The sequence below is a fragment of the Pseudoalteromonas sp. RB2-MNA-CIBAN-0110 genome, assembly GCF_040309305.1.
Classification (GTDB): domain Bacteria; phylum Pseudomonadota; class Gammaproteobacteria; order Enterobacterales; family Alteromonadaceae; genus Pseudoalteromonas; species Pseudoalteromonas arctica.
Window position 1 is genome coordinate 1 of sequence record NZ_JBEOOQ010000034.1, and the last position, 54561, is coordinate 54561.

General features: G+C 39.8%; 44 protein-coding genes, 1 pseudogene and 1 riboswitch. Of the genes and pseudogenes, 24 read left to right on the plus strand and 21 right to left on the minus strand.

What is annotated here, in order from left to right; all coding sequences use genetic code 11:
* Nucleotides 1-200: 200 nt before the first annotated feature.
* Nucleotides 201-773 carry a hypothetical protein gene (locus AAEY68_RS15400; RefSeq protein ID WP_350586290.1) on the plus strand — a complete coding sequence of 191 codons (573 nt, stop codon included), beginning with the start codon at nt 201-203 and terminating at the stop codon, nt 771-773.
* 34 nt (nt 774-807) lie between these two features.
* On the opposite strand, the pseudogene AAEY68_RS15405 reads toward AAEY68_RS15400, so the two are convergent.
* A pseudogene (locus AAEY68_RS15405) lies at nt 808-1515 on the minus strand (transposase); the annotation flags it as partial.
* A gap of 666 nt (nt 1516-2181) precedes the next feature.
* Here AAEY68_RS15405 and rnk point away from each other — a divergent pair.
* Together rnk and AAEY68_RS15415 are read left to right on the plus strand one after the other, a co-directional pair.
* Nucleotides 2182-2595, plus strand: coding sequence for a nucleoside diphosphate kinase regulator (gene rnk / locus AAEY68_RS15410; RefSeq protein ID WP_024593427.1), 414 nt, complete (start codon nt 2182-2184; stop codon nt 2593-2595).
* Between the two features lie 400 nt (nt 2596-2995).
* Complete coding sequence (locus tag AAEY68_RS15415; RefSeq protein WP_024593428.1) at nt 2996-3427, plus strand: VOC family protein; 432 nt, start codon at nt 2996-2998, stop codon at nt 3425-3427.
* 22 nt (nt 3428-3449) lie between these two features.
* Here the strand turns inward: AAEY68_RS15415 and AAEY68_RS15420 are convergent, their stop codons facing one another.
* Nucleotides 3450-4925 carry a bifunctional ADP-dependent NAD(P)H-hydrate dehydratase/NAD(P)H-hydrate epimerase gene (locus AAEY68_RS15420; RefSeq protein WP_024593429.1) on the minus strand — a complete coding sequence of 492 codons (1476 nt, stop codon included), beginning with the start codon at nt 4923-4925 and terminating at the stop codon, nt 3450-3452.
* A 249-nt stretch (nt 4926-5174) separates the two neighbouring features.
* Between AAEY68_RS15420 and gmk the strand changes: the two genes are divergently transcribed.
* The 5 genes from gmk (at nt 5175) to AAEY68_RS15445 (ending at nt 10854) form a co-directional block, all read left to right on the plus strand.
* Nucleotides 5175-5795, plus strand: a complete 621-nt coding sequence (gene gmk, locus AAEY68_RS15425) for a guanylate kinase (protein WP_024593430.1) — start codon at nt 5175-5177, stop codon at nt 5793-5795.
* Nucleotides 5796-5920: 125 nt separating this feature from the next.
* A complete protein-coding gene (gene rpoZ / locus AAEY68_RS15430) occupies nt 5921-6196 on the plus strand; it encodes a DNA-directed RNA polymerase subunit omega (RefSeq protein WP_007378835.1) in 276 nt (91 codons plus the stop codon).
* 388 nt (nt 6197-6584) lie between these two features.
* The gene (gene spoT, locus AAEY68_RS15435; protein WP_007580016.1) at nt 6585-8690 is read left to right on the plus strand and encodes a bifunctional GTP diphosphokinase/guanosine-3',5'-bis pyrophosphate 3'-pyrophosphohydrolase; all 2106 of its coding nucleotides are present in this window, start codon (nt 6585-6587) and stop codon (nt 8688-8690) included.
* Between the two features lie 12 nt (nt 8691-8702).
* Complete coding sequence (ridA, locus tag AAEY68_RS15440) at nt 8703-9095, plus strand: deaminase RidA (RefSeq protein WP_007580015.1); 393 nt, start codon at nt 8703-8705, stop codon at nt 9093-9095.
* A 151-nt stretch (nt 9096-9246) separates the two neighbouring features.
* Nucleotides 9247-10854: a flagellar assembly protein A gene (locus AAEY68_RS15445; protein ID WP_350586295.1), complete on the plus strand. Its 1608-nt coding sequence runs from the start codon at nt 9247-9249 to the stop codon at nt 10852-10854.
* Nucleotides 10855-10903: 49 nt separating this feature from the next.
* On the opposite strand, the gene asnA is transcribed toward AAEY68_RS15445, so the two are convergent.
* The gene (gene asnA / locus AAEY68_RS15450; protein ID WP_350586297.1) at nt 10904-11899 is read right to left on the minus strand and encodes an aspartate--ammonia ligase; all 996 of its coding nucleotides are present in this window, start codon (nt 11897-11899) and stop codon (nt 10904-10906) included.
* A gap of 197 nt (nt 11900-12096) precedes the next feature.
* Here asnA and asnC point away from each other — a divergent pair, with 197 nt between their 5' ends.
* From asnC to recG, 3 genes are read left to right on the plus strand one after another with little or no spacing between them, the layout of a single operon-like run.
* Nucleotides 12097-12555: a transcriptional regulator AsnC gene (gene asnC / locus AAEY68_RS15455; RefSeq protein WP_002958822.1), complete on the plus strand. Its 459-nt coding sequence runs from the start codon at nt 12097-12099 to the stop codon at nt 12553-12555.
* A 41-nt stretch (nt 12556-12596) separates the two neighbouring features.
* Nucleotides 12597-13283: a tRNA (guanosine(18)-2'-O)-methyltransferase TrmH gene (gene trmH / locus AAEY68_RS15460; RefSeq protein WP_024593434.1), complete on the plus strand. Its 687-nt coding sequence runs from the start codon at nt 12597-12599 to the stop codon at nt 13281-13283.
* A gap of 58 nt (nt 13284-13341) precedes the next feature.
* The gene (gene recG / locus AAEY68_RS15465; RefSeq protein ID WP_024593435.1) at nt 13342-15423 is read left to right on the plus strand and encodes an ATP-dependent DNA helicase RecG; all 2082 of its coding nucleotides are present in this window, start codon (nt 13342-13344) and stop codon (nt 15421-15423) included.
* Nucleotides 15424-15608: 185 nt separating this feature from the next.
* On the opposite strand, the gene AAEY68_RS15470 is transcribed toward recG, so the two are convergent.
* The 6 genes from AAEY68_RS15470 to AAEY68_RS15495 all read right to left on the minus strand — a co-directional run bounded on the left by AAEY68_RS15470 (nt 15609) and on the right by AAEY68_RS15495 (nt 26001).
* Entirely contained in the window at nt 15609-17741 is a 2133-nt protein-coding gene (locus AAEY68_RS15470) for an alpha-galactosidase (protein WP_024593436.1), read from the minus strand.
* A gap of 323 nt (nt 17742-18064) precedes the next feature.
* The gene (locus AAEY68_RS15475; RefSeq protein WP_024593437.1) at nt 18065-19543 is read right to left on the minus strand and encodes an SLC5 family protein; all 1479 of its coding nucleotides are present in this window, start codon (nt 19541-19543) and stop codon (nt 18065-18067) included.
* Nucleotides 19544-19596: 53 nt separating this feature from the next.
* Complete coding sequence (locus AAEY68_RS15480) at nt 19597-20358, minus strand: SapC family protein (protein WP_010554817.1); 762 nt, start codon at nt 20356-20358, stop codon at nt 19597-19599.
* Nucleotides 20359-20370: 12 nt separating this feature from the next.
* Nucleotides 20371-21897, minus strand: coding sequence for a tryptophan halogenase family protein (locus AAEY68_RS15485; protein WP_350586299.1), 1527 nt, complete (start codon nt 21895-21897; stop codon nt 20371-20373).
* Nucleotides 21898-22091: 194 nt separating this feature from the next.
* The gene (locus AAEY68_RS15490; RefSeq protein WP_024593438.1) at nt 22092-24839 is read right to left on the minus strand and encodes a TonB-dependent receptor; all 2748 of its coding nucleotides are present in this window, start codon (nt 24837-24839) and stop codon (nt 22092-22094) included.
* Nucleotides 24840-25026: 187 nt separating this feature from the next.
* Entirely contained in the window at nt 25027-26001 is a 975-nt protein-coding gene (locus AAEY68_RS15495; protein ID WP_350586301.1) for an aldose epimerase family protein, read from the minus strand.
* 432 nt (nt 26002-26433) lie between these two features.
* On the opposite strand from AAEY68_RS15495, the gene AAEY68_RS15500 reads away from it, so the two are divergent.
* Genes AAEY68_RS15500 through AAEY68_RS15510 form a run of 3 tightly spaced genes read left to right on the plus strand, consistent with a single transcriptional unit; the run spans nt 26434 to nt 31225 of the window.
* Entirely contained in the window at nt 26434-29130 is a 2697-nt protein-coding gene (locus AAEY68_RS15500) for a TonB-dependent receptor (RefSeq protein ID WP_350586303.1), read from the plus strand.
* A 59-nt stretch (nt 29131-29189) separates the two neighbouring features.
* On the plus strand, nt 29190-30281 hold the full coding sequence (locus tag AAEY68_RS15505) for a hypothetical protein (RefSeq protein ID WP_350586304.1): 1092 nt from the start codon (nt 29190-29192) through the stop codon (nt 30279-30281).
* A gap of 59 nt (nt 30282-30340) precedes the next feature.
* Nucleotides 30341-31225, plus strand: coding sequence for a metallophosphoesterase (locus AAEY68_RS15510; protein ID WP_350586306.1), 885 nt, complete (start codon nt 30341-30343; stop codon nt 31223-31225).
* Between the two features lie 79 nt (nt 31226-31304).
* On the opposite strand, the gene AAEY68_RS15515 is transcribed toward AAEY68_RS15510, so the two are convergent.
* Complete coding sequence (locus AAEY68_RS15515) at nt 31305-31820, minus strand: RNA polymerase sigma factor (RefSeq protein ID WP_350586308.1); 516 nt, start codon at nt 31818-31820, stop codon at nt 31305-31307.
* Between the two features lie 144 nt (nt 31821-31964).
* Nucleotides 31965-32363: an acyl-CoA thioesterase gene (locus AAEY68_RS15520; protein WP_010554810.1), complete on the minus strand. Its 399-nt coding sequence runs from the start codon at nt 32361-32363 to the stop codon at nt 31965-31967.
* 33 nt (nt 32364-32396) lie between these two features.
* Between AAEY68_RS15520 and AAEY68_RS15525 the strand changes: the two genes are divergently transcribed.
* Nucleotides 32397-33101: a 2OG-Fe(II) oxygenase gene (locus AAEY68_RS15525; protein ID WP_024589548.1), complete on the plus strand. Its 705-nt coding sequence runs from the start codon at nt 32397-32399 to the stop codon at nt 33099-33101.
* Between the two features lie 20 nt (nt 33102-33121).
* On the opposite strand, the gene AAEY68_RS15530 is transcribed toward AAEY68_RS15525, so the two are convergent.
* The 6 genes from AAEY68_RS15530 to AAEY68_RS15555 form a co-directional block, all read right to left on the minus strand.
* Nucleotides 33122-34357, minus strand: a complete 1236-nt coding sequence (locus tag AAEY68_RS15530) for a cysteine desulfurase-like protein (RefSeq protein WP_350586311.1) — start codon at nt 34355-34357, stop codon at nt 33122-33124.
* Between the two features lie 9 nt (nt 34358-34366).
* The gene (locus tag AAEY68_RS15535) at nt 34367-34999 is read right to left on the minus strand and encodes a 2OG-Fe dioxygenase family protein (protein WP_008167256.1); all 633 of its coding nucleotides are present in this window, start codon (nt 34997-34999) and stop codon (nt 34367-34369) included.
* A gap of 200 nt (nt 35000-35199) precedes the next feature.
* A complete protein-coding gene (acnB, locus tag AAEY68_RS15540; protein WP_007579986.1) occupies nt 35200-37797 on the minus strand; it encodes a bifunctional aconitate hydratase 2/2-methylisocitrate dehydratase in 2598 nt (865 codons plus the stop codon).
* Nucleotides 37798-38089: 292 nt separating this feature from the next.
* Nucleotides 38090-39151: an OmpA family protein gene (locus AAEY68_RS15545; protein WP_007579984.1), complete on the minus strand. Its 1062-nt coding sequence runs from the start codon at nt 39149-39151 to the stop codon at nt 38090-38092.
* A gap of 396 nt (nt 39152-39547) precedes the next feature.
* Entirely contained in the window at nt 39548-40957 is a 1410-nt protein-coding gene (locus tag AAEY68_RS15550; protein ID WP_197176357.1) for a protein adenylyltransferase SelO, read from the minus strand.
* Nucleotides 40958-40968: 11 nt separating this feature from the next.
* Nucleotides 40969-41664 (minus strand): DNA-3-methyladenine glycosylase I, encoded by a 696-nt coding sequence (locus tag AAEY68_RS15555; protein ID WP_024589543.1) that lies wholly within the window; start codon nt 41662-41664, stop codon nt 40969-40971.
* Nucleotides 41665-41856: 192 nt separating this feature from the next.
* A riboswitch (Lysine riboswitch) is annotated at nt 41857-42056 on the plus strand.
* A gap of 190 nt (nt 42057-42246) precedes the next feature.
* Here AAEY68_RS15555 and dapA point away from each other — a divergent pair.
* The 5 genes from dapA to AAEY68_RS15580 all read left to right on the plus strand — a co-directional run bounded on the left by dapA (nt 42247) and on the right by AAEY68_RS15580 (nt 47461).
* Nucleotides 42247-43131 (plus strand): 4-hydroxy-tetrahydrodipicolinate synthase, encoded by an 885-nt coding sequence (gene dapA, locus AAEY68_RS15560; protein ID WP_007579977.1) that lies wholly within the window; start codon nt 42247-42249, stop codon nt 43129-43131.
* Between the two features lie 15 nt (nt 43132-43146).
* On the plus strand, nt 43147-43887 hold the full coding sequence (locus AAEY68_RS15565; RefSeq protein ID WP_007376223.1) for a 2,3,4,5-tetrahydropyridine-2,6-dicarboxylate N-succinyltransferase: 741 nt from the start codon (nt 43147-43149) through the stop codon (nt 43885-43887).
* Entirely contained in the window at nt 43887-45092 is a 1206-nt protein-coding gene (locus AAEY68_RS15570; RefSeq protein ID WP_197180077.1) for a PLP-dependent decarboxylase, read from the plus strand. The genes AAEY68_RS15565 and AAEY68_RS15570 overlap by 1 nt, the downstream gene beginning before the upstream one ends.
* A gap of 5 nt (nt 45093-45097) precedes the next feature.
* Nucleotides 45098-46219, plus strand: coding sequence for a succinylglutamate desuccinylase/aspartoacylase family protein (locus AAEY68_RS15575; RefSeq protein WP_350586315.1), 1122 nt, complete (start codon nt 45098-45100; stop codon nt 46217-46219).
* 207 nt (nt 46220-46426) lie between these two features.
* Nucleotides 46427-47461 (plus strand): phospholipase A, encoded by a 1035-nt coding sequence (locus tag AAEY68_RS15580; RefSeq protein ID WP_101216842.1) that lies wholly within the window; start codon nt 46427-46429, stop codon nt 47459-47461.
* A 72-nt stretch (nt 47462-47533) separates the two neighbouring features.
* On the opposite strand, the gene AAEY68_RS15585 is transcribed toward AAEY68_RS15580, so the two are convergent.
* Nucleotides 47534-48427: a bifunctional GNAT family N-acetyltransferase/hotdog fold thioesterase gene (locus tag AAEY68_RS15585; protein ID WP_024589539.1), complete on the minus strand. Its 894-nt coding sequence runs from the start codon at nt 48425-48427 to the stop codon at nt 47534-47536.
* A 247-nt stretch (nt 48428-48674) separates the two neighbouring features.
* Between AAEY68_RS15585 and AAEY68_RS15590 the strand changes: the two genes are divergently transcribed.
* Entirely contained in the window at nt 48675-49388 is a 714-nt protein-coding gene (locus tag AAEY68_RS15590) for a spermidine synthase (RefSeq protein WP_007376217.1), read from the plus strand.
* On the opposite strand, the gene dtd is transcribed toward AAEY68_RS15590, so the two are convergent.
* Together dtd and AAEY68_RS15600 are read right to left on the minus strand one after the other, a co-directional pair.
* Complete coding sequence (dtd, locus tag AAEY68_RS15595; RefSeq protein WP_007582156.1) at nt 49377-49814, minus strand: D-aminoacyl-tRNA deacylase; 438 nt, start codon at nt 49812-49814, stop codon at nt 49377-49379. The two genes, AAEY68_RS15590 and dtd, sit on opposite strands and share 12 nt — an antisense overlap.
* Nucleotides 49815-50720, minus strand: a complete 906-nt coding sequence (locus tag AAEY68_RS15600; protein ID WP_007582159.1) for a virulence factor BrkB family protein — start codon at nt 50718-50720, stop codon at nt 49815-49817. It abuts the gene before it with no gap.
* Nucleotides 50721-50807: 87 nt separating this feature from the next.
* Here AAEY68_RS15600 and AAEY68_RS15605 point away from each other — a divergent pair, with 87 nt between their 5' ends.
* The 3 genes from AAEY68_RS15605 (at nt 50808) to AAEY68_RS15615 (ending at nt 53414) form a co-directional block, all read left to right on the plus strand.
* Nucleotides 50808-51464: a DUF2959 domain-containing protein gene (locus AAEY68_RS15605; RefSeq protein ID WP_169061162.1), complete on the plus strand. Its 657-nt coding sequence runs from the start codon at nt 50808-50810 to the stop codon at nt 51462-51464.
* A gap of 74 nt (nt 51465-51538) precedes the next feature.
* Nucleotides 51539-52618 (plus strand): MBL fold metallo-hydrolase, encoded by a 1080-nt coding sequence (locus AAEY68_RS15610; protein ID WP_350586318.1) that lies wholly within the window; start codon nt 51539-51541, stop codon nt 52616-52618.
* Between the two features lie 67 nt (nt 52619-52685).
* On the plus strand, nt 52686-53414 hold the full coding sequence (locus AAEY68_RS15615) for a CBM9 family sugar-binding protein (RefSeq protein WP_350586320.1): 729 nt from the start codon (nt 52686-52688) through the stop codon (nt 53412-53414).
* A 155-nt stretch (nt 53415-53569) separates the two neighbouring features.
* Here AAEY68_RS15615 and AAEY68_RS15620 read toward each other — a convergent pair.
* On the minus strand, nt 53570-54561 hold a 992-nt coding region (locus tag AAEY68_RS15620; RefSeq protein ID WP_350586322.1), incomplete at its 5' end, for a 5'-nucleotidase.

Consider the following 54561-nt stretch of genomic DNA (forward strand, 5'->3'; position numbering starts at 1 on the left):
TTTTAATTTCGTCATTTTTTCACCCAAATTTGTATGCTTATTAGCATAACATTTCTTTCTTAATGGGTGGCCAAAATTACTGTACCACTACACATCAAATTGATGTTTTTTGGGAGTATAAATATGCAGGGGTTAGTCACAAAGTACTTATAGAATGTAAATATTACTCCAAAGCAATATCACTCATACACGCTCGAAATATGTTAGGGCTACTTAACGATATCCCAAATAGCCAAGGACTCCTTGTTACGACACAAGGCTTTCAATCTGGAGTGATTGACTTCTGTAATCATTATGAAATTAGCCTTAAGAGAATACGACCGCCAGAAGGTTCGGACTGGGATGGTTGTATTCAAATCATCAATGTAAATGGCGAGCTGTATCAAAATCAATATTTAAATTTAGGCTTTTCCTTTGATGCTAGTGACCCTGAAACGAAAAAATTCTTTGACGCGAATGGGAAGGAAATATCATTCAATGCATATGATTCGACGATTGAAGATAACGGTGAAATTTTGTTTATCGGGAGTTGGCTTGATAAAAACATCACCACTAATTTAGGTGAGATAAACACTAAAAGGGAAGACGTAATAGAACCTATTGACGCTAGAGTTATTCTCTCTTCTGGGGAAAAATTAAAACTTCGTAATGTAAAGGTACTTTGGGAGTTAACTAAACAAGACTTATCCGTTTCTGTTGACGCCATAGATTTTGTACATGCTGTTTTAGAAGATTTCGGTTCAGGAAAGGTTGAGTACACATTAAGTAAATGAACATAACAACACGCCCTGAGGTGGACAGCAAGCACTAAAGCTCACTTTCCACCGCAAATTTTAACAGCAGTGATCCCTTACTTTTCAATGCGGTTAAGTAAGTTGATTCATCGTAGGGCGTATGTGTTTTCCAGCACCTAAATAGTATTCTTATCCATTTAAATGCTAATGATCTGATGATGGTATTATGGGGTTTTCCTTTGGCTTCTTGCTGCCGACAATATGCTTTTGCCCAAAATGAATAACGCACAGATAATCCTGCCCATTCAACAAATGTTTGCCTTAAAAATTTAGTGCACAAATATTGCCAGTGTATCCATTCCTTCTTGCCACTGCGCTCAGTAACAGGAGCAATGCCTGCGTATTTTTGTATGTCAGCAGCGCACTTATAACTGTCACGATTTGACCCCATAGCGGCTAATAATCGAGGCGCTAATTGTGGTCCTGTACCTGGTAAACTATCAAAAATAGCGCGATCTTTATGTTGCTTATAAAGCGTTTTAATTTCGTCATCAAATCGTGTTATTGCCAGCATTAGCTGTTTGAGTTGAGGCACGAGGTATTCAATGAGCAATAAGTTTGGCGTGATCACGGCCATATCATCGGTGAGAATTTAAGCATCCTTTATTTCTTTTATCCGCTTTTCATTAATGAGTGGGTAGCGGGAATTATGTTGATTAAAGAAGTCGAGTAGTGTTTGTTTTCTCGCCTTTTTAGCGTGAGCAAGAGAGGGCCAACGCAATGGCACATATACGACTGTCAGATTAGATTGAGTCCTGTTAATTGGTTAACTAAGATATGTGTAATATATTAAATATTTACTTAGCTAATAGCTTTTGTTGAGTAATTATCGTTAATAAATAATTAGTTAGGCTTTAGCAAAGTTATACGGCAAACTCATTATAAATTGAATCTATGGAGGTAATTAGTTCACCTACCTCTAAATCTGATGTTAAAATAAGTGTAGTTAATTAAATGAAAGGTAGTATAAATAACAAGAAACTTAGGCCAAAGAGCTTACCTTCAATCTAAAAAAGTTTAAGTTTAAATAACTAAAAATATTGCCTACTATGAATGATGCTTTTATATCCCAAAGCTGAGATAATAAGAGTAAGCTTATAGCTTCCCGGGGTGGAATGTGGGGTGTATTATCATTGTAATATTATTATTGATTATAAAACAATTAGTTATAACTAGATGGGCGGAATGATGTAATCATCCCCTAAACACCTAGCTCAAATAAAAACCCAGCTTCGGCTGGGTTTTTAGCTATTGGGCACAAATAAAGTAAAAGCCACAGGTGTGGCTAATTAATAAAATGACTTCGCGTATCCCTTTGCTTCTTAAATGCATGCCAAGCCATACTCAGAGTTAATTTTATTTATTAAAAATTATTAAGGATATTAAGATGAATAAAAAACCTGAACTAATCATCTCATCACTCGATGCAGATAGATTGTATGACTTAATAGAATCATTGCCTGCAGGTAGCTTTGCTAATAAAGAAGAATTGGAAGCTGAACTGGCACGAGCGACAATAGTCGAACCTAAAGATATGCCATCGTCAGTTGTAACGATGAACTCAACTGTAAACTTTATTGTTGAGTCTTCTAAAGAAGAATTTACGTTAACCTTGGTGTACCCGAAAAACAGTGACTCTACCGGCGATAAAATATCGATATTATCACCCGTTGGTAGCGCATTACTTGGGCTAAACCAAGGCGACGAAATTGAGTGGCCTAAACCGAGTGGCGGCTTAATAAAGGTAAAAATAAAAGAAGTAACCTATCAACCAGAACGTGCTGGTGAATTACACAGATAAACACTTTATGCACTTAGTACTAAAAAATCGATTTAAAGTAAACCCAGCCTCAGCTGGGTTTTGCTTTTTATTATAAAGCAGATTGATACTGTTTAATTTATACCTATAACTAAGTTACATATTGGGGGCATATACCCTGCGTAATCGCTTACTAAACAACCTGAACTCTGGATAATAAATCTATCTCAAGCAGCTATTTTCAGCGCTCACTGCGTTGAATTTACTTGCAATAGGCCAGCTATTGACGCGTAAGTTCGCCTTGTTTTCACTGAAAATTTCTGGCTAGAGAAAATAAATTTAAATATCACTATAATTCAATACGTTGGTAAATCTCTTAACCAGAGTTCAGGTTAAATATGATAAAAAGCACATTTATTTAATAGTACGGAGTGAGCTAAACATGACTAACGTTCAACAGCATATCGGCAGCATTGCATTAGTTGTTAAGGACTACGACGATGCCATTGAGTTTTATACTCAAAAGCTTAACTTTGAGTTAGTGGAGGATACTGATTTAGAAGATGGTAAACGCTGGGTGTTAATTTCACCTCCAAATTCAAACGGGGCTAGTTCAAATGGGACTAATTCGAGCAGGACTAATCTACTGCTTGCTAAAGCCACAACGCCCGAACAAATTAGCGCTATTGGTAATCAAACGGGTGGTCGTGTGTTTTTATTTTTGCATACCAATGACTTTTGGCGAGATTATAATTTAATGCTTTCTAAAGGCGTTACATTTAACGAAAAGCCTCGAGTAGAACCCTATGGCACCGTAGTGGTTTTTGAAGACTTATATGGTACAAAATGGGATTTACTGCAGCTTAATAATTAGTACGATAAAGTGACGCTTAAACTCACGTCACTTTATTAACTAACTCTCTTACAATTGCGAATAAATCACTGGGTAGCATTCCCCTTTGCCCGTCTCGCTCACTTGCGATATCACCGGCTTTAGCATGCAGTGTTACACCATAGCGTGCTGCTTCATCAATAGTTAAACCTTGAGCAAGTAAGGCACCAATAATACCAGTGAGTACATCGCCACTGCCGCCAACCGCCAATGCCGGGTTGCCATCTTCACATACCCACGTGTGCTGGGCATTATCTATTAATGTTCCTGCGCCTTTTAATACACAAGTCGCGTTATAGCGTTTAGCGCAAAGGCGAGCATAATTAAAACGATCAGATTCGATTTCGCTGGTGCTAACACTTAGCAGTCGCGAAGCTTCGCCGGGATGTGGAGTAAGTACGCATTGCTCTAACGTGTATGATGAAGCTTTCTTAGCCAGTAAATTAAGGGCATCTGCATCTATAACTAATGGCATTTTATTGTTTTGGCAATATTGCATTACTTCATCGAATGTTTGTTGTGCCCACTCGTCTTGCCCAAGCCCTGGGCCAATAACAACGCAGCTTGCCCACTCTAGCGCTTGATGTAAGTTATTACTGCTTACCATAAGTTCTGGTCTGCCAATACTAATAGGCGTTATTGAGCTTTCGTGTGTATACACTCTTACCATGCCAGCACCCGTTCTAAGAGCGGCTTCACTACTTAACCTAATTGCACCTGCAGTACCTTGATTGCCACCAACACATAAAAGTTTACCGTGGCTTCCTTTGTGACTATTGATTGCCCGCGTGGCTATCCCTTTAAAGCTATTGATATTAACAAGTGTTCCTGAAGATTGAGCGATACAAGTAAACGCATCGCCAATTGCTAAATCATCAAATACTAACTTACCGCTATATTGTTTACCTGCCGTCGTTGTGAGCCCTTGCTTAATACCCACAAAAGTAACGGTTGAAGTAGCTTGTACTGCGCCCCCTAAAGGCTGTCCTGTATTTGCTTCAATGCCTGACGGTATATCAATGCTTATTACGGGCTTACCACTGTTATTTACAGCGTTAATTATATTCGCAAAACTATCACGCACTGCGTTTTTAAGGCCAGTACCAAAGAGCGCATCAATAACTATATCGCACTTATTAAGCGTGTCTTTTGTAAAATGAGAAACTACCCCACCCGCTTCTATCCATAGCTGCTGCGCTTTTGCAGCATCACCTTTTAATGTTTTTTCGGGTTCAGCAGCACATACTGTTACCTTTTTACCTGATTGCATAATAAGCCTAGCTACAACGTAACCATCTCCAGCATTGTTACCATGGCCAACAATGACTAATGTATGCTGTGCATCAAATAACTGCCATTGCTTATATACAGCCTCGCCTGCACGCTGCATTAGGGTAAATAAATCACAATGACTATTTTTAGCCGCTAAAGCTTCATTGTCTCTTACTTGTTGTGCGGTAAATAAAGTTTTATTGAGCATAAAAGCTCCTTTACTAGGTGATACTTCACCTTATCAAATACTTATATCTAGCGGCTAGTTCTGTTGATAAATTTAAACTGCAATTTTATTTAAAATCTAACTTAGCAAAATACTCCTAAGCCAATTTGGACATGACCAACATGAGCACGACTAACTTGAGCAAGGTGAGCTAATTAAAGTACAATACAGTTAATTAAAGGCTTGGCTTACTTGTAACCCAAGCCTGTTTATTTTTAGGTAGAGAAAAACATGGCACAAACTCGCGGTAACTTATTTATTTTGTCAGCCCCTTCTGGTGCTGGTAAATCAAGCTTAATCAATGCGTTATTAAAAAAACACGCTGACATGAAAGTATCTGTATCACATACAACTCGCGCCCCTCGCCCAGGTGAAGAAAATGGTGTGCATTATCACTTTGTATCTACAGACGAATTTAAAGCGCTTATTGCCAAAGATGACTTTTTTGAATGGGCTCAAGTATTCGATAATTACTACGGCACATCAAAGCAGGCTATTGAGTCGCAACTTGATGCGGGTATTGATGTGTTTTTAGATATTGATTGGCAAGGCGCTCAGCAAGTGCGCAAAATTATGCCAAGCGTACAAACTATTTTTATTCTACCGCCTTCAAAAGAAGAGTTAGAACAACGCTTAAATAACCGTGGCCAAGATTCGGCTGAGGTTATTGCCTCTCGTATGGCAAAAGCACAATCTGAAACATCACATTATAACGAATACGACTTTGTAATTGTTAATGATGACTTTGAGGACGCACTTGCCGACATAGAAATGATTGTAATGGCTCAGCGCTTAACACTAAAAGCGCAAGAAGATCGTCACCAAGTTTTACTAAATAGTCTGCTTAAATAATTTAAGCTTACTTAAATTAGGCTTAGGCAAGTAAAACTGATAAAAATTGAACACTGGCTATTGGCGAAAGTGGCTCCTTGGAGTAAACTACGTCTTTGCTTTTAAATTATTTTTGGAGTGCTGTGATGGCCCGCGTAACAGTTGAAGATGCAGTAGATGCAGTTGGTAATCGTTTTGACTTAATTTTAGTTGCGGCTCGTCGTGCCCGCCAAATTGCTGTTGGTGGTAAAACTCCACTAGTAGACCCTGAAAACGATAAGCCAACGGTAGTTGCTTTACGTGAAATTGAATTAGGTTTAGTTGATAGCGCTTCAATGGACTTAATTGACCGTGAAGAACAACAACACCAAGAAGCAGCAGAATTAGCTGCTGTTGCTGCCATTGTTGGTGGCAACCAATAATCGACCTCCCGGTCTGATTTAGCCAACGGCGCAGTATTTCTACTATAGCCGTTGGCAATCCTTTCATTTCATCGTATATTCGTAGCTTACCTAATTTGCTTCACTAGGGCCTTTTTATCTTTCGAGGTTAAATTTGCAGCAGTATGCTTGGTATTTAGGCAAGGCAGAGCCTATGTAGTGTGGTTATTTCCCATAAGTAGGCGATAACGCAGCATAAATGCAAAACATGCGCTGCCCAAAGGGTTCTGCCTAGGGGCAATTTACTCTTTGTTGCTCGATTTTTACTTAGCCCGCTAGGCTAAAAACCTCGCGCCGCGATTAAATCGCCCCTAGATTGAACAAATTTTAATCCTGAAAGGTCAACAGGCCCTAGAACATTGGAGTGTGAATGTATCTTTTTGAAGGTCTTAAAAAGAAAATTTCAGAATACTTGCCCGCTGCTGATGTAGAGCTGGTTCAAAAATCTTACGTGGTAGCCCGAGAGGCCCATGAAGGACAAACTCGCTCAAGTGGCGAACCTTACATAACTCATCCAGTAGAAGTAACCCAAATTCTTGCAGGCATGCATCTTGACCATGAAACGCTCATGGCCGCGCTAATGCATGATGTAATTGAAGATACTGATTTTAGCCAACAAGATTTAGCCGAAATTTTTGGCGAAACTGTGGCAGAACTCGTTGAAGGTGTAAGTAAGCTCGATAAGCTCAGCTTTAAAGATAAAAAAGAATTCCAAGCTGAAAACTACCGCAAAATGATTATGGCAATGACTCAGGATATTCGAGTTATTTTAATCAAGCTTGCTGATAGAACGCACAATATGCGTACTTTAGGGGCACTGCGCCCAGATAAGCGCCGCAGAATAGCACGTGAAACGCTTGAGATTTACGCGCCAATAGCAAACCGCTTAGGTATTCACGATATTAAAAATGAGCTTGAAGACTTAGGTTTTCAAGCTTTATATCCTATGCGTCATCGCGCACTTAAATCTGAAGTAGCTAAAGCACGTGGTAATCGCAAAGAAGTTATCACTAATATCCAACATGAAATAGAAGCACGTCTTGAAGAGTCAGGCATTAAAGCGACTGTGTCTGGCCGTGAGAAACATTTATATAGTATTTATAAAAAAATGCTTAATAAAGAACTGCTATTTAACGAAGTTATGGATATTTACGCGTTTAGAATTGCAGTTGATTCTATGGATACGTGTTATCGCGTATTAGGTGTGGCTCATAGTCTTTATAAGCCTATAGAAACACGCTTTAAAGATTATATTGCTGTACCAAAAACTAATGGTTACCAATCGCTTCATACTTCATTAGTTGGCCCACACGGAATACCTGTTGAGATTCAGATTCGTACTCACGATATGGATCAGATGGCCGACAAAGGTGTAGCGGCGCACTGGATGTATAAAAAATCAGGTGATGGTGCAGGTAATACTTCGCAGCAACGTGCTCGCCAATGGATGCAAAGCTTATTAGAGCTTCAGCAAAGTGCGGGTTCATCGTTTGAATTTATTGAAAACGTAAAAACTGAGCTATTCCCAGAAGAAATTTACGTATTTACACCTGATGGTCGTATTGTTGAGCTACCAATGGGCGCTACCGCAGTCGATTTTGCGTATGCGGTTCATACTGATGTAGGCAACACTTGTGTAGGCGCTCGCGTTAATCGCAAGCCACATCCTTTAAGTAGGCCATTAGATACAGGGCAAACCATAGAGATAATAACAAGCTCAGGTGCCCACCCTAATGCAACATGGCTAAACTTTATTGTTACTGGTAAAGCACGCTTGGGTGTTCGTAATTACCTTAGAAGCCAGCATCATGAAGAGGCTATGCTTTTAGGGCGTCGTTTACTTGATTCGGCATTAGGCGAAAACAAACTAGATAGCATTGCTGATGAAAATATAGCGAGAGTACTTGAAGAGCACGAACTAACTACGCTTCTTGAATTACTTGTAGAAATTGGCTCTGGTAACTTAATGAGTATGTTAATTGCCAAGCGCTTATTGCAAAATGACAATGACGATTTAACTGATATAACAAGCCAAGCTAAAGCGACCATTATTGGTACTGAAGGCATGTTAGTGAATTACTCTAAGTGTTGCCGACCTGTACCAGGCGATGCCATTACGGCTCATATAAGCCAAGGTAAGGGCCTGACCGTTCACCGCCAAGAATGTAAAAATATTCGTGGTTGGGAAAATGAGCGTTCTAAATACTTAGTTGTAAAATGGGACGATAACCCAGAAAAAGAATATATTGCAGCTCTGAGAGTTGAAATTATTAACCATCAAGGCGCGTTAGCTAAGCTAACCAATGTTGTCGCTACAACCCAAGCCAATATTGTCGAAATTGCCACCGATGAAAAAGAAAGTAATTTATACGTGATAGATTTAGGGGTTACCGTTAAAAACCGTATCCACGTTGCTAACATTATGCGCCGCATTCGCGTTATGCCTGATGTACAAAAAGTCTATCGTAAAAAATAAAATAGGAAACACATGAATAAAGCATTTATCTCTACCGACAAAGCACCTGCAGCTATTGGCACTTACAGCCAAGCAGTTAAAGTAGGTACCGCTGTTTATTTATCTGGTCAAATTCCATTAGTTCCAGAAACGATGGAAATGATTTCAGAAGATTTTAGCGAGCAAACGCATCAAGTATTTAAAAATATTGCTGCGGTATGTGAAGAAGCAGGCGGAAAAATTCATGATTTAGTTAAAATCAATATTTACCTAACTGATCTATCTAACTTCGCCACTGTAAATGAAGTGATGAGCCAATACTTTAAACAACCTTACCCAGCTAGAGCTGCATTAGGTGTTCGTGCACTACCAAAAGGTGCACAAGTTGAAATAGACGGAATAATGGAATTACCTTCTACCAATTAAGTATTACAGGCTATAGAGCTTCTCTATAGCCTTTATTTTTCGCTCCACACTTCGTTTTATCTGACTTCTTGACTCAAATGTAAATTTCTAGCAATCTGTAGTTGTGTTTTAAAAAACAAACTTAACTTAAGTAGTAAAAAAGGATTAACTCGTGTTTAAGCTTGCCAACAATGGAAATGTTTTACTTGATGTAAAAGAGCATATTCCTCCCAGCGCTGCATTTATTTTAGAGGCTCTCGAAAAGTCAGCTTTTTGCGACTGTAAAATAGATCATGACGCTATTAATGATTTTTTTAAAAACGAAAACACACAACAAACTCTCGTTGTAGCAACAAAACACAATGCCACTTTAAATGTAACAATTAGCGACGATAAAATGCTGGCCATTGGCGAGCTAACGCTTGCCCAAGGTGGAAAGCTATTAAGCTTAGAAGATGCAAAAAAACAACTCGTTAAAGCAGGCATTGTGCGTGGGTATAAACAAGCTTTTTTAGAACAGCTGCTACAAAAACAATCTGAACACTCTGCGGGATCTGTCGTTAAGGGGATATTAGCTAAAGGTAGGCTCCCAAGCGATGGTTTAGCCACTAAACTAATAACAACCGTAGAGACCTTAAAAGACCGTTTAAAAGCGCCCAAGCTCAAAGAAGACGGCAGTGTGGACATGCGCGACTTTGGCAAGCTTGCAAGCGTAGAACCTGGCTCTGTGCTTATTCGCCAGCAACCAGCAACTCCCGGTAAAGAAGGCTTTACCGTAATAGGTGACATACTGCCCGCAAAACCCGGAGAAAATAAACAATTAGTGGCAGGCGAAGGCACTGAAATATCAAAAATGAATCCGCTTGAGTTAGTCTCTACTATTGCTGGTGTTCCGGTTGAAATTAATAATGGTATGCGTGTCGACGATATTTTTACCATTTCAGATGTAAATGTAAAAAGCGGCCATATTGACTTTCAAGGCAGTGTTATTGTTACTCGCAATATAGACCCAGGGATGAAAGTAACTGCCAAAGGCGATATTACTATATTTGGCACGGTTGAATCTGGCGAGCTTACTGCAGGCGGAAACATCACGGTTAAACAAGGCATTATTGGCCATCAAAAAATGGATAGTAAGTCACTTTCTTGCAAGCTAATTGCGCTAGGTGATATTCATGTATCTCACTCACAGTATTGTTACCTCGATGCAAATAATATTTTTATTGATCGCCAAACACGCCATTGTGTAATAAAAGCTAAACGCTTACTGCAAGTAGGCCAATCCGACTTACCTAAGGGTAAAATATTTGGTGGTGAAATACTTGATGCAACAACTCTCATTGCTGGCGAAATAGGGAATGAATCAGGCGCTAAAATGATTATTAACCTAGCGGCTTCTGGCGCTGAAATAACAGCGGATACTGATAATTGCTTTAAAGACTTAGCTAAAACAGATGCACAATTAGATACGCTGCAAGCAGCGTTAGAAAAAACTGATTTAGTGAAGGATGCCGAAAAGAAGAAAATATTAATTACTAAAATTGGAGCTACTCAAAAACATTACTGTGAGCAAGCAGAGCTATTAGAAAAACGTCTTTCAAACTTAGATCACGACTTACACGATTTACTTAGCGACGCTAATTTAACGGTGAATTCTGTTTTGCATTCAGGCGTAGAAATTCATATTTTTGATAAAGTACTTAAAACAATCCGCAATTACCCTCCGTGCAACGTTAAACTTTTAAATAATAAAATTGAAATAGAGTTTAAAACACACTAAAAAATTGAGTGCTCTATTGAGCACTCAAATTAACTCACTTTTTTACAATTTAAAGTAAGCCACTTACCGTATCATAAGTTTTACTTGGCCATACACCCACTTGTACTTGGCCAATATGCTGCTTTTGTAGCAATAGCATCGCTAGCCGCGACTGCCCTATTCCACCGCCAATCGTTTGCGGAAATTTACTTTGTAGTAGCGCTTTATGCCAATCAAACTCTAAGCGGTCTTCATCTCCAGTTGTACTTAACTGCGCTTTTAAAACCTCAGGGCTTACACGTATACCCATTGATGATATTTCAAATGCATCTTCAAGTACTGGGTTCCATACTAAAATATCACCATTTAAACCCATATATTGATCGCATGTTGGCGTAGACCAATCATCGTAATCTGGGGCTCTTACATCATGAATTTTGCCATCTCCAAGCGCGCCACCAATACCAATCAAAAATACAGCACCATATTCTTGTGCAATGGCTTTTTCGCGTTGCTTAGCACTAAAGTCAGGATACATTTTACGTAGCTCTTCACTGTGCACAAACTTAATATCGTCCGGTAAAAAAGGCGTTAAGCCATAAGACTCTCTTACAAAAGCTTCCGTCTCTTTTATCCCTTTATAAATAGATTGAACAGTTTGCTTTAGTGTTGCCAGCGAACGCTCTGTCGTTTCGCTAATTACTTTTTCCCAATCCCACTGATCAACATATACAGAATGAATAGGACTTAATGAATCCTCATCTGGGCGCAAAGCCTTCATTTGAGTGTAAATCCCCTCACCAACACTAAAGCCATAAGTTGCCAGTGTTTTACGTTTCCACTTAGCCAGCGAATGCACCACTTCGTAGCGGCTATCTGTAATTGCTTTCACATTTACAGCAACTGCGTTTTCATGGCCGCTTAAGTTATCTTGCGTGCCGTCGCCAACCTTAGCCAAAATTGGGGCTTGAACCTCAACCAGCCCAAGTTGGGTTTCTAGTTGTTGTGAAAAAAATTGCTTAACTTTACTTATTTGCTGCTGTTGCTGCACATAGTGTGAACTCATAATAATTGGCCTCATTCCCAGTTATTGTTACTTGCTTAATTGATAAAAAGCGCTCTAACTAGCGCCATTAATGAAGTTAATGTAACGATTTAAAGGATTAATTCAATATCCCATAACAAAAATAGCTTTAATATATAAAAACCATCAATTAAGTGGTATAAAAACCATATATTCGATAATTTTATGAGAAAAATATAATGGAAAATTATTTAATCGATAATCTCGATAAACAGATACTTCATGCGTTAATGGCAAATGCCCGTACCGCGTATGCCGAATTAGCAAAAAGATTTAATGTAAGCGCAGGGACAATTCACGTAAGAATTGAAAAAATGAAGCAAGCAGGGATCATTACAGGCACCCAATTAACGATTAATACTAAACAGCTAGGCTACGATGTATGCTGCTTTATAGGTATTAATTTAAATAACGCACGTGATTACCCGCAAACGCTTATAAAGCTAGAAGCATTGGAGGAAGTGGTAGAGGCTTATTACACAACAGGTAACTACAGCATATTTATAAAGGTAATGACAAAGTCCATTGATCACTTACAAGATGTGCTGATTAATAAAATACAGGCAATAGAAGCCATTCAGTCAACAGAAACACTTATTTCTCTACAAAATCCAATTAGCCGTACGGTAATGCCTTAACTGCAAAAATCTCGTATAATTGCCGAAAAAAGAGGATAACCATGCAGCAAACTCGCTATCAAAGAATCAAAGACGTACTTTCGCGCCGTCAAACAGACCTAACCGTGTGTTTAGAAGACGTGCACAAACACCATAACTTATCTGCAATAGTACGAAGTGCTGATGCGGTTGGTTGCCATCACGTACATGCTGTATGGCCTGAAAAGCAAAAATGGCTAACAAATAATACCTCAGGTGGCAGTAAAAACTGGCTAGAGACGCACTTACATAGAAATATTGATGATGCCGTTACTGCAATGCGTGAACGCAATCCAGAAATACAAATATTAGCGACTCATCTATCAGAAGATGCCGTTGATTTTAGAGAAGTAGATTACACCAAGCCAACGGCTATTATTGTTGGACAAGAAAAAACAGGGATATCAGAAAAAGCCCTAGAATATGCCGATCAAAATATTATTATTCCAATGCAAGGCATGGTGCAATCACTAAATGTTTCGGTTGCTGCTGCGCTAATATTGTTTGAAGCACAGCGCCAACGCGAGCTGGCTGGTTTATATAATAGAGATATGCTGAGCGCCGAAGTTAAACATCCACTTTACTTTGAAGGCTGCCACCCTATTATCGCAAGGCAATGTAAACAAAAAAAATTACCTTATCCTGCACTTGATGAAAACGGCGAAATAGTCGCTGACGAGCAATTTTGGCAAGCTTTAAAACATACTTGATGGACTAAAGCTCTGTAAGTACACTTAGCCTACTCACAAATAATAAGATTGATACACTTTGTCTAAACCTAGCTTAAATCAATACCCAATTACAGAGCTCAAAGGGGTCGGCCCAAAAATGGCTGAGCGTTTGTTAAAGCTAGGTATTTTAACTGTGCAAGATATGCTTTTTCATTTGCCACTTCGCTATGAAGATCGCACTCGCTTATACGCGATTAGCGAGTTGTCACTTCATAGCCACGTAAGTGTTGAAGCAACAATTGAAACAAGCCAAATTACGTTTGGTAAAAGGCGCATGCTTGTTTGCCAAATCAATGATGGTACTGGCAGGCTAACACTACGATTTTTTAATTTTACCGCCGCACAAAAAAACGCATTTAGCGCTGGTAAAATAATACGTTGTTTTGGTGAAGTGCGCCGTGGCCGCGTTGGCTTTGAAATGAGTCATCCTGAATACAGCATCAGCGATACCTCTAACGAGCAGCCGGTAGCGACAACATTAACGCCCGTTTATTCAACAACCGAAGGTTTAAAGCAACTATCGATTAGAGCTTTAAGCGAACAGGCCATTGATTTACTAAATAAATACTCAGTAGAAGAACTACTGCCTTCACAGTGGCAGCCATCAAATATGCCGCTAAGTGACGCCTTATTATTACTGCACCGCCCACCAAATGATGTTGACGTAACTGCATTAGAGCAAGGTACTCACCCTGCTCAACAGCGCCTTGTATTTGAGGAGTTACTTGCTCAAAACCTCAGCTTATTAAAAGTACGAGAGCAAGGGCAACAAGTTAAAGCCGTGGCATTAAATCCGGTAAACACATTAGAAAGCCAATTTTTAGAGCAACTTCCTTTTGCACCCACAAATGCGCAAAGCCGCGTAGTTGCTGAAATTAAAGGTGACATGCAACACGCGTATCCAATGATGCGTTTAGTACAAGGCGATGTAGGCTCAGGTAAAACCCTAGTAGCAGCACTTAGTGCACTAACAGCCATTGCGCAGGGCTTTCAAGTAGCTTTAATGGCTCCAACAGAGATTTTATCAGAGCAACATGGTGTTAATTTTACAACGTGGTTTAATCAACTAGGTATAACAGTTGCTTGGCTTGGCGGTAAAACAAAAGGCAAAGAGCGCGTTGCAACACTTGAAAAAATAGCCTCTGGTGAAGCCCAAATGATTGTAGGTACTCACGCTTTATTTCAAGATGAAGTTAAGTTTAATAACTTAGTGCTTATCGTTATTGATGAACAACACCGCTTTGGTGTCCACCAGCGTTTATCACTACGCGAAAAGGGTAAGTTTGGTGATTGTTACCCTCATCAACTAGTTATGACCGCAACACCTATCCCACGTACGCTCGCTATGACAGCCTATGCCGACTTAGAAACCTCTGTGATTGACGAGTTACCACCTGGGCGTACGCCAATCACAACAGTAGCACTTCCAGATACTCGCAGAGACGATATTATTGCCCGCGTTAAATTAGCGTGTAACGAGCAAGGTCGACAGGTTTATTGGGTATGTACACTTATAGATGAATCTGAAGTACTGCAATGCCAAGCCGCCGAAGACAGTGCACTACAGTTAAAAGAAGCATTACCAGAGCTAAACGTAGGTTTAGTACATGGGCGAATGAAATCAGCTGAAAAACAAGCCATTATGAGCGAGTTTAAAGCAGGCAATATACATGTTTTAGTTGCCACTACGGTTATTGAAGTTGGTGTAGATGTCCCTAATGCGAGCTTAATCATTATAGAAAACCCTGAGCGCTTAGGCTTAGCACAGCTGCATCAGTTACGTGGGCGAGTTGGCCGTGGCGCTACTGCATCGCATTGCGTGCTTTTATACCACGCACCACTGTCTCATACTGCTCAAAAGCGATTAGGTGTACTACGCGATAGTAACGATGGTTTTGTGATAGCTGAGCGCGATTTAGAAATTCGTGGCCCTGGTGAAGTACTCGGTACAAAACAAACAGGGTTAGCCGAGTTTAAAATTGCCGATCTTACCCGCGATAAGCACATCCTCAACCAAGTTAGACCGATTGCACAGCAAATGCTTAAGCAACACCCAGAGGTTGTTGACCCACTAATTCAGCGTTGGTTGGGTAACAAGCAAAATTACGCGCAAGCGTAACCACTCTATTTTCGATACTTTTGAGTTTACTAAGTTAATTTACTAAATTAGTTTACTAAGGATATAAAAAAGCCAGCCCTAAACAATATAGAACTGACTACTGATATCTAAACTGAGCTAAGCTAAGCTAAGCTAAGCTAAGCAGCATAAAAGCGATTAGCGCCTTTTACTGCTCTTAGTTAAATTTAAGCTTTATTAAGCTCAAATATAAGCGATGTTTGCGGGAATGATATTGGCATTTGTAAGCCAAACTGCATTAGCGCTTCACCTGTAAATGTTTGACCATTTACCGTAGCAATAGAAGATGGACGATACTCTTCAAATTTTACCGGCCACACTAAATTAAGTGTGTACTGCGCATCGCCATCTAGGCCAACAAAACGTAATTTATTAGGCGCTGTACGCGGTGTTTCACGAACGCTGTTATACGCAAATAACGCTTTTGTTTTTTGCTCATCGATTAAACCAAAGTTAATTGATAAATCGTCGCTATCTAAGCGGTACAAATCGGCGCTATGAATAAAGTCACGATGCTCTTTATGAAGTGCTATTGCCGCTTTAAGGGCATTGTATTCGTGATCGGTCAGCTCACGTGGGTCCATTTCAATGCCCATGTGGCCAAACATTGATACCGCAGCACGCATTTCAATACTTACATTACGCCCTGTGATATGACAATCACGTGGCCCTACGTGTGCACCCATAACCGACGATGGGAAAAAGAACGAACATCCACGCTGTATTTCAAGGCGATCAAGCGCATCGTTTGAATCTGACGTCCATACACGGTCTGTGTGTGCAAGTACGCCATAATCTACACGTGCACCACCTGACGAACAGCTTTCTATTTCAAGCCCTGGGTGCGCCGCTTTAATACGGTCAATTAAACGATAAAGTGCTAATGTTTGCTGGTGCACTGCTGGCTTACCATCAAAATTACCCGCATGGTTAATATCGCGGTTCATATCCCATTTAATGTACTTAATAGTTGGGTATTCAACTAAAATATCGTCGATGGCTTTGTATAGGTACTCAACAACCTCAGAGCGCGTTAAATCAAGTACGAGCTGATTTCTAAAGCTTAACTGTTCGTTGTTTTCAGATCCTAAAACCCAATCAGGATGCGCGCGGTATAAATCGCTATCAGGGTTGACCATTTCTGGTTCAAACCAAATACCAAACTCCATACCTAAGCTATTCACATGATCTATAACTGGTGATAAACCATCGGGGTAAATTTTGTAATCTACTGTCCAATCACCTAAGCCTGCGTTGTCGCCACGGCGGCCTTTAAACCAGCCATCATCAAGTACAAAACGCTCAATACCTAACGGCGCTACTTTGTCGGCTAGTTGCTTAAGCGTGTCTACGTCGTGATCAAAGTAAATGCCTTCCCATGTGTTGTAATGCACAGGACGCGCTTTTTCACGCTGTGCTTGGCTAAGTAAATTAGCTTTAACAAAACGATGGAAATTACGAGAAAGCGCACTAAAACCTTCACTTGAAAACGAGCCATAAATGCTCGGGCTTTGATACGTTTGACCTTTAGCAAGCGTAAGCTCACCAGGAAGTAATAGCTCACCCATTTGTACATAACGACGACCTTCAGCTAAAAGTTCTGCGCGTAGTTTATTGTTGCCGCTCCAACCTAAATGAAAGCCGTAACATTCGCCGTGTTGCTCGCCTGCATTTTCGTTATGCACTAATAAACCAGGAAACACATCGTGTGATGTTTTGCCTTTACGGTTTTCACGTACAAAGCTGCCAAGCACTAAATCAACCGATTGACGCTGGAATTCGTTTGACCAACGACCTTCAAAGCTCACTATTTTGCTTACGCTATCTGGCAATTGAAATGTTGGCGCGGCGCAAAAATTAACGCTCAGTGGTGAGTCACCTAAATTAGTTAATACAGTATGTGCACTTAGTACGTCACTGTTGTTGTCAAGCGTAATGCTGTGCACGACTTCAATACCACGAAGCTTATCTACGCTTACAAATTCAAGTGTTGCGGCTGAAGGCTGACGCACTTCTTGAAGCTCTGGCCCAACTGACCATGCGATTGAGTCATTTACTAGCTCAAGCCCTGGCGCGCCAGTAAAGCCTTCGCCTAATAAAGGAGATAGAGAAATAGGCGCTTCTTCAACCACGGCACATTTTACTTCTTGACGGGTAGCAAGCTGAGTAAGCATTGTTTCTGTTGTTTGCTCAGATAGGCGTTTACCAAAGTACAGTAACGCCGGTGTTTTGCTCTGGCAGTCGAAAATAACGGTGCTGTTTACACTGTCTAATCGATAAAATGATTTAGTGTCGGCCATGATTTTCCTATCCTCTTGTTCATTGTGTGAGTTATAAATATAACGAAAGTAACTTAGTGATACTAAGTATTAATGTGTCTCTCGCTGTTTGAGGCACAATCTATCAGACGGTGACATTCAATAATAATAGTATATATCATATAAATCAGGTTTTGATAGTCTTTACATCGCAAATAGTTAGATAAACTCACTGGAAGTACCACTGTAGCAAAAAGCTATAAACTAACCTTAACTTTAAAGTGCTGTTACTAATTTCTTATACATATAAAAAATCGGCCAGAGTTGCCCCGTGACCGATTTTGTCAGCTTAAATTATTTATACGTTATTTTTGTACTTGTGCTTGTCCTGCGTCATCAAGTTCAGATGTTTTACCTGCCCATTGTGCATTCAAACCAAACACCACTTTATTTACTATTAATGCAAAAGCCACACATACAATCAGTGTAATTGGCATTAAGTGAATGTAATGAATATCAGTATGTAGTGGTGAGCTTGCAAATGTAAGCATGCCGTACATTACAACACCTAAAATTACTGCTGCAATACCCGCACGTGCATCAACATTTTTAAACAATAATCCCACTACAAAAATAGAGAATATAGGCATACTTAGTAAGCCATTTAATTGCTGTAGTAAGTTAATAATGCTATCTGCTTGCTGATAAATTGGTACAAGTACCAGTGTTAAGCTTGTTAGTAGCAATGTTACGTAACCACTTAGCTTTACAACACTTGGCTCTTTATTAAAGTAAGCTTCGTGAATGTCACACACATATAGTGCTGTAGCTGAATTTAATAAGCTGTTGTAAGTAGAGAGTACAGCTGCTGCCATTGCCGCTGCGAAAACACCGGTTAACCATGCTGGCATTACATCACCCACAATTCGACCATAAGCAGCGTCGCCAATATCGCCATAAAGTTTAAACGAAATAATACCCGGTAATACCACAATTGCAGGGACGATTAAAAAACGAATACCCGCAGCTGCAAATATACCTTTTTGCGCTTCTTTAACATTAGGCGCTGCCATTGCTCGCTGTGTGATTGTTTGGTTAGTACCCCAGTAATACATTTGAATAAAGATCATACCGGTTAAAAGTGTTGGCCACGGAATAGGTGAGTCAGCATCGCCTATGAGTGTTAAGCGCTCCTCAGGAATACCCGTAAAGTCATAATCAATCGCATTAAGTGCTAAAAACACGACTAAAACAGCCATGCCTAGTACAAGTATGCCATTGTAGGTATCCGATACCGCAACTGCTCGTAGGCCACCAAAAAACGCATAAACAGCACCAATAATGGCAAATGCGGTGGCGATATACATTAGCGGAATATCAACCTTAAACATGGTTTGCATAAATAGCGCGCCAGAATAAATAACCGCTGGCATATAAATAAGTGCATTACCTAAAAAGAATAAACCACCAATCACAGCGCGAATATGTTTGTTGTTATAGCGCTTTTCTAAAAGCTCTGTGGTCGTTGTACAGTTGTATTTGTAATAAACAGGAATGAACACTTTGGCTAAAATAATCAAACCTATAATTGCTGCAAGCTCCCACCAAACCAGTAAAGCCATTTGGTTACCATTCATACCTACAAGCTGATCAGTACTTAAATTAGTTAATGTGATTGAACCTGCAACAAACATCCAAGTAAGGCCACCGCCCGCTAAAAAATACTCTTTGGTTTGGCTTTGTCCGTTATTGCGATTTTGGCCTCGGCATTTCCAATAAGTAAGGCCACCAATTAAAGCGGTGACAAAAACAAAAACCACCAGCTGTAAAATGTTATCTGACATGTGTGTGTCTCCTGCGCGTTATGCGCAATGTCTGTGTAATAAAAAAGTGCACGCTACAGCGCGTGCGCATCTCGACTTAGTTCTAACTTAATCTGCTTTAAAGGCATAAGTTCGGGACGTTGGTTATGCAGCTTTACCAATGCATTTAACTGAAACAGAGAAATAAGCATACTGTTAAGTACACTCAAGTAACCTTGCTTGTGTAAGTTTGCAACGGTATCGCTATTTAATGTTTGCAGTTTGTCTTCATCAACGGTGCTCAAACCTTGAATAGTTTGGGTTTCGCCTTGCTCAAACTGCAATACAATATCTATGTTTTTAATGAGCCCTAACCGCGCAACTTCTTGGGTAAATTGATACGTTTGATAGTCATTTTTTAAGTCGCTTTCTAACAGTTTTTGCTGTGCACTTAAAAATAAACTCGGATTACCTTTAGCATCAAATAGTGCCTCACCTTGCTGCGTGTTTACGGCTGAGCTTTGATCATCAATCGCGATAAAATAATCGCTACTATTTGCTTCTCGGGTCATTAAATAAAGAGGCTGGGTTTGCATACATACCGGTGTGTAAAGTGCCTGCCATTGGTTGTTATTAACCAATAAACTTTGACCTGCACTAAAGCTGGTTAACGCTGATACTGTATAACTACCATTTTGTGTATTACGTGCTAAAAAAATAGGTAAGTCGCAGGCTGCTTTTGCTATTTCATTTGCTCTTAAATTAACTAAATGCTGCGTTTTTGCATATTCAACGGCTGCATTGGGGTTAATTTTTAATGTTTGGTGTTTGGTGTTTACTAGTTCACTAATAGCCATAGTTACACATCCTTAAACTGGGTTAGCTGCTAACCACTGCTCTATAAAAGCACGGTGAGGCGGCAAAGTTTGCAACATCTGCTGTGTAAGCTGGCTGTTACGTTCAATTATTTGTTTGGCTTGCACATGTTGTGAATACAAATATGCTTGTTTAGTAAAGTCAGGCTTAAAGCCCATACCGTACAAAACATACTGATAACTGGCAGCAGGGAATAACTCTAATGCGCCATGAAAATCTTGAATAAGCGGGCCACGGCTTCCCCAAAGAAGTAAATCTTCTTGCAGGGTTTGTGGAATAGTATTGGGCTGCACATGTGCTTGCCAGTAAGGTTCTGGGCGCTTGGTTAGCATGTAATGCAGCTTTAAAAAGTCGATAATACGCTGCCAGCGGTAGTCCATTTGCTCGTTAAAGCGTTTAGCTACAATAGACATTACTTGTGTATCTGCTGGCATATGCTCGGCTACAAAGCGTGCTGAAATTTCAACAAGCATAATAGCGGTTGCTTCAAGCGGTTCTACAAACCCTGCTGACATACCAATAGCAACACAGTTTTTATGCCAAAACTTTTCACGGTATCCTGATTCAAAGCTAATTTTACGGGCTGTTAAACCGTTTGCTGAATCGCCTAAATAGTCTCTTAGGTTTTGCTCTGCTTCATCGTCTGATAAAAATTTGCTTGAATAAACATGCCCTACACCTCGGCGGTGCGTTAAACCAATATCCCAAATCCATCCAGCGTTTTGCGCTGTTGCTATGGTGTGGCTAGCCAAAGACTCATCGCTTTCATCGTAAGGAACTTGCATAGCCAGTGCGCTGTCGTTAAATAGCACGTGGTCCATTTTTTTAAATGGTACGTTGAGCGCTTGGCCTAATAACAATGATGAAAAACCAGTACAGTCTATAAATAAATCGGCGTTTATAGTGTGGGTTTGGTCTTTTAGAGTAAGCTCATTTATTGCACCATCGTCATCAAGCTTTACCTGATCAACAGTACCAATAATATGCTCTACACCAAGCTTACTTTTACAATGCTGTTTAAGCATTTCGGCAAAAGCGCCTGCATCTAAGTGATAAGCGTAATTACAATTACCTTGATATTCACCTTGCGCTATACCTCTTGGGGCTAAGCTTGCTTCGCAAATATCATGTTGAAAATTTGTTTGCTGTGCAAAGTCTTCAACATTATCTAAATAAGGGGCTAAATCTATGCGGCCGTAGCCTAGCGGTACAGTAAATGGATGGTAGTAAAAGTCGTTGTTGCCGTGCGTCCAATTTACAAACTTCCCGCCTTGTTTGAAGGTAGCATTACAGGCTTTAAACACATCGACTTCACGCAAGCCTATTTGCTGAAGTGTGTTTTTCATCGTGGGCCAGGTACCTTCACCTACGCCAATAGTTGGAATGTCTGACGATTCAACCAACATCACTTTTAAGCCGTCACCATTTTGACCTTGGTGATACGAAGCTATAATTGCAGCGCTCAGCCATCCTGCTGTACCACCGCCAACTACCGCTACTGTTTTTATTGCTTTATTCATAATGGACTACTCTTTGAGTATTTTTGATAACGTTTTATACAACAAATGCCCGTTAGGGCATTTTGATTTAATGTGTATTCATTTTAGCCAATTAGGTTAACTAATATACATTACTGCTAAATTAACCTAATTGGTATTAGCACCTTGGTGCTGTAATGAAAACTAAGAGGCGAAAAATACGCCTCCATCATTAATTAAAACGATCCGCGAATACCAAACGCGTAACGTGAACCATTATCTTCTACTGAATAGATTTGGTTAGCGAAACGACCTGTTTGCACTAACTCTTCTTCAGTGATGTTGATGCCTTCAGCAAAAATAGTGAAGTTTTCGTTAATATCGTAGCTTGCACTAATATCCCACTGACCGTAAGTTTCTACGTTCACTGGTTCTCCGTTAAAGCCATTATCAACTAAGCGTAAAAAGCCTTCACGGTTATTAAATGCAACACGTGCTTGCCAGTTTTCTTGCTCATAGAAAAATATTAAGTTTTGTGAATCCCCAAGACCTTCTAGTGCAAATGTTTGTGTAGTATCGTCACCCACACTAATGTCGCTATTCACAACAGTTGCATTGGCAATAAAACCAAAGCCGTTTTCAAACATGTGAGTAACACCGACTTCAAAACCGGTTACAGTTGCAGACTCACCATTTTGAGGACGACTTACAGTGTAAACTTCTGAACTACCAATAAGTTCGTCATCTGTTTGGTCTGTACATGTAGTACACGCAAAATCAGGACCTGAACGGTCAGACATTTCGTATGTTTCTGCACCTGTTAGGGTAACAATAAAGTCATCTACTTCTTTACTAAATACTGCAAAGCTAAATAAGTTAGCGTCGTTGTAGTACCACTCGTAAGAAATATCCCAGTTTTCAGACTGGAATGGTTTAAGTGCTGGGTTACCACCACTTGCCGTTAAATTTTGACGACGTGGCTCGTTAAAGTTTGTCGCAGGAGATAGCTGAGACATCGTTGGGCGAGTGATACTGTCGTACGCTGCAAAGCGTAAAATCATGTTGTCTTGCAGCTCTAACTTAACATTGAAAGACGGTAATAAGTTTGAGTAGCTAGTGCCTTGCTCGATGTTCGTTGCAGGCCCAAAAACATTCTGAAACAATGTTGCGTCAGATGTTGGTATTACATCGCTAATAAAGCTTTGCACTGCTGCAACTTCAATATCAGTTTCAGAGTAACGCGCGCCCATATTAACAGTTACTGGCATATCAGCTAGGTCAAAACCAAGCGTAAAGTCCATATATAAGCTAGTGATGTCTTCGTTAATTGTATAACGGTTATTTTGTAGTGTTGGCTCTACAGGGAAGCCTTGATCAGCTAGGTAATCAAGCATTTTATCACCATCGTAGGTGTAGAATGTATCGATTAAGCCAGGGAAGTAATTGCTTGCTTGATATGCTTCAAAATCAATTGCATCAAGTGGTGCTTGTGTACCATAACCACAAAACTGACATTGACTACCAAAGATTTGAAAGCTTGATTTTTCACGCTCTTGGCGATAAGCACCAAAGTTAATGCGATCAACTGGGCCTTTATCTGGCACGTATTCAAAATCGGCTTTTACTTCAGTGATTTCATCTTCATCTGTAAATTGATTACCAATTTCGTTGTAATGAAGTCGCGCTAGACTTGGATCAGGCAATGAACCATTTTCAAAACCATCATGCTGTACAGTAGGAATGCTGCCTGTACCGTCAAAAGTATAGCTATTGATAACACCTACAACGTTAAAGCGATCTCTACCCGCACGGTCATTTTCGGCTGTTGAGCGAGATACATCAAATTTTGCTTTTAATGACTCGTTTACTTGCCAGTCAACGTTAATACCAAATGCTTTATTAGTTACATCACGTGAGTTACGTGTATGTGATACAAAATCACTTGCAGGGTCGCCACTTGGCGCGCCTAAGCCAACTTCTTGAGAGAAAGTTAAAAGAGTACCTGTTTCTGGATCAATCGTTGCACTACCTACGCGGTCTGGTTCAAACCAAGATGCTAAATCGCGTACTGTTGAATCAACTTCAAATTTTGAAATCATGCCATCAACAGTAATCGTAACATCGTCAGACGGTGCATATTGTAGTACTAAACTTGCGTTTGTACGCTCGCGGTCTTGCTCATCAACAACTTGATCCCAGTTACGTGGAATGTAGGCATTTTCAAACAATACACCATCCGTTGGATTAGAGATTGTTTGGCCACCGCGCCAACCAGCCGTTAAAATTTGGTTATTCTGAAGTTTACGTTGTTGATTAGTGATGGCAAAAAGCACACCTAGCTTGTCATCGTTAAACGTATTACTTATTAAGAATGATGTTGATGGAGATACTTCTTCAGAAAGGCTTTCGTACATACCTTTAACTGAACCTAAAATATGTAAACCGCCAAAATCAAAAGGACGTGCTGTAGTTACGTTAACCGTACCACCAATGCCGCCTTCTTGAAGCGTTGCTGTATTACTTTTATAAATATCAGCACCGGTGATTTGATCTGCAGCTAATACATCAAAGTTGAATTCACGCCCTGCACTGTCTGTCGCAATTTGACGACCATTAACAAGTACAGTATTAAATTGTGGACCAAAACCACGAATAGTTACCGCTTGGCCTTCACCACCACTACGGTCAATTGCTACACCTGTAATACGTTGCAGAGATTCTGCTACGTTTAAATCAGGAAATTTACCAAGATCTTCTGCTTTAATCCCGTCTGTAACAACATTAGATGCTTTTTTATCTAACATTGATGAACGTAAGCTGCTGCGGATACCCGTTACTGCGATAACTTCAACATCTTCATTTACTACTGTAGGCGTATTGCCTTCAGCGCCTTGAGCTGCAACGTTTCCGCTTGCCAATATGCCAGTAATAGCAATACTGATCGCGGTTTTCTTGTTGAACGATAACTTATTGTTAATTATCATTTTTTAAAAACTCCTGATTGTGTGTAGTCGTTGTGTCGTTGTGGTAGTGCATATAGTTTCAAATACTATTTATATTATAAATACTTTAAACCAGCAAAAAGTGCAACCTTTTCCTGAATTATGGATAGCATTTAATCACCGTATTTTTGCTTTTAATTTTCTTTAAATTAACATTTCAATGCTGTATTCACTCAGAAAAAGAGTAAATAATAACCTGTTCATAATCCTCTTCCGGTAATAAATTAGCTTTTGGAAAATTTTCACGATTTGGCGCATCTGGCCAATTTTGCGCTTCAAAACACAAAGCTTGCCGTGCTTTAAAAGGCGAACCAACAAAGTTTGCGGTATAAAGCTGCATGCCTGGCTGCGTACTTTTAAGGGTTAAACTAACGTTCGTGTGTGGCGAAGTTAATGTAGCCATCGTCTTTAAACTGCTGTCATCATTAAAAATATAGCAGTGATCAAAGCCATTTCCAGCTTCTAGTTGAGGATGAACGGCGCTTAAGGCCTCACCAACTTGAGCTGGCTTAGTAAAGTCAAAGCAGGTACCGGTGACTGATGCAGATTCATTAAGTGGAATACTAGTTGTATCAATAGGAAGATAGTAATTGGCATTAACTTGAACAAGGTGTTCATTAATTGATTCGCTACCATCAAGATTAAAATAGCAATGGTTAGTAAAGTTAACGAGCGTTTCTTTATTAGTTAGCGCTTTAAAGTGCAGAGTAAGCTCGCCGTTTTTAGCGCTAATCGTTTGCCAAACCTGCAACTCACCGGGGAAACCTTGTTCGCCGTCGGGCGAGCAATAATAAAGTTCAACTTCACTTTCAGTTTGTTTGGTTACTTGCCAAAGTACTTTATTAAAGCCTTTAACGCCGCCGTGCAGGCTATTAGGGCCGTTATTTGCTTCTAGTTGATACTGCGTACCAGATAAGTTAAAACGCCCCTTTGCAATGCGATTAGCGTATCGACCTACTGTAGCGCCTAAGTAAAATGGGTTTTCAAGATAGTATTGAGGATCATCGACGCTAAGCGTCATTTCTTGTTCTTTAAATTTAATGCTTTTTATTATTGCGCCAAATGGCAAAATTTCAGCTGTTAAATTTTGATCATCACTGAGTTGAATAACTTGTAAAGGTTGGTTATTGGCAATAGATGTCACACGCATTCTCCAATCAAATTACCGAATTAACATTTCCTGTTATAACGGCGCAACAATATATAATATAAATAGTATATAACTAGCGCTTGTAACTCAATCTAAATGCGTTAAAAAATCACGACAAAAATTTACAGCTGCCATTATTATTTACATAAGGCGAGTAAATTAAATACTTATTGTTTTTACCCCCCCCAAAAATCACACCTAATTAACTAACACATCAAAATAAATAAAAAGACAAATACAATCATAACCTTAAGAAAATCCAACCAATCGACATATGTTAAAGTTTTATTAAACCACTCTTTTATTTGGAAAATTTTCAGCCTTACTTTGTTTAGTTGATGTCTGCACCATTTAATCCAGCTTAATCGCTGCGTGTGCACTTTGTTTTTAGTATTTATAAACATTAACTGAGAGAAGAAAGGAATTATGATCCCATTTAGACTTAATAAGCTGAGTATATTAGTTGGCGCTGTATCTGGCACATTCATATTAGCAAGCAGCCCTATACATGCAGCTCAAAGTGATAAAGTTCAGCAGGAAATGGAAGCGATCACGGTAACAGGCTACCGCTCTAACCTAGCCCGTAGTAAAGAACTGAAAAGAAATGCGATTGGCTCGCAAGACAGCATATTAGCTGAAGACATTGGCGAATTCCCAGACGCTAACTTAGCTGAGTCATTACAGCGTGTACCGGGTGTGTCTATTTCGCGTGACTCAGGTGAAGGTCGTCAAATATCGCTACGTGGCTTGGGTCCTAATTTTACACGCACACGCTTAAATGGCATGGAAGCACTTTTTACGAGCGATTCAGGTATTGACCAACGTGGTGGTGCATCTCGCTCTCGAGATTTTGATTTCAGTATTTTTGCCTCAGAACTATTTAATCGCGTAGATGTGTATAAATCGTATGATGCGTCATTAGATGAGGGGGGTATTGCCGGTACTGTTGATTTACATACTGCAAAACCTTTTGATAATTCTGAAGAAGGGCTACAAGGTGCTGTAAGTGTAAAAGGTATTTATAATGATAGAACAGAGCATTCAGACCCTCGCTTTGCTGGTTTGTTATCAAATACTTGGGGGGATTTTGGTGCGCTCGTATCGGTTGCTTATTCTGAAGTAGATACAATTGAAGAAGGCTACCATGTGTGGTCTTGGAAACAAGCGAGCTTTGGTGATGATAATGTTGCAGATTCAGTTGACGGCGATATTAAAGACCGTTTGGTCAATGCCACGGGTAATGACCGTGTGTTTGTATCTCGCGCTAATAACATTGCATCTTGGGCTAATACACGTAAACGTACCGGTATTACCGCTGCATTTCAGTGGCAACCTTCTGATGCAATGTCTTTTGATTTGGATATTTTGTACGGAAAACTATCTAACGATCGCATTGAAAATCAATTATCAACAGCGGGCACAAACGCATTTACTGGCGATGTGACGGCAAATCAGTTACTCGTTGATGCAGCTATTGAAGGTGACGATTTAGTATACGCCTCATTTGAAGGTCTTGATTTACGTACCGAGTCAAAAGTAAGTTTTGGCGAAACTGATTTTCACCAAATATCACTCAGTGGTAATTTTGAACTAACCGATAAACTATACATGACAACCATGTTTGGTTTATCAAAATCTACTTTTGAGCAACCTATAAACGATAAAGTTTTTAGTGAATCTGTCGACCATGCGTTTTCTGTTGATTGGCGCAATGCTAAATATGGTCAAAATACTTACGACTTTGATATTACCGACGTTGACCAGTGGGCATTAATGCGAACTGATGTCCGTGAAGATGAAATAAGCAATGAATACAACACGTATCAAGTTGATTTTAATTACGAACTTAATGATGTTCATTCATTTAAGTTTGGTCTTCAGTCTAAAAACTATCAATCAGATGGCTTTGAACGCAGAGACCGTGTTGATTGGGAAAATGACCCAAATTCACCTGAAGCTGTTTTTCAAATAACAAATATCCCAATTTTACATGACTATGTTATTGCAAATAACCAAGCAACTTTTGAGCGTGTTGTTGCAACAGGTTTAATTTCTCGCGAGTTAGATGCCTCTCATAATCGCCCTGGTACTGTATATCAAATTGAAGAAGATACTATTGGGGTTTATGCACAGTACTTATGGAACACCGAAATAAGTAACTTCCCAATTAGAGGTAACTTAGGTTTGCGTTGGTACGAAACTGAACAAACATCGAGCGGGGAAGTTAATACTGGAGCAGGTTTTGAGCAAATTGAATTTAGTAAAACCTATTCTGATTTACTACCAAGCTTAAATGTTGTTGCTGATATTTCTGATAATTGGTTAGTCCGCTTTGGTGCAAATCGCAATATTTCTCGACCAAATTTAAATCAATTAAAAGCGGCTGGGCAAGTGGGTGTTGCAGATCAATTTATTAGTGCTGGTAACCCTAATTTAGAGCGTTTTGTCGCTGATTCATTCGAAACATCATTTGAGTTTTATGGTGATTCGTCAAGCTTGGCTATTGCATTATTCCATAAAGATATGGAGTCATTTATTGTCCAGCAATCAGTGACCCTACCTTATGAGCAAACGGGTTACCCTCTAGAGTTTTTAGATTTTGACCCGCGCGTAAATGCGCAATCTGAGTTTACCGTTTCACAACCTATAAATGGTGATTCTACAGATGTCACTGGTTTAGAAATTGCGTTTCAAATGGACTTTGATTTTTTACCAGAACCATTTAATTACTTAGGAATGCTCGGTAATGTAACCATTGCTGATGGCGAAACTATTTTATTTAACGAAGGTGAGCGCATCAGCGTTACTCCTCCTGGCTTATCTGAATTGTCTCACAATTTTACCCTTTATTATGAAACGCCGCGTTGGGGCATGCGTGTATCGAGCTCTTATCGTGATGAGTACATTACAGGCGAAGGCTCAGAGCAAAACATTGTTGCAGGATACGATGAAACAACGTTTGTTGATTTTAAATCGTTCATGAATATTACAGAGCAAGTAAAAATAACCTTTGAAGCAACAAATTTAACGGATGAAGCAATTCGCCAATTCCTTGATCACAGAACCCAATCTTACTCACAAAGTGGTCGTAATTTTGCGTTAGGTATATCGTATAAATTCTAGTTTAGTCCCTGTATTGGCTGCTGTAGCAGCCAATGCTTTTATTTATAAAAGGTATAACGATGAATAAAACAATTATAGCGGTGTCAATAATATGCAGCTTAACAACTGCAAAATACTGTGTAGCCAATGATTTTCATACGCAACCGAAGCTAAATAACCCCATTTCACAAGTGCTTAATTCTTTGGGTAGTAATTGCCAAGATTTTAAAGTAGATACACAAAGTGATCACGTATTTGAAATTAGTGATCATCACCAAGCATTCGAACTATCTCATAAATGGAGTAATGGCTCCCATACTGCTTTTATTGCACACTCAGAAACAAGTAGTGGTGATTTAGGTCAAATATTAACATTTAATGCAAGCAGTAATGCATTCAACAGCAATGATGAGATTAGTAGCAATAGCACATTAGCTCTACGCGATAAAATACGTATTTCTGAGCAACATCCATCTGGTATAGCCTGGCTTCCCGCTCCAAACAATGAAGATGAGGGCTATTTATTTATTGCCTCTGAAAACGAAATAAAAGTACGTGTCAGAAAATTTAATGCGACAACTGATTTAGGGCAAGCCGCTGAATTACAACAAACAGAGTTAAATAAAATTACCGATGTATGGCTTGCTCAAATAGATAACACAACATGGTTAATACTCCATCATATGGGAGAAGCTAAAGGGGTCGCTTATAAAGCTGATTCTGAGCGCTTGTTTCAATACAACACGCCACAAGAGGGCATTATAGATATAACTGCTTTTGAGCGAGTAAACACCTATAACACAGCAAAAAATACTGACTGTAACAGTGTTGGTCAAAATGCACAGCTAGTCCAAGACAGTAACAATAATTGGTTTGTCGTTCATTCTTATACCGGTGGTACTGTTTGCGGCGCTAACATTGGCGATAATCATGTGAATGCTTATCCGGTAAGTTTTAATAACAACACAGCTTTCAGCGTATCTACGTCAGCTCCTGCTGTGAAAACCATATTAGGCCGTGCCAATGGTCCAACAGATCCTGGCGCTGATGGTGCGAGCGGATTTAGAGTAAATGAGGGCGGGCAGTTAATTGCATATTTAGGTGCGCAATATGCTTATTCGTCTCTTTTTAATTGGAAATCTGCTTTGCGTGAATGTCGCTCAAGTAAATAAATTAACAGCTAGGTCACTATCTTTAGTTGCCTAGCCACTTAAATAAAAAGATAAAAATCATGCAAAAATATACTGTTTCATTCCTCATTAATTTATTATTGCTTTTAGTTTGCTGCCCATCAATTGCTGCAAATGACACATTTACTTTAGGTGTTATTGCCGATTGCCAATATGCAGAACAAGCCAATAAAGGTACTCGACACTATACATCTTGCCCTCAAAAGTTCAGCACTGCCGTTGAGCAATTTAATCAACTGCCTTTATCGGGTGTATTACATTTAGGCGACTTTATCGACCGTGAATTTAAAAGTTTTACTCCGTTAAATACAATATCGTCATCGCTTAACGCTCCCCTTTATCATGTATTAGGAAACCATGAATTCTCGGTAGATGATAAGTTTAAAATGCGCATAACTAACACTTTAAATATGCCATCGCGCTACTACAGTTTTGAAATAAACAACTGGCTCTTTATCGCATTAGATGGCAGCGATGTGAGCACTTACGCATGGCCTAAAAATAGTAAAAAACATCAACAAAATATGACCTTGTTTAACTCTCAATATAAAGGGCACGAAGATTGGAATGGCGCAATTGGTATAAAACAGCTTAAGTGGTTAGAAGAAAAGCTAAAAGTAGCGCAAGTAAAAGAACAACCTGTTGTACTACTGAGTCACTTCCCTATTTTTCCTGAGAACAACCATAACCTATGGAACGCGCAAGAAGTGCTAACCCTTATTAGCCAGTATTCAACCGTAAAAGCATGGTTTAATGGTCATAACCATGTAGGTAATTACGCAAAAAAAGACGGCATTCACTTTGTAACTTTTCATGCGATGCTTGATACCGATACAACTGCATTTAGCACTCTTGAATTTTCGCCAACCCAACTTAAAATTAATGGTCAAGGGAGGCAGCCTTCAATGGTTCTTCCCATTAAATAACCGCAATAAAACTAAGATAACCTATGGCTCTATATAATAACGCGTACAAGGAGAGGATTAGCGTGACTAGGGAACTTAGTCACGCATTTTTGGCACTTATGTAGCTATGCAATTGCTCAATAGCACTTTGCATTTGGCGGCTTATATCACCTAGGCTAAACCCTGTTGCCACTTTAATTTGTTGATATGTTTCACCATGAATTCGGCTACGTACTATAAGGTCTCGCTGCTTATCTGTAAGCGTATTCATCGCATCTGAAATATATTCAATTCGTAAATTCATGCTACATAGATCCTCAGGGCTACCTTGTGTACATAGTGGTTCATCAATATTATCGAGGGTGTCGTCTGACAAATATTGGGTATTTTTAAAACGAGAACGATAATTTAAACCAATGTTAATAGCTGAACGAAGCAGATAAGCTTTCGGAAACTCTATTTTATCAATATGCTGGTGCGACAACATATTACTAAATGCTTCCTGCACTAAATCTTCATGGTCGCTAAGGCTTGCCCCAAAAAAATCACGGACTCTACGATTTAGTTCACTGTTGTGCTCGATATATAATTTTTCAAAAAATGATTCGATAATCATAAAATAGCTTTAACAACCTCTTAGTTCAAAAAGTAAAAACAACTGTATTAGTCGTTATATTTAAGAGGATTAATCTAGCATTCAATTATGCTAAGAATATGACAAACCAAGCGTTTGTCACTAAAAGGTCATTTATTAGCTAAGTTACGACTCAGCAGTAATGTGCTCGTTAAGCGCTGCTTTTTCGTCAATGCTAAGCGCTTGTTTTGATTTAGCAACAAAGTCGTACCTCACCATCACAGCTTTGCCTATTGCGCAGCATTTATCGTGTTGCCATGCTTCTTGTCGAAGTGTGAAAGAGCTAGTGCCTATATGCTCTACAGAGGTTTTTACGGTCACTTCGTGGCCATAAAATAATTCGCCCACAAACGACACTTCAACTTTGGCGATAATCAATTTCCAATCATGTGGATTTAAGTCCGGTGTAAAAAACTTAAAAATAGGTCCACGTGCGACTTCAAACCATACAGGTAGTACGGTATTGTTAATGTGTCCGAGTGCATCTGTTTCGCTAAAGCGCGGCATCACTTTTTCAATAAACATAAAAATCCAATAATAATTATATAAAGGTAAACCATGACGGACTTTATACGCGTTGTTGATAACGCATTAAGCGATGAGTTTTGCGATGAATTTATTACCACATTCGCGCAAAGCCCGCATGTAAAACAAGGGGTAACATCGGGCGGTGTCGACTTAAAGAAAAAAGACAGTCACGACCTACACTTAAATAATCACCCCGAATATGCACAACAATTAAAACATATACAACAAACGACTGCACAGCATGTTTTTAAGTATGTTGAAGAGCATATTTTTATGATGATTGGGGCGTTTGGCTTAAAGGTCTATCACCCAAAAACAGGCGACGTTGTCGATTTAACCCAAGAGAATTTTGAAGAAGTGGGTAAACCGCAATTACCTTTGCTAGTTCAGCAAATTTTTAGACTTGGTAATATTCAAGCGCAAAAATATGAAGTAAACAAAGGTGGCTACCCTTACTGGCATAGTGAAGTTTACCCGCAGCTACAGCACAATGAAGCACTACATCGCGTGTTGTTATTTATGTTTTATTTAAACGATGTTGATGAAGGCGGTGAAACGGAGTTTTACTATCAAAACCGTAAAATCGCCCCTAAAAAAGGCACTATGGTAATAGCCCCAGGCTACTTTACACATACTCATAGAGGCAATAAGCCAGTATCAAACGATAAGTATATTTTAACATCGTGGGTGTTGTTTAATCGCGCAGAACAAATATATGGTGCGCCAAAGAGTTAGCGCACCAAAATCAGTATTATTTAACCGAGCAGTTCATCAAATAAATTAAACAACTGATCTAGCTCTTCAATGGTGTTGTAGTGCATACAACCAATGCGCACTACACCGCCTTTATCAAGCACATCTAATTGCTTGCACAAACCTTGCGCGTAAAAATTACCATCCCACACGCATATATGCTGTTTACCTAAAAATTCTGACACGGCGCGTGGCTCAAGCCCTTCAAAAATTAAAGCAAAAGTAGGTGTACGCTCATTTAAGCGATCAAAGTCATCAATACCAAACAACTTAATGCGTGGGTAGTTTACCAAGCGCGTTAAAAAGTGCTCACTAAGCGCCATTTCGTGTTGTTTAGTTTTAGCAAAAGCTATGCTTAACTTTTCGCGGCGTGAATGGCTATCGTCAAGTTCGCTAATTGCTGCAATGTAATCAACAGCAGCAATAAAGCCCGCCATAGCTTCAAAGCTTTGTGTGCCGGTTTCCCAGCGACCTGGTGCTACGTCTTTAGCTGGTTCTACTTTATAAGGCGTAAACCCGTCTAAATGTTCTTTTTTACCATAAACCATGCCTAAATGCGGGCCAAAAAACTTATATGCAGAGCAGGCTAAAAAATCGCAATCAAGTGCTTGCACGTCAACAAGCTCGTGTGGTGCATAATGTACTGCATCAACATAAACAAGTGCGCCTACAGCGTGAGCAAGCTCTACAATACGTTTAATATTGTTAATTGAACCTGTGGTATTTGACGCATACGTTACCGCTACGAGCTTAGTATTACTGTTTAATAGGCTTTCAAATTGCGCCATATCTAAGCTGCAATCAGCTTCGTTAATTAAGGCTGTGTTTACAACAACGCCTTTATCTTCTGCGGCTTGTTGCCACGACGATACATTTGAGAAATGATCGGCATTGGTTACAATTATTTCATCGCCAGCCTGCCAGTCACGTGAAATTGCACGGCTAAAGCTAAATGTTAGGCTGGTCATGTTTGGACCAAACACAATTTGTTGTGAGCTAGGTGCATTAAGTAAGTCAGCGGCGGCTTGGCGCGCATTAGCCATCAACTCAACCGTTTTATCACTAGAAAAAAACGCGCCACCTAAGTTCGAATTATAACGACCTAAATAAGCTGTCATCGCATTAAGCACCGATGTTGGTACCTGCGAGCCACCCGGTCCATCTAAAAATATTGGCGATTTACCATCAACGTTTTGCATTAATGCAGGAAACTGCTCACGTAATTGCGTTATGTTCATGCTTATTCCTTAAGACGTTAATACAAAACAATCCAGGTAACCTGGTTTGCTAGCATCAATTTTGTTCATAGGTGTTGCGTTGTGCCACACTTGACGGTCGTTTATTAATGCAAACATGCCGTCTTTTATTTCCATTTTAAAACAAGGCTCAGCTTGCTTGTTTTCGTATACAAGTAGCTCGCCGCCTTCTAAGTTCTCGTGAGAAACGCCGCATATACATACATGGTCAAAACCATCTTGATGCACGCCTTCTGGCGCTGCCGGCGTATCGCTGTTAATTGCAAGCATACGGAACTGATGTATTTCAATATCACGCTGCTCATCAATACCGGTAAGTTGGCGAAACTCATTTACAATGCTTTTCATGCCTTCTGACTCAAGTAAACTTTGCTCTAAGTTTTCGTAAGTACGCTCTACATTACCTTGAAAAGTATTAATTGAATCGTCTTGAACAAATGCTTTGGCTTGCTGTAGCTTTATTTCACCATCTTGCATTTTAACTACTGAGTAACGACGTTTACGAAAGGCGCCATCTGCATAAGGATTTGCAGGCAGGTTATCAAAAGAAGGCTTAACCAAATCAATATTTGCTTGGTTAACAAAACGTAGTTGCAGTAAATTCTGGTTGTTTAATGCTGTCATAAAATCTCGCCTAAAATAATGAGAATATTGATGAGGATTTTAATGCATTTTGATAGGATTTTTTGCGCGATTACTTACTTTAAAAGCAACTTAAGACTAGATTTAATACAATAATATAAAAAAAGAAGCATGAACTATCTAATATTTATTTTAGCCAATAAAAAACCCGCCTAAGCGGGTTTTTAAACAAACTCTAAAAATTATACAGCTTGTTGAATAATCACGTTGTCTGCTTTTTTAGTGTAAGCAGGCATGCGGTGGAAGTTCAAGTAACGGTATGTATCTGACGCCGTTGCATTGATCTTCGCAGCATATTCTTGGTACTCAGCGACTGTTGGTAATTTACCAATGATTGCAGCAATTGCAGCAAGCTCAGATGATGCTAAGAATACGTTTGCGCCATTACCTAAACGGTTAGGGAAGTTACGTGTAGAGGTAGACACAACCGTTGCTTTATCTGCAACACGTGCTTGGTTACCCATACATAGTGAACAACCTGGAGTTTCGATACGTGCGCCAACACGACCAAAAATACCATAGTAACCTTCTTCTGTAAGTTGGTCTTTGTCCATCTTAGTAGGTGGAGCAACCCAAAGCTGAGTCGGAAGTTGACCTTTAAAGCCATCAAGCAACTTACCAGCAGCACGGAAGTGACCAATGTTAGTCATACAAGAACCGATGAATACTTCATCAATTTTCTCGCCAGCAACATCAGAAAGAAGACGCGCATCATCAGGGTCATTTGGAGCACAAAGAACAGGTTCTTTAATCTCAGCTAAATCAATTTCAACGATATGCTTGTACTCTGCATCAGCGTCAGCTTCCATTAGTTCTGGGTTAGCTAACCAATCTTGCATTGCAGTAATACGACGTTCAATCGTACGTACATCACCGTAACCTTCAGAAATCATCCACTTAAGCATAACAATGTTTGATTCTAGGTATTCAGAGATAGACTCTTTAGATAACTTAACAGTACAACCTGCTGCCGAACGCTCTGCAGATGCATCTGATAATTCAAACGCTTGCTCAACAGTTAGGTGTTCAACGCCTTCAATTTCTAGTACGCGACCAGAGAATTCGTTAATTTTACCTTTTTTCTCAACTGTTAATAAACCTTGTTTGATACCGTAGTAAGGGATTGCATGAACAAGGTCACGTAGAGTGATACCTGGTTGCATTTCGCCTTTAAAACGAACCAAAATAGATTCAGGCATATCAAGCGGCATAACACCAGTTGCTGCTGCGAATGCTACTGCACCCGAACCTGCTGGGAATGAAATACCTAATGGGAAACGTGTATGTGAATCACCACCAGTACCTACGGTATCTGGTAATAACATACGGTTTAACCACGAGTGAATAATACCATCACCTGGACGAAGTGAAACACCGCCACGGTTCATGATGAAATCAGGAAGCGTATGGTGAGTGCTTACATCGATAGGCTTAGGATAAGCTGATGTATGACAGAATGACTGCATTGTTAAATCTGCAGAGAAACCTAAACATGCTAGATCTTTAAGTTCATCACGTGTCATAGGACCTGTTGTATCTTGCGAACCAACAGTTGTCATTTTAGGCTCACAGTACTGACCTGGGCGAATACCTGCAACGTTACATGCTTTACCAACCATTTTTTGCGCTAGTGTGAAGCCTTTATCAGAAACTTCTGTTGCTGTTGGTACTTTAAATGTATCAGTTGCACCTAAGCCAAGAGATGTACGCGCTTTGTCAGTTAAACCACGACCGATAATTAGTGGAATACGCCCACCAGCACGAACTTCATCTAAAATCACATCAGATTTAAGCTCAAAAGTAGAAATTACTTTATCAGTACCATGTTGCTTAACAACACCTTCGTACGGATAAATGTCGATTTGCTCGCCCATGTTGAGTTCATCAACATTTAATTCGATTGGTAATGCGCCTGAATCTTCCATTGTATTGAAGAAGATTGGAGCAATTTTATTACCTAGACATACACCGCCAACACGCTTGTTTGGTACGAATGGGATATCATCGCCCATAAACCAAAGTACAGAGTTAGTTGCAGACTTACGAGAAGAACCCGTACCAACAACATCACCTACGTAAGCAAGTGGTAAACCTTTAGTTTTTAATTCTTCAATCTGAGTAATTGGACCAACTTCGCCCGCTTTATCAGGTGTAATACCATCGCGTTCAATTTTTAGCATTGCTAAAGCATGAAGTGGGATATCTGGACGAGACCATGCATCTGGTGCAGGAGACAAGTCATCAGTATTTGTTTCGCCAGTTACTTTAAATACAGTAACTGAGATCTTTTCAGCAACAGCTGGCTTATTAGTAAACCATTCTGCATTTGCCCAAGACTCAATAATTTGCTTAGCGAATGTATTACCTGCTTTTGCTTTTTCTTCTACATCGTAGAACGCATCAAACATAAGTAATGTATTTGAAAGGCCTTTAACTACGATTGGTGCAAGTGTTTCGTCATCAAGTAGGTCAATCATTGGTGCGATATTGTAACCGCCCAACATTGTACCTAATAATTCTGCCGCTTTTTCTTTAGAAACAAGTGGAGAATTAGTTTCACCTTTAGCTACAGCTGCTAAGAAGCCCGCTTTAATATAAGCAGCATCATCAACACCTGCTGGTATACGCTGAATGAACAAATCTAAAATGAATTCTTCTTCACCTGCAGGTGGAGTTTTGATTAATTCAATAAGATCAGCAGTTTGCTGAGCATCTAATGGCGCTGGTACGATACCTAACGCGGCACGTTCTTCTACGTGTTTACGATATTCTTGTAGCACAATATTGCCCTCTTGGTGACGTGAAAGTATCCGGTAGCGCTTCAAGCGCAAATAAGTTACCCAATACTTATAGTATTCTAACGCGTAATTATAAAGCTTTTATGGATAGATGAAAATCCATCCAGTTACGCAACTGATTATACCGATTATAAATACTATGAATAGTGGTTGTAGTAAAAACTATTTTCATGAATACTTGTTAAGTAAGAATCATTACCATTAACCAATATTAATTTATTACAGGCATAAAAAAACCCAGCACTTGGCTGGGTTTTTATTACAAACTATTTAATTAACGTAAAACTTTAACGTTTTTGATAGTTTTGATATGCGCTTCTACACGACGGTTCTCTGCGTTTGCAGCTTTAGTGTTTGCATCATTTTTAAGACGCTCTTCACCTAAACCAACTGTAGTAATACGGTCTTTAGCAATGCCATCAGAAACTAATTGCTTAGCTACTGCATCAGCACGTTTTTTAGATAACCATTTGTTGTAAGTTGCTTTACCTACAGAAGAAGTGTGACCTTCTAAAAGTACTGTTGTATCTGGGTACTCTTTTAAGAATGCAGATACTTTTTCAATATCGTTTAAGTACTGAGTAGATACTGCTGAAGCATTGTTAGGGAAAGTCACTAATAAGCTTACAGTTACTTCTTTATCTTCATATAAAGTACAACCAGTGCCATCAACTGCATCAGTCATAGGCGTGTTAGCACACTTATCATCTGCATCAGGAATGTTGTCGTTGTCGCTATCTGTAGGAGCTACAGCTACTTCAATTACCTTAGGCTCTGGAGCTGGTTTAACTGGCTCTACAGGAGCTGAATTTTGGCCAAATAAGTAGTTAATACCAATTTTAGCGCCTACATCTGTGTAACCACGGTCAAGACCTTGGTATACAGCTGTTTCAGCATTTACAAATAAGCCATCTGTAATGAAATGTTGGTAACCAACACCTGCATTTAAGAATGTGTTGTCATCTACTACGTCCATTTCTTTAATACCGAAAAGACCGTAGAAAGGACCACCATTTAAATGGTAAAGAGCATCAATACCGTAACGCTCGCCATCAATACTGTTGCGGTTGCCAGCAACTTTATCAAAAGCATTAAAATCCATATCTGCATATTCAAGACGTGCGCTCCAGTAATCACTGAAACGGTAACCGGCTTCAACACCCCAGCCAGTTGATTCATTTACGTCAAGACCAGCTTGAGCACGCATGTTTTTCCAAGATGCGTCATAGTAGTCGCCAAATGCGCCAATGTAGAAACCTTCTTCTTTATCAGCAGCGAATGTAGATGCGCTAGTTGCAGCCAACGCGATTGCAATTGTAAGTGATTTTAATTTCATTGTTTTCTTCCCATTTGAACAATTTTAAATTGTAGCTAATCGATACTAGCTCAATCAGTTTTATATAGACTAACTGAGCCTTTGTTAATCAATACTTAACGAAAAATAAAGTTTATAACTTTTTTCTATGCCCAGTCACAACACACATCCACTTACTATAGGCGAAATTAAAACTTTATTGAAAAATAAATATAGTAGTTTTTTGTAAATTAGTACTTAGCAAGGAATGTAAGAGCAATTAAATTAAATGCACTTATAAATGTAAATGCAAAGAAACATTGCTTGGCTTTAATTCGGCGCATAATACCACCAGAATTAACATTCCCCTAGATATATGCGCATGTTTGATTAAAAAATGACTCTTTTTAATCATGTGGTTATATTTAAAGTTAAGAGTTAAGTACCACAAAAAGTCTGGTAATCATTCTCATTTATCGGCGTAGCTTGAAATTCTGATAATTTTCCACTGTCAGAATACGGGTTACTGGCTATTTTTATAAAGCGCTGTAGCAACTCACTAGACCCAGTAGCATTATATTGTGCAATTATTTCTTCGATCACATGATTACGCGGTATTACACGAGGATTTGCAGCTCTCATTACTTCATAACTATTATCGTCGGTTAAGCTTACCCACTTAGCTCTCCATTCAATTAGCGACTCTGGTATTACTACTTCTTCTTTTAAGGATTCAGTAAGCGCATCGAAAGTATTGGTGTAGTCGAGCTGGTTATCTTTTAATAGTGTTAACAACTCTGCGATTAACTCGCCGCTACTATTACAAGATTCATTTAAACCCAGTTTTTGTGCCCACATAGCCGTAAATTCAGTATTAAACTGCTCAGCAAAACTATTAATAAATGGCGTCATTAATGAAACCGCTTGCTCGTCATCATCGCTAATAAGTGGTATTAAACTCTCAGCTAAACGAGCACAGTTCCAGTTAGCTATATTAGGTTGATTACCAAATGCATACCGACCTTGTTTGTCGATAGAGCTAAATACGGTATCAAAGTCAAAGCTATTCATCATGGCACACGGGCCGTAATCAATGGTTTCTCCACTTACTAGCGTATTATCGGTATTCATTACTCCATGAATAAAGCCAACACGCATCCAGCTCACAACTAGCTTAACTTGGTTTTTAATCACAGCGCCTAAAAATGCTAAATAACGCTGCGATCCTGTATCGGTTATTTCTGGGTAGTGTCGCTCTATAGCTAAATCGGCTAAATTTTTAAGTCCTTCAACATCGCCTTGCGTCGCTAAATATTGAAACGAGCCAACACGAATATGGCTCGTTGCTAAACGAGTAACTATAGCGCCTGCTTGTGGCGGATTGCGATAAACCGTTTCGCCACTACCAACAACCGCTAAGCAGCGTGTGGTTTTAATGCCTAGTGCATGCATTGCCTCGCTCATTACGTATTCACGAATAGCAGGACCAAGTGCACAACGTCCATCTCCCCCTCTTGAGTAAGGAGTAGCACCAGAGCCTTTTAATTGAATATCCCACAACTGGTTTTTATCATCATTAATAGCGCCCAGCAAATGCGCTCGCCCATCGCCTAAACGTGGTGAAAAATGTCCAAATTGGTGCCCAGAGTAACCAAGTGCTACTGCAGGAATCGCCTGTTTTTCGTTACCGCTAAAAGTGCTAGCACGCAAATCAGCTGCAACGTTAATATTAAACTCTTTTGCTAAGCTCTCGTTCCACAGCAATAACTGAGGAGAGGCAACGCTTGCAGGAAAATCTTCTATCGCAAAGTTTTCCGTAATGTCTGTGTATCTTGGCACTAATTTCATGGTAATTCCTATTATTGCTGACTTATACCAACACGGTTGTCACCAACGCCATAAGCAACAATTAAACTTAACTCTTGCATACTTAAGCCGCTTTGCTTTTGCATTTCATTAAAAAAAGCTTGGGCAGCACTCAGTGATTTTTTAGTTTGTAAGCCGCCGTCTATAATTTTATGAGCACGTAAGTAATTCTCTACATCGCGTGATAGTAAAAAGGTATCTTTACCAAGTGCTCGTAGCGCATAAGGTCCTGTATTTCCGCCTAAACGCGAACCATGTTTTTTTAAATACGCCCATAAACCAATAATATCGTCTGCAGGCCAATTAGCGACAAACTGGCTAAAACTGCCATGTTCCCCTGCTATTTCGTGGATCATGTAAGCATTTTCGGTAATTGTTTTTACTTTTTTATAGTTACGAACGATTCGCTCATCCGTTGCTTTTTGTTCCAGCATATCAGGTGGCATCATTAATAACTTATCAACGCTAAAATCCCAAAAAACCTCTCTAAAGCCTGGCCACTTATTATTAATGACTGACCAATAAAAGCCGCTTTGAAATACTTTTCGAGTAAATTCCTCAAGCCAATCGTCGTCACTTAACGTGCTTAGTTGTTTTTTAGATAGCGGTTTTGCAAGTAATAACTTAAGCATTTTTTCGGAGCCTTTTCGCTCTACCGCTCGCTTATAAATATCGCTAAATTTTTCCATACTAATTAAATACCTCACTACTTATATTGCTAGTGTACGAGAAAAGCACCCAATACGTAACCACTCCCATTATGGATGAATGAATATGCATTTAGTCGCTTGACACCTAGACGGCTAAAATGCTTTAATCGCCGTAATTACCCTATTTAAATTGCACAGGTTTGTAAGTTTTTACTCTACAAACAGGTGTAAAGGGCTAGAAGAGGTGCGTTATTCAGGTAGCGTATGTTAGGAGCGCAAACTCCAGTGAGCATACGTGAGGGGAATTAACGCCGAGAAGTAACCACTTTTGCGAGGTGTTTATTTCGGGCGACTAGGTTGAACCCTAGCGACTGTCACCAATAGCTGCTTATAAAAGCAGCTTATTAGTTTGGTGGAGAGCTTCTGGTCTTAAATATTAAGGCCGTGCGCCCTATTATTTTAAGCCCATTCGCTCTTCGAATTATTAGTTCGAACGACGTTAATGCGGCTCCTTCCATAAAGCTTTTTAACTCTTCGAATAATACCAATTGCATTAAATTAGTTATCGCTAAAATGATCACGTTTTTAATAAAGTTGGTACAAATTATAAGTTCGTGAGAGATGATCAACAACTTCAATTTAAACGACTACTCATTGTGGACCGCGCTCGTAACGCCATTTGATCAACACGGCGATGTTGACTACAACACGTTAACTAAACTGGTTAGCGATCAAGAAGCGGCACATAACGGTATTTTACTACTTGGCAGTACGGGCGAAGGTTTAGCACTCACGCTAAAAGAGCAACAAGCCATTGTTGAACACGTATGCCAACTAAAACCAGCAGTACCACTCATGGTTGCTGTGGGCGGTAGTAACTTAAAGCAACAAATTGAGTGGGTTAACTACTGTAATACACTCCCAATTCATAGCTTTTTACTTGGCTCACCGCTTTATGCAAAGCCTGGCGCTATAGGTCAAACTCATTGGTTTGAAAGCCTACTTAATGCAAGTGTTCACCCGTGTATGCTTTATAACGTACCGGGTCGAAGTGCTGTTAGCATTCCAACGGCAACAATTCAAAACTTACAAAATAATAAAAATTTATGGGCACTAAAAGAAGCGAGCGGCAGCATTGCTCAGTTTGAAGCTTATCGCCAAGCAGCGCCTAATTTAGCTATTTTTAGTGGCGACGATGCGCTAATGCCATATTTTGCCCAAGCCGGTGCAAAAGGTTTAGTGTCGGTAGCTGCAAATGCATGGCCCGCACAAACTCACGAGTTTGTTAAACGCAGCTTAAGTGGTCAACACCCTAATTTATTTGCCCAGTGGTCAAGCGCTATTAATAGCCTATTTGCTGTTGCAAACCCTATTCCCGTAAAGGTATTGATGCATTTGCAAGGTCGCTTAAGCAGCCCGCAACTTCGTCCACCTTTAACACACCTTGAGTTAACTCAAACCGATTGCATCACAACTGCAAACAACACCATTTTATCTTGGCATTAAATACAGGTTTTTATAATGAGCTGGTTAGAACTATTAAATAATTTAGAATCGGGCGCAGTACGCGCAGCATCACAAAACGAAAGCGGCCAATGGCAAGCTAACGTAGAAGTAAAACAAGGCATTTTGGATGCCTTCAAAAATGGCACTAATACTGAGTTTGCAGGTGGTTTTGTTGATAAACATAACTTAGCTCCGCAAGAATTTAGTACTGACGATGGCGTACGTATGGTGCCGGGTGGCTCTAGTGTTCGCCGTGGTGCTTATGTTGCTAAAGGCACGATTATTATGCCACCAGCGTATGTAAACATTGGTGCATACATCGACGAAGGCACAATGGTAGATAGCCACGCATTAGTTGGCTCGTGTGCACAAGTAGGTAAAAACGTACATTTAAGTGCTGCAGTGCAGCTTGGTGGTGTACTTGAGCCAATTGGTGCAAGCCCAGTAGTTGTAGAAGACGACGCCTTTATTGGCGCTGGCTGTATTATTGTTGAAGGTGTAGTCATTAAAAAAGGTGCAGTACTTGCCCCAGGCGTGCGTTTATCGGCGACTATTCCGGTATACGACTGCGTAAACGAGCGCCAACTAGATAAAGGCGAGCCAATCCCAGAATACGCGATTGTAATACCAGGCTCTCGCCCTGCGTCAAACGAGTGGGCGCGCGAGCAAGGCTTAAGCATGTCGTGTGCGTTAATTGTTAAATACCGCGACGAGAAAAGCGATGCATCGTTATTGCTTGAAGAGGTTTTACGATAATGAGCTTTTTGAGCACGCCTATCAAAACCGCTGTAAATACAATTACACAACAACTTGATACACCTTTTTTTGTTTACGACCTAGATCAACTAAACGCGCATCTTGCACGTTTAGTTGCGCAAACCGATGTAAAACTGTGGTACGCGGTAAAAGCAAATCCACTGTCTAAAATTATTCAAAGCTTAGACAACGCTGGTTTTAATTTTGACGTAGCAAGTAAAGGTGAGCTTGAGCAAGTGCTAGCACAAGGTATTAGCTCACAGCGCGTGCTCAACACAGGGCCTGCAAAAAGCCCTAAACAAATTAAACACTTTATTGAGCGCGGAGTACGTATATTCGTAGCCGAAAGCCTCAATCAAGTACGTTGGTTAAACCAACAAGCGCAACTGCAAAATACGCAGTTACAAGTATTACTCCGAGTGCAATTACGCTGGCCTGAAGGTGAAAAAAATCCACTGGGCGGCGACAGCCTTACGCCGTTTGGTTTGGGTTGTGATGAGTGGCAAGCACTCAATGTAACCGACTACCCTGCACTTAAGTTTGACGGCTTACATATTTTTCAGTGGGGCAACATGCTTAGCACGCAAAAACTAAGCGACTTGTGGTCACAAATGATTGCACCTCTTAGCCAACTTGCCAGCGATTTAAATATTAGCCTTAAAATTCTCGATTTAGGTGGCGGTTTAGGTATTCCTTATACACAAAATGAAGCAACGCTTGATTGGGATGACTTAATAGCTGCGCTCGCTAAAATTAAAAATGATGCGGGTGTAGAGGAATTATGGATGGAACTTGGTCGTTATGCCGTTGGCGAATGTGGTCATTACGCAAACCCAGTAATAGAGCGCAAACAAAACTATAATCAACAGCAAGTCATTTTAAGCGGCGGTATAAACCACTTATTACGCCCTGCTGTTACCAGCCAAGATTTTCCTGCTGCGTTACTGCGTGAATCCAGTGCTAAAACTCAAGCGGTCACTTTATACGGCCCACTTTGTACAGCGCTTGATTGCTTGGGTGAACATAACTTACCAAGCGATTTAAATGAGCACGACTGGCTAGTGTTTAGCCAGTGCGGTGCTTACGGCTTTACCGAAAGTATGCCGTATTTTTTATGCCACGAGCTCGCCGGCGAGTACACATTGCAAAACGGTGAACTTACCTGTGTTCGCCAAGCCGAAAATGCCAGCCACTACTTAAGGTAATAAGCATGAGTAATACAACACACATCGGCCAAGAGAACATTGTAGTAGGGGAAGTTGCAAACGGCTTACCGCTTACAATTCCGGTGTATCGCTTAAAAGGCGATGGCACAGGGCCTAGTGTTTATGTTCAGGCCAATATGCATGGCGCTGAAGTGCAAGGTAACGCAGTTATTTTTCAGCTACTTGAGCAATTAAAACACCTAAACCTTAATGGCGATATTACATTAGTACCTTATGCTAACCCAATTGGTTGTAATCAAAAATCTGGCGAGTTTACCCTTGGCAGGTTCGATCCGATTACGGGCACTAATTGGAATCGCATGTATCACTACAATAAAAATTTAGTGGCACAGTTTGCACAAAATCATACCCAGTATGACGACGCTACATTAAAAAGTAACTTCAAACAGGCGCTTATTGACGAAGTAGACAGCAAACTTAACGGCCCTGCTTATTTACTTAATACGGGTAAACGCATTGCACTTAACCTACAAAAGCTCGCTCATCAGGCTGATATAGTACTCGATTTACACACAGGTCCTATTTCAAGCAAGCATTTGTACTGCCCAACCTATGCAACCGACAGCGCACGTTACTTTAATATTGAACATGTACTGCTTATTCCTAGTGATTTTGACGGCGCTATGGATGAAGCTAACTTTTGCCCATGGTGGCATTTGAGTGATGCACTTAGCGAGCAAGGTCGTGAATTATCAATACCTGTAGAAGCATTTACTGTAGAGCTAGGCAGCCAAGAAAAAATAGACTTAAAAGAAGCACTAAACGATGCTAACAGCATTTTAAGTTACTTAAATCACAAAGGCGTATTACAAAACGCACCGCATACGCCAGCCAATATGACTCGCTATGCATGTAATTTAGATGACTACTTTGCTTATTACGCCCCTATTGGCGGCATGGTTGAATACTTAGCCCCACTTGGTGGGCACATTAAAGCCGGTGAACCTATTGCTAATATTTTGCGCATGGAGCGCTACTTAAGCGAGCAACCACTGCAAACACTTACTCTCGATTGCGATGCAATTGCCATTTTGCACTTTGCCTCGGCGAGTGTTAACCAAGGCACCGAACTTTATAAGTTTTTTACTAACATATTTGAGCTTTAGCTCACCCTTCTCATTGCGTGAGAGCACATAGTTAATGTGCATTAAAAAAGCGGCCTAGGCCGCTTTTTTTCTGATCTATATTTACTTTGTATACGTACAGAGCTTGTTATAAATACAAATTCAGTAAAAGTTCACCGTTACATATGTAAAAAGACGTTATAATTAAATTAACGCATACAACACAACCCGAACCCACAAGGAATTACAATGAGCTGGCGCCACTGGATCACACTTTCTGCCTTAATAAGTACAGCTACCTTCGCACAAGAAGAAGTTGCTACAAATGAGCAAGACAACGACATCGAACTTGTAAAGCAGTGTATTTTAAATGAGGTAATTGGCGGAGATGGTAAACAAACATTAGACGATCTTCGTAAAAAGTGTTCAGCTCTTGAAGAAGACAAACAACTTACCGCGCTTGATAAACGCCAAGCTCGTGAAGAAGTAGGTAAAAAAAATAGAAATGTAATTACGCCACATAAGCGTAACTATATTTTACCGCTTTCGTACGTATCACACCCAAACGATCGCCCATTTGATGGCTTTGACGCACTAACCGACGACAACGACGGTGAACCGCTCGACAACTTAGAAGCAAAATACCAGCTATCGATAAAAGTACCTCTTTACGATGATTTTTCGGATAAAGACCAAGCCATATTTTTTGGCTTTACACTGCAATCATATTGGCAGCTTTATAACTCAGAAATTTCTTCTCCATTTCGTGAGACTAACTACGAACCAGAGATATTTTGGATAAATTACCTCGACCCAGAAAACGTATTATGGGGCGACGAAATGGCAATTGCTTTAGGTATTTCGCATCAGTCAAATGGTCGAAGCCAACCAAACTCACGTTCGTGGAACCGTATTTATGCAGACTTTATCTGGGAAAACAGAGGCTTTGTTTTTAGCTTTAAACCTTGGTACCGAATAGCTGAGGACGAAAAAGAAGATATTTTAGAAGCCAATGGCGACGACAACCCAGACATATATAAATACATGGGTTACTTTGAGTTTAGCGGCGCGTATCGTTTTCATGACCATGAATTTAGCTTTATGACACGTAACAACTTAAATTCAGATAATCGTGGTGCAATTCAACTCGACTGGTCGTTTCCTTTATGGGGCCGCGTTCGTGGTTATGCACAATACTTTAACGGTTATGGCGAAAGCTTAATTGATTACAATGCGGATGTAGAACGTATTGGTGTTGGTATATTATTAACCGATCTGCTGTGATACTTCTCTAAGTTTTACACACAAAAAAGCCAAGCATCGCTTGGCTTTTTTGTGTTTTGAACAGCTAAACAGTTATTTTTTTACTACAAACTGCCCTTCAAATTCTGCAACCACGTTATCACCATCGTAAATAGTTACAGGCACTACGTAACTTGCTTTACCGTCGGTTTCTAAATCGCTTAACTTGCCCTTACAGGTTTGTATATCAACACAACCACGTGGGTCGGTAGTAAGCGGCTTTAAGTACTTAATGTTAGCATCGGCTAATACAATATTACCTTCAAGCCCAGCTTCTTTAAGCGCTAAGTACGTAGCGCCCCAACCTGTTAGCGTGGCCAAGCTATAAATAGAGCCTGCAAACATGGTGTTATGTAGGTTTAAGTTAGCGTCTAGGTCGGCGCTGGTTGTAAATTGCCAATCGGTATAGCTTTCTACCTTAATACCCATCGCGTCACTAATTGGAATAGACTCACGCCACGTATTTTGTAGTACTTGCGTCCAATTTGGATGACGAAACCAGCCTGGCTCACACGGTTTTTGCTTTACCATTTTAAAGTGTTGTACATCGCCATACGCTAAGTGCGCTTTTTCTTTTAATTCGTAACCGTGGCGTTTATAAAACTCAAGCGCTCGTTCGCGTGCAAACAAAACCAGTTCATCGGCATTTTGTGTCCATGCTATTTTTTCAAGCTCATGAAGCAAACGACTACCAATATGCTGATTACGGTTCCCCTCTGCAACTGCCATGTAGCGCACTTGTGCTTGCTCATGACTGTTAAAGTGCAAACGTGCTACACCTAGCACTTCGCCTTCTTTATTTTTTATAAAGCGGTGCTCAGAGTCTTGTTCCATATCGTCTTGTTCAGAGCCACGAGGCTCGCCCCAAGGCGCGCGTAATACCTGCCAACGCAATTGGTAATACGCTTGCCAATCTTCGCTACTTTGTGGGGTGCTTACCTGAAACATACATACTCCTGTTGTTATATAAGCCGTAAATAAAAGTCAAAAAAAGGCTACGGCGCTATACTAATAGTATTGGTTATCTACCAAGCTAAAAAAATAAAATAATTAAATTGATTGGCATTATTATGGCAAATACCATACTCCATCTTAAAAAAACTGCAAATACGACTTTGGTGATGGCTGTAAAATAACGTAAAAAAATAATGACAAAGGCCATTGCGCTTTAACGTTGCTAGTTTATGCTGAGAATATGACTGAAAAAATCAATTATATAAATTCACTAACTGGTTTGCTGAGCGATCAATTTATTGAAAATAGCCACAGCATTGGTCAGTTAATCTATTGGCATAAATGCAGTGGCGATCACATTCAAGTACGTGAGCACGAGCAGTTACGCTGGTTACTTATTAACGACACTCTTCAATCTGTTATTGATTTAAATAACCCGGATTTATTACTTTTTCCACATTTATTGTACCTAGATAAGCACTGGCAAGCTCTTAGCGCGCCACAAAAAGTGTTAGAACTTGGCCTTGGCGGCGGTGCAATTCGTAACTATTTACAACACAAATACCCTAAAGCACAAATAACATCGGTTGAAAAAAACGCCGATATTATTGATTGCTATACCCAGTTTTTTTCGTCAAATAAGAATGAGCAACTGCTGTGCGCCGATGCGCAACAGATTTTAGAAAGTGTGCAAAATATTGATTGGATTATTCTAGATTTATTTAGCCAAATAGACGCGCCTCGATTTTTATTTGAAGAGGCATTTTATAAAAAAATCTACTCGGCTTTAAATAACAACGGCGTGCTATTTATTAACTTTTTATCGCAGCATGAGTCGCAATTAAAGCAACTTCAGCAGCTATTACTCGATGTATTTGGTTGTAATGTTAGCCCGCAAAAAATTACGGGCTATGTAAATCATATTGTCGTGGTAACCAAAAACTTAAACAGATAAGTTAAACGTAACGGGCCCATCGTTACACAAGCTTACTTGCATATCGGCACCAAACTCACCTGTGGCTATTGTAAGCCCCAACTCTTTAGCTTGAGCTACAAAGTATTCGTAAAGCTCGTTAGCTTGGCTTGGCGTTGCCGCAGATGAAAAACTAGGGCGCATACCCTTTTTAGTATCAGCCGCTAGCGTAAATTGCGAAACAACAAGTAACTCACCTTTAATATCTTTAAGGCTTAAGTTCATTTTGTCGTTTTCGTCAGTAAAAATACGATAATTACTTACCTTGTGTAAAAGCTTATCGGCCGTTTGTTTGTCGTCGTGTTTTTCAACGCCCAGCAACAACAATATACCTTGGCTAATTTCGCCTACCACGTGGTTGTTAATTTCTACTTTGGCATGCTTTACACGTTGTATTAAACCTTGCATTTAAACTGTGTCCTTTACTGCTGGTTCATCATCTTCTAGTTCAAGCTCTGGTGTTTCTGGAATATCATTTGGGCTAATGCACGCAGTAAATTCAGCGCCAAGCAAAACAACGACCCACGACAAATACACCCATACAAATAAAATAGGAATGGTTGCTACTGCGCCATAAATAACTTCGTACGACGGAAAATGACTAATATAAAGTGCAAACCCTTTTTTGGTCAGCTCAAATAAAAGCGCCGCAAAAAAAGCGCCAGGTATTGCCGCTCTAAACGACACCCGTGTATTAGGCACTAAAGTGTAGAGCATAATAAAGCCCACCATTGAAATTCCATACGGCAATAGCTTTAACAAAAACCCGCTAAACCCCGGAATCCCCTGATCAGCAAACGACACCAAAGATACAATATAAGAGGTAACACCAATACTGGCACCGAGCAACATAGGCCCTAAGCTCAAAACCATCCAGTACACAGCAAATGAGATCATCATTGGGCGCTTTTTCTTAATTCGCCAAATTCGGTTTAATGTGGCATCTACATTACGTATTAACAGCAAGGCTATTGCAGCTAAAAAGCCAATACCTACTGCCGTCATTTGGTTGGCATTGCCCGCAAAGGAGCTAATATGCTCTCTAATAACATCGGTAGAGGTGGGTACAAAATTAGTGAACAAAAAGCTCTCAATTTCCATGCGAGTAGATTCAAAGCCCGGAAAGGCTGAAAATATAGCAACACCCACCGCAATTAATGGCACTAAAGAAAGAAGTGTCACGTAAGCAAGGTAACCTGCATTAACCGTTATTTGATCGTCTATACAACGATTAAAATACTGCATCCACCAACCAGGTTGCTGGCGTATAAAGGACTTAACTTGCTGTTTGTAATGTGAGAGCTTATCATTCATACAATTGACTTGTGCTTATATAGTTTTGATTATAATAACAATCAGCGCCATAATTTACAGCACTAACGCTCGCAAACAGGAATTCAAATGAAAAAACAAACATTACTCAGTGTTTCAATGCTTGTAGTAACACTTACTTTAACTGGCTGCCAATCAGCTTATTATTCTGCAATGGAAAAAGTCGGTGTTCACAAACGCGATATTCTTATTGACCGCGTAGAAGAAACCAAAGACTCGCAACAAGAGTCACAAGAAGAATTTAAATCGGCACTAGAGCGCTTAACTACTCTAATCGATTTTAATGGTGGCGAACTACAAGACACTTACAATCAATTAAACGACGATTACGAGTCGAGCTTAAATGCCGCTAACGAAGTATCAACTAACATCAATAAAGTAGAAGACGTGGCAGAAGCGCTATTTGATGAGTGGGCCGATGAGTTAGAGCAATACAAAAGCGCATCACTTAAGCGTGAAAGCAGCAAAAAGCTAGCCGCGACTAAGCGTCAATTTGATCAGCTATTACGCTCAATGCGCAGCGCAGAGAGTAAAATGGAGCCAGTATTAACCTCGCTTCATGATAACGTTTTATACCTAAAGCATAACTTAAATGCACAAGCGGTATCGGCTATTAAAGGTGAATTCACTAACCTTAAGCGCGATATTCAATTGTTGATGAACGACATGAACAAATCGATTGCCGATTCAAACAAATTTATTGAACAAATGAATAGCGCTGGCTAATTATTTGTTACTTTAACAAGCCTGCTTAATTGCAGGCTTTTTTATGTTAAAGGGAATGCTAAAAGGGATTTACAATGAAACGCTTTTTAATCGCAACAACGCTCTTATGTATATTAACGGCCTGCGGTGCCCCTAATAATATTAATCGTATTACCAGCCCTGACTCAGTTGTTGTTATTAATGATAAGAACGGTCGTTATAAAAATTTATACACAGGTGAAAAAACATATCCCACTACCTGTACTGAAAACTGCTACCCAGCCGACCCAGACTTACTATGCAAAACCGGCAGCGAAAACTGCCAGTACCAAGGCCAGCAAACTAAACCACAACTTAGCACCGGTTATACCGTACGCTGGCTTGGCCACGCTAGTTTTGTAATTAACACTCCAAATGGGCAAAGTGTGCTGTTTGATCCGGTAAAAAATCAGTTTGATTCTCCAGTCGCACTTGGCTTTAAACTCGGCGGTGGTATTTATCGTAAAGCAGGGGCTTGGCCTAGTGAGCAAGAACTCAAAAATATTGATGCGGTAATGTATTCGCATATTCATTACGATCATTTTAATAAAGCCGACATACAAAGCATTGGCAATAAACCTCGCTATTTAACACCACTCGGTATGGCCGACAACTTCCCCACCGGCGGTTTTAATATTAGCGAAATGCCATGGTACTCAACAACCAGCATTGACGACTTAGTTATTAATGCCGTGCCAGCTCATCATTTTAGCGCTCGCGTATTAGTGCCCTTTATTTACGAAGATAATAATAAAGACGCATGGAATGGCTGGCTGCTCGAACAAAACGGTAGCACCTTATTTTTTGCAGGCGATACAGGCTACTCAAACCACTTTAAAGATATACAGCAAAAATATGGCGATATTGATGTGTGCTTAATGCCTATCGCATCTTACTACAGTAAAGAAAGTGGTAAATTTTATCGTTACGTCCACACCACACCAGAGGATGCGCTAAACGCAGCACAAGAGCTTAACTGCAAAGTAATGATACCGTGGGGATACGGTAACTCAAGTTGGAAAATGGGCGACCACAGCAGCCATTCAGCCTTACTGCGCTTATTGCATATGTACAATAAAATGGATTCAAAAGTACCGCTGTACATTTTAAACGAAGGCGAAAGTATTTCACTGTAACTATTTACTTAGCTGTTTTAAGATTGTTATTACATTAAGACAAGCACACAATAAAATTGAGAAATTAATGAAAAAATTAGCACTCGCCTTAAGCTTTTTATTAAGCACGCCAGCAATGGCTATTGATGTTGAACATACATCAACTCCAATTACTATTGATGGCGTATCAGAAAGTGCGTGGGATAAAGCCGCTTGGCACGATATGCCTTATTTAATGGATGGCACACTGCCAGCAAACGATGCCGACTTTAAAGGGCGTTATCGCTTACTGTGGGATCAAAACTATTTATACCTACAAGCCGATATTGTGGATGACGTTTTAATAGATACACACGCCGATCCAACCTATAAATATTGGGATGACGACGCGCTTGAAGTATTTATTGATAGCGATGCATCAGGCGGTAATCACCAATTTAATCACACCGCTTTGGCGTACCACATTGGCCTTGATAACCAAGCCGCCGATTACGGACCTGATAAAAAAGCCCATTTGTATACCGACCACCTAGTCAGTAACTGGAAGCGCAACACCACCGCACCTTTTAACATTACCTGGGAAGTAGCAATAAAGCTCTACCCTAATGATTATAAAGAAGGTGCTAAAAACACCCCAATTACACTTAGCGAAAAGCAAGTAATCGGATTTATGTTAGCGTATTGCGATAACGATGGCAGTGACGTGCGCGAGCACTTTATGGGCTCACACGAAGTACAGCCAGTAAACGGCGACAGAAACCGTGGGTTTATAGATGCTGACGTATTTGGCAAAATTACCCTACTCCCTAAAAAGTAAGTAACTACCAATAAAATAATTGAACACGTATGTTGGGTTGAGCGAAGCGAAACCCAACGAAAAAACACCCCACCAACAAACACAGGGGCTTTGCATTATCGGGGATTTTAAAACGCATTAAATATGACATCAAATTAAATGCGTTTGGATAGAGATTAGTCTAACTTTAAATTTTTAACACCAAAAGGTATATGAACTGAAGGGGCAACTGTACTTGTAGAGTTTAAATGCCCTGATTGGTCATCGAAGAAGATATGAGGCTTAAGTACTCCTAATACTAAACCTTTATCTACACCACCGAGGAAAAATGCATCGTTAGCCATTACACCCCATTTCTTTAGAGTATTTAGAGCTCTCTCATGTGATGGAGCATTACGGGCAGTTACAATTGAAACTCTCAGACGATTTTTATAGTCAGGATCAGATTTCTTCTTTTTTTCTTCTAATTTTTGAATATCAGATATTTTTACAAGAAATTCTTTCAAAGGTCCTGGATTATGAGGCTGCAACACATTCTTAGTTTCATGTTCATGAAACTGGTTAACATCATTTGTATTATGCATTACCGTTTCAGATTCATCGTCAGCTAGAACACCATCAAAATCGAAAGCTATTCTTAAATCATCATCGTCTTCATCTACAATTGCTGATTCGAGAACATGACCCGCAGGGTATCCCATATCTATTGCTTCTTTGATATCAGAAGAATTACCGGATAAAAATAAAGATATACTTAATGCTGGAATATATTCGTAAGGAGATTTTCCTTGCATAAAAATAGCACGTGATATTGGTAAGCCATGGTGCTTAATCGATTTCATGACACGTAATCCGGTATCTGGATCATTACGTGATAGTAATACTACTTCCACTAAAGGATCAGTTTTAGGATTCTCGCTTAAGTTATTTAAAGAAAGTAACCGTTTAATAAATGAAAATGACACTCCTTTATCAAGCGGGTTATCAAGATTTTCTAATTGGTACTTCCTATACTCTTCCTCACCCTGCTTTCTGAAAACAGTATCCGATTCTAACAAATCAAACATAGCACTTGAAGCTACACCAATTACTAGGGCGTGTTGATCTTTGCGGTATAAAAAACAAACAGCATGAGGATAAGGTATAATTGAATTCGCTAAAAAACGTT

Coding starts and splice junctions, on each gene's coding strand:
- AAEY68_RS15400 (WP_350586290.1), top strand. CDS start 201: ATGTTAGGGCTACTTAACGATATCCCAAATAGCCAAGGACTCCTTGTT.
- rnk (WP_024593427.1), top strand. CDS start 2,182: ATGAATAAAAAACCTGAACTAATCATCTCATCACTCGATGCAGATAGA.
- AAEY68_RS15415 (WP_024593428.1), top strand. CDS start 2,996: ATGACTAACGTTCAACAGCATATCGGCAGCATTGCATTAGTTGTTAAG.
- AAEY68_RS15420 (WP_024593429.1), bottom strand. CDS start 4,925: ATGCTCAATAAAACTTTATTTACCGCACAACAAGTAAGAGACAATGAA.
- gmk (WP_024593430.1), top strand. CDS start 5,175: ATGGCACAAACTCGCGGTAACTTATTTATTTTGTCAGCCCCTTCTGGT.
- rpoZ (WP_007378835.1), top strand. CDS start 5,921: ATGGCCCGCGTAACAGTTGAAGATGCAGTAGATGCAGTTGGTAATCGT.
- spoT (WP_007580016.1), top strand. CDS start 6,585: ATGTATCTTTTTGAAGGTCTTAAAAAGAAAATTTCAGAATACTTGCCC.
- ridA (WP_007580015.1), top strand. CDS start 8,703: ATGAATAAAGCATTTATCTCTACCGACAAAGCACCTGCAGCTATTGGC.
- asnA (WP_350586297.1), bottom strand. CDS start 11,899: ATGAGTTCACACTATGTGCAGCAACAGCAGCAAATAAGTAAAGTTAAG.
- asnC (WP_002958822.1), top strand. CDS start 12,097: ATGGAAAATTATTTAATCGATAATCTCGATAAACAGATACTTCATGCG.
- trmH (WP_024593434.1), top strand. CDS start 12,597: ATGCAGCAAACTCGCTATCAAAGAATCAAAGACGTACTTTCGCGCCGT.
- AAEY68_RS15470 (WP_024593436.1), bottom strand. CDS start 17,741: ATGGCCGACACTAAATCATTTTATCGATTAGACAGTGTAAACAGCACC.
- AAEY68_RS15475 (WP_024593437.1), bottom strand. CDS start 19,543: ATGTCAGATAACATTTTACAGCTGGTGGTTTTTGTTTTTGTCACCGCT.
- AAEY68_RS15480 (WP_010554817.1), bottom strand. CDS start 20,358: ATGGCTATTAGTGAACTAGTAAACACCAAACACCAAACATTAAAAATT.
- AAEY68_RS15485 (WP_350586299.1), bottom strand. CDS start 21,897: ATGAATAAAGCAATAAAAACAGTAGCGGTAGTTGGCGGTGGTACAGCA.
- AAEY68_RS15490 (WP_024593438.1), bottom strand. CDS start 24,839: ATGATAATTAACAATAAGTTATCGTTCAACAAGAAAACCGCGATCAGT.
- AAEY68_RS15500 (WP_350586303.1), top strand. CDS start 26,434: ATGATCCCATTTAGACTTAATAAGCTGAGTATATTAGTTGGCGCTGTA.
- AAEY68_RS15505 (WP_350586304.1), top strand. CDS start 29,190: ATGAATAAAACAATTATAGCGGTGTCAATAATATGCAGCTTAACAACT.
- AAEY68_RS15510 (WP_350586306.1), top strand. CDS start 30,341: ATGCAAAAATATACTGTTTCATTCCTCATTAATTTATTATTGCTTTTA.
- AAEY68_RS15515 (WP_350586308.1), bottom strand. CDS start 31,820: ATGATTATCGAATCATTTTTTGAAAAATTATATATCGAGCACAACAGT.
- AAEY68_RS15520 (WP_010554810.1), bottom strand. CDS start 32,363: ATGTTTATTGAAAAAGTGATGCCGCGCTTTAGCGAAACAGATGCACTC.
- AAEY68_RS15525 (WP_024589548.1), top strand. CDS start 32,397: ATGACGGACTTTATACGCGTTGTTGATAACGCATTAAGCGATGAGTTT.
- AAEY68_RS15530 (WP_350586311.1), bottom strand. CDS start 34,357: ATGAACATAACGCAATTACGTGAGCAGTTTCCTGCATTAATGCAAAAC.
- AAEY68_RS15535 (WP_008167256.1), bottom strand. CDS start 34,999: ATGACAGCATTAAACAACCAGAATTTACTGCAACTACGTTTTGTTAAC.
- AAEY68_RS15545 (WP_007579984.1), bottom strand. CDS start 39,151: ATGAAATTAAAATCACTTACAATTGCAATCGCGTTGGCTGCAACTAGC.
- AAEY68_RS15550 (WP_197176357.1), bottom strand. CDS start 40,957: ATGAAATTAGTGCCAAGATACACAGACATTACGGAAAACTTTGCGATA.
- AAEY68_RS15555 (WP_024589543.1), bottom strand. CDS start 41,664: ATGGAAAAATTTAGCGATATTTATAAGCGAGCGGTAGAGCGAAAAGGC.
- dapA (WP_007579977.1), top strand. CDS start 42,247: ATGATCAACAACTTCAATTTAAACGACTACTCATTGTGGACCGCGCTC.
- AAEY68_RS15565 (WP_007376223.1), top strand. CDS start 43,147: ATGAGCTGGTTAGAACTATTAAATAATTTAGAATCGGGCGCAGTACGC.
- AAEY68_RS15570 (WP_197180077.1), top strand. CDS start 43,887: ATGAGCTTTTTGAGCACGCCTATCAAAACCGCTGTAAATACAATTACA.
- AAEY68_RS15575 (WP_350586315.1), top strand. CDS start 45,098: ATGAGTAATACAACACACATCGGCCAAGAGAACATTGTAGTAGGGGAA.
- AAEY68_RS15580 (WP_101216842.1), top strand. CDS start 46,427: ATGAGCTGGCGCCACTGGATCACACTTTCTGCCTTAATAAGTACAGCT.
- AAEY68_RS15585 (WP_024589539.1), bottom strand. CDS start 48,427: ATGTTTCAGGTAAGCACCCCACAAAGTAGCGAAGATTGGCAAGCGTAT.
- AAEY68_RS15590 (WP_007376217.1), top strand. CDS start 48,675: ATGACTGAAAAAATCAATTATATAAATTCACTAACTGGTTTGCTGAGC.
- dtd (WP_007582156.1), bottom strand. CDS start 49,814: ATGCAAGGTTTAATACAACGTGTAAAGCATGCCAAAGTAGAAATTAAC.
- AAEY68_RS15600 (WP_007582159.1), bottom strand. CDS start 50,720: ATGAATGATAAGCTCTCACATTACAAACAGCAAGTTAAGTCCTTTATA.
- AAEY68_RS15605 (WP_169061162.1), top strand. CDS start 50,808: ATGAAAAAACAAACATTACTCAGTGTTTCAATGCTTGTAGTAACACTT.
- AAEY68_RS15610 (WP_350586318.1), top strand. CDS start 51,539: ATGAAACGCTTTTTAATCGCAACAACGCTCTTATGTATATTAACGGCC.
- AAEY68_RS15615 (WP_350586320.1), top strand. CDS start 52,686: ATGAAAAAATTAGCACTCGCCTTAAGCTTTTTATTAAGCACGCCAGCA.